The 56152-nt window shown below is 71.6% G+C and carries 51 protein-coding genes (1 of these 51 running past the window's edge); 24 read left to right on the top strand and 27 right to left on the bottom strand.

What is annotated here, in order from left to right:
• Positions 1 to 53: 53 nt before the first annotated feature.
• On the bottom strand, positions 54 to 638 hold the full coding sequence (locus ACYVAP_RS10180; protein WP_264449607.1) for a YdhK family protein: 585 nt from the start codon (positions 636 to 638) through the stop codon (positions 54 to 56).
• Between the two features lie 222 nt (positions 639 to 860).
• Here ACYVAP_RS10180 and ACYVAP_RS10175 point away from each other — a divergent pair, with 222 nt between their 5' ends.
• Positions 861 to 1271, top strand: coding sequence for a four-helix bundle copper-binding protein (locus ACYVAP_RS10175; protein WP_498860554.1), 411 nt, complete (start codon positions 861 to 863; stop codon positions 1269 to 1271).
• Positions 1272 to 1347: 76 nt separating this feature from the next.
• On the opposite strand, the gene ACYVAP_RS10170 is transcribed toward ACYVAP_RS10175, so the two are convergent.
• On the bottom strand, positions 1348 to 2181 hold the full coding sequence (locus tag ACYVAP_RS10170) for a C40 family peptidase (RefSeq protein WP_264449605.1): 834 nt from the start codon (positions 2179 to 2181) through the stop codon (positions 1348 to 1350).
• A gap of 393 nt (positions 2182 to 2574) precedes the next feature.
• Between ACYVAP_RS10170 and ACYVAP_RS10165 the strand changes: the two genes are divergently transcribed.
• Positions 2575 to 3740, top strand: a protein-coding gene (locus ACYVAP_RS10165; protein WP_498860553.1) for an IS3 family transposase whose coding sequence is annotated in 2 segments (ribosomal slippage) — positions 2575 to 2859 and positions 2862 to 3740 — 1164 coding nt in all. Because the reading frame shifts where the segments join, the coding sequence is not laid out codon by codon here.
• A gap of 15 nt (positions 3741 to 3755) precedes the next feature.
• Here the strand turns inward: ACYVAP_RS10165 and ACYVAP_RS10160 are convergent.
• From ACYVAP_RS10160 to ACYVAP_RS10130, 7 genes are all read right to left on the bottom strand, one after another.
• A complete protein-coding gene (locus ACYVAP_RS10160; RefSeq protein ID WP_264449640.1) occupies positions 3756 to 3953 on the bottom strand; it encodes an NIPSNAP family protein in 198 nt (65 codons plus the stop codon).
• Between the two features lie 151 nt (positions 3954 to 4104).
• Positions 4105 to 4917 carry a DUF6414 family protein gene (locus tag ACYVAP_RS10155; RefSeq protein ID WP_498860552.1) on the bottom strand — a complete coding sequence of 271 codons (813 nt, stop codon included), beginning with the start codon at positions 4915 to 4917 and terminating at the stop codon, positions 4105 to 4107.
• A 116-nt stretch (positions 4918 to 5033) separates the two neighbouring features.
• Positions 5034 to 5399: a hypothetical protein gene (locus ACYVAP_RS10150; protein ID WP_264449602.1), complete on the bottom strand. Its 366-nt coding sequence runs from the start codon at positions 5397 to 5399 to the stop codon at positions 5034 to 5036.
• Between the two features lie 9 nt (positions 5400 to 5408).
• Positions 5409 to 7091, bottom strand: a complete 1683-nt coding sequence (locus ACYVAP_RS10145) for a TniQ family protein (RefSeq protein WP_498860551.1) — start codon at positions 7089 to 7091, stop codon at positions 5409 to 5411.
• Between the two features lie 34 nt (positions 7092 to 7125).
• Complete coding sequence (locus tag ACYVAP_RS10140; protein ID WP_498860550.1) at positions 7126 to 8112, bottom strand: AAA family ATPase; 987 nt, start codon at positions 8110 to 8112, stop codon at positions 7126 to 7128.
• An 83-nt stretch (positions 8113 to 8195) separates the two neighbouring features.
• A complete protein-coding gene (locus ACYVAP_RS10135; RefSeq protein ID WP_498860549.1) occupies positions 8196 to 10172 on the bottom strand; it encodes a TnsB C-terminal domain-containing protein in 1977 nt (658 codons plus the stop codon).
• The gene (locus ACYVAP_RS10130) at positions 10169 to 10906 is read right to left on the bottom strand and encodes a TnsA-like heteromeric transposase endonuclease subunit (RefSeq protein ID WP_498860548.1); all 738 of its coding nucleotides are present in this window, start codon (positions 10904 to 10906) and stop codon (positions 10169 to 10171) included. Before ACYVAP_RS10130 ends, ACYVAP_RS10135 begins: the two co-directional genes overlap by 4 nt.
• 320 nt (positions 10907 to 11226) lie before the next feature.
• On the opposite strand from ACYVAP_RS10130, the gene dnaK reads away from it, so the two are divergent.
• From dnaK to ACYVAP_RS10110, 4 genes are all read left to right on the top strand, one after another.
• Entirely contained in the window at positions 11227 to 13086 is a 1860-nt protein-coding gene (gene dnaK / locus ACYVAP_RS10125; RefSeq protein WP_498860547.1) for an Hsp70 family protein, read from the top strand.
• Complete coding sequence (locus ACYVAP_RS10120; protein WP_498860546.1) at positions 13086 to 13739, top strand: nucleotide exchange factor GrpE; 654 nt, start codon at positions 13086 to 13088, stop codon at positions 13737 to 13739. Before dnaK ends, ACYVAP_RS10120 begins: the two co-directional genes overlap by 1 nt.
• Positions 13740 to 13867: 128 nt before the next feature.
• The gene (locus ACYVAP_RS10115) at positions 13868 to 14863 is read left to right on the top strand and encodes a molecular chaperone DnaJ (RefSeq protein WP_498860545.1); all 996 of its coding nucleotides are present in this window, start codon (positions 13868 to 13870) and stop codon (positions 14861 to 14863) included.
• A 62-nt stretch (positions 14864 to 14925) separates the two neighbouring features.
• Complete coding sequence (locus ACYVAP_RS10110) at positions 14926 to 15375, top strand: heat shock protein transcriptional repressor HspR (protein ID WP_264449595.1); 450 nt, start codon at positions 14926 to 14928, stop codon at positions 15373 to 15375.
• Here the strand turns inward: ACYVAP_RS10110 and ACYVAP_RS10105 are convergent.
• From ACYVAP_RS10105 to ACYVAP_RS10060, 10 genes are all read right to left on the bottom strand, one after another.
• On the bottom strand, positions 15284 to 16435 hold the full coding sequence (locus tag ACYVAP_RS10105) for a glycosyltransferase family 4 protein (protein ID WP_264449594.1): 1152 nt from the start codon (positions 16433 to 16435) through the stop codon (positions 15284 to 15286). The two genes, ACYVAP_RS10110 and ACYVAP_RS10105, sit on opposite strands and share 92 nt — an antisense overlap.
• Positions 16432 to 17676, bottom strand: coding sequence for a glycosyltransferase family 4 protein (locus ACYVAP_RS10100; protein WP_264449593.1), 1245 nt, complete (start codon positions 17674 to 17676; stop codon positions 16432 to 16434). The genes ACYVAP_RS10105 and ACYVAP_RS10100 overlap by 4 nt, the downstream gene beginning before the upstream one ends.
• Positions 17677 to 17862: 186 nt before the next feature.
• Positions 17863 to 18363 (bottom strand): YbhB/YbcL family Raf kinase inhibitor-like protein, encoded by a 501-nt coding sequence (locus ACYVAP_RS10095; RefSeq protein ID WP_264449592.1) that lies wholly within the window; start codon positions 18361 to 18363, stop codon positions 17863 to 17865.
• An 85-nt stretch (positions 18364 to 18448) separates the two neighbouring features.
• Positions 18449 to 19696: a carboxylate--amine ligase gene (locus ACYVAP_RS10090; RefSeq protein ID WP_498860544.1), complete on the bottom strand. Its 1248-nt coding sequence runs from the start codon at positions 19694 to 19696 to the stop codon at positions 18449 to 18451.
• An 18-nt stretch (positions 19697 to 19714) separates the two neighbouring features.
• Positions 19715 to 20971: a carboxylate--amine ligase gene (locus ACYVAP_RS10085; protein ID WP_498860543.1), complete on the bottom strand. Its 1257-nt coding sequence runs from the start codon at positions 20969 to 20971 to the stop codon at positions 19715 to 19717.
• An 80-nt stretch (positions 20972 to 21051) separates the two neighbouring features.
• Positions 21052 to 22746 (bottom strand): glycoside hydrolase family 13 protein, encoded by a 1695-nt coding sequence (locus ACYVAP_RS10080; RefSeq protein ID WP_498860542.1) that lies wholly within the window; start codon positions 22744 to 22746, stop codon positions 21052 to 21054.
• A gap of 101 nt (positions 22747 to 22847) precedes the next feature.
• The gene (locus tag ACYVAP_RS10075; RefSeq protein WP_498860541.1) at positions 22848 to 24824 is read right to left on the bottom strand and encodes a glycoside hydrolase family 13 protein; all 1977 of its coding nucleotides are present in this window, start codon (positions 24822 to 24824) and stop codon (positions 22848 to 22850) included.
• 5 nt (positions 24825 to 24829) lie between these two features.
• Complete coding sequence (locus tag ACYVAP_RS10070) at positions 24830 to 25723, bottom strand: sugar ABC transporter permease (RefSeq protein ID WP_137771120.1); 894 nt, start codon at positions 25721 to 25723, stop codon at positions 24830 to 24832.
• 12 nt (positions 25724 to 25735) lie between these two features.
• Positions 25736 to 27322, bottom strand: coding sequence for an ABC transporter permease family protein (locus tag ACYVAP_RS10065; protein WP_498860540.1), 1587 nt, complete (start codon positions 27320 to 27322; stop codon positions 25736 to 25738).
• Between the two features lie 108 nt (positions 27323 to 27430).
• On the bottom strand, positions 27431 to 28726 hold the full coding sequence (locus ACYVAP_RS10060) for a sugar ABC transporter substrate-binding protein (protein ID WP_264449586.1): 1296 nt from the start codon (positions 28724 to 28726) through the stop codon (positions 27431 to 27433).
• A gap of 159 nt (positions 28727 to 28885) precedes the next feature.
• Between ACYVAP_RS10060 and ACYVAP_RS10055 the strand changes: the two genes are divergently transcribed.
• Positions 28886 to 29893, top strand: coding sequence for a LacI family DNA-binding transcriptional regulator (locus ACYVAP_RS10055; RefSeq protein WP_498860539.1), 1008 nt, complete (start codon positions 28886 to 28888; stop codon positions 29891 to 29893).
• Positions 29890 to 30963, top strand: a complete 1074-nt coding sequence (gene trpS, locus ACYVAP_RS10050; RefSeq protein WP_498860538.1) for a tryptophan--tRNA ligase — start codon at positions 29890 to 29892, stop codon at positions 30961 to 30963. The genes ACYVAP_RS10055 and trpS overlap by 4 nt, the downstream gene beginning before the upstream one ends.
• Before the next feature lie 80 nt (positions 30964 to 31043).
• Here trpS and ACYVAP_RS10045 read toward each other — a convergent pair whose 3' ends face one another.
• Positions 31044 to 32594 (bottom strand): DUF5129 domain-containing protein, encoded by a 1551-nt coding sequence (locus ACYVAP_RS10045; protein WP_498860537.1) that lies wholly within the window; start codon positions 32592 to 32594, stop codon positions 31044 to 31046.
• A gap of 202 nt (positions 32595 to 32796) precedes the next feature.
• Between ACYVAP_RS10045 and cysK the strand changes: the two genes are divergently transcribed.
• Together cysK and epsC are read left to right on the top strand one after the other, a co-directional pair.
• Positions 32797 to 33726 (top strand): PLP-dependent cysteine synthase family protein, encoded by a 930-nt coding sequence (gene cysK / locus ACYVAP_RS10040; RefSeq protein ID WP_498860536.1) that lies wholly within the window; start codon positions 32797 to 32799, stop codon positions 33724 to 33726.
• A 3-nt stretch (positions 33727 to 33729) separates the two neighbouring features.
• Positions 33730 to 34323 (top strand): serine O-acetyltransferase EpsC, encoded by a 594-nt coding sequence (epsC, locus tag ACYVAP_RS10035; RefSeq protein WP_264449581.1) that lies wholly within the window; start codon positions 33730 to 33732, stop codon positions 34321 to 34323.
• 15 nt (positions 34324 to 34338) lie between these two features.
• Here epsC and ACYVAP_RS10030 read toward each other — a convergent pair whose 3' ends face one another.
• Together ACYVAP_RS10030 and ACYVAP_RS10025 are read right to left on the bottom strand one after the other, a co-directional pair.
• The gene (locus ACYVAP_RS10030) at positions 34339 to 35130 is read right to left on the bottom strand and encodes an SIR2 family NAD-dependent protein deacylase (protein ID WP_498860535.1); all 792 of its coding nucleotides are present in this window, start codon (positions 35128 to 35130) and stop codon (positions 34339 to 34341) included.
• Entirely contained in the window at positions 35127 to 35975 is an 849-nt protein-coding gene (locus ACYVAP_RS10025) for an aldo-keto reductase family protein (RefSeq protein WP_498860534.1), read from the bottom strand. The genes ACYVAP_RS10030 and ACYVAP_RS10025 overlap by 4 nt, the downstream gene beginning before the upstream one ends.
• A 117-nt stretch (positions 35976 to 36092) precedes the next feature.
• Here ACYVAP_RS10025 and ACYVAP_RS10020 point away from each other — a divergent pair, with 117 nt between their 5' ends.
• The gene (locus ACYVAP_RS10020) at positions 36093 to 37382 is read left to right on the top strand and encodes an arginine deiminase (protein ID WP_498860533.1); all 1290 of its coding nucleotides are present in this window, start codon (positions 36093 to 36095) and stop codon (positions 37380 to 37382) included.
• Positions 37383 to 37413: 31 nt separating this feature from the next.
• Here ACYVAP_RS10020 and ACYVAP_RS10015 read toward each other — a convergent pair whose 3' ends face one another.
• Entirely contained in the window at positions 37414 to 37992 is a 579-nt protein-coding gene (locus ACYVAP_RS10015) for a GNAT family N-acetyltransferase (RefSeq protein ID WP_264449577.1), read from the bottom strand.
• Between the two features lie 136 nt (positions 37993 to 38128).
• On the opposite strand from ACYVAP_RS10015, the gene gcvT reads away from it, so the two are divergent.
• The 7 genes from gcvT to ACYVAP_RS09980 all read left to right on the top strand — a co-directional run bounded on the left by gcvT (position 38129) and on the right by ACYVAP_RS09980 (position 46523).
• Positions 38129 to 39262: a glycine cleavage system aminomethyltransferase GcvT gene (gene gcvT, locus ACYVAP_RS10010; RefSeq protein WP_498860532.1), complete on the top strand. Its 1134-nt coding sequence runs from the start codon at positions 38129 to 38131 to the stop codon at positions 39260 to 39262.
• A 43-nt stretch (positions 39263 to 39305) separates the two neighbouring features.
• Positions 39306 to 39677, top strand: a complete 372-nt coding sequence (gene gcvH / locus ACYVAP_RS10005; protein ID WP_343903315.1) for a glycine cleavage system protein GcvH — start codon at positions 39306 to 39308, stop codon at positions 39675 to 39677.
• A gap of 116 nt (positions 39678 to 39793) precedes the next feature.
• Positions 39794 to 42730: an aminomethyl-transferring glycine dehydrogenase gene (gcvP, locus tag ACYVAP_RS10000; protein WP_498860531.1), complete on the top strand. Its 2937-nt coding sequence runs from the start codon at positions 39794 to 39796 to the stop codon at positions 42728 to 42730.
• 116 nt (positions 42731 to 42846) lie between these two features.
• Positions 42847 to 44058 carry a cobalamin-independent methionine synthase II family protein gene (locus ACYVAP_RS09995; protein WP_498860530.1) on the top strand — a complete coding sequence of 404 codons (1212 nt, stop codon included), beginning with the start codon at positions 42847 to 42849 and terminating at the stop codon, positions 44056 to 44058.
• A gap of 100 nt (positions 44059 to 44158) precedes the next feature.
• Positions 44159 to 45310 carry a glycosyltransferase family 4 protein gene (locus ACYVAP_RS09990; protein ID WP_498860529.1) on the top strand — a complete coding sequence of 384 codons (1152 nt, stop codon included), beginning with the start codon at positions 44159 to 44161 and terminating at the stop codon, positions 45308 to 45310.
• Between the two features lie 128 nt (positions 45311 to 45438).
• Complete coding sequence (locus ACYVAP_RS09985; RefSeq protein WP_498860528.1) at positions 45439 to 46194, top strand: gamma-glutamyl-gamma-aminobutyrate hydrolase family protein; 756 nt, start codon at positions 45439 to 45441, stop codon at positions 46192 to 46194.
• Positions 46195 to 46271: 77 nt separating this feature from the next.
• Positions 46272 to 46523: a hypothetical protein gene (locus ACYVAP_RS09980; RefSeq protein ID WP_264451670.1), complete on the top strand. Its 252-nt coding sequence runs from the start codon at positions 46272 to 46274 to the stop codon at positions 46521 to 46523.
• A gap of 91 nt (positions 46524 to 46614) precedes the next feature.
• On the opposite strand, the gene deoD is transcribed toward ACYVAP_RS09980, so the two are convergent.
• Positions 46615 to 47337 (bottom strand): purine-nucleoside phosphorylase, encoded by a 723-nt coding sequence (gene deoD / locus ACYVAP_RS09975; protein WP_498860527.1) that lies wholly within the window; start codon positions 47335 to 47337, stop codon positions 46615 to 46617.
• An 81-nt stretch (positions 47338 to 47418) separates the two neighbouring features.
• Here deoD and ACYVAP_RS09970 point away from each other — a divergent pair, with 81 nt between their 5' ends.
• On the top strand, positions 47419 to 48744 hold the full coding sequence (locus tag ACYVAP_RS09970) for an MFS transporter (protein WP_498860526.1): 1326 nt from the start codon (positions 47419 to 47421) through the stop codon (positions 48742 to 48744).
• Here the strand turns inward: ACYVAP_RS09970 and ACYVAP_RS09965 are convergent.
• Positions 48731 to 49357, bottom strand: a complete 627-nt coding sequence (locus ACYVAP_RS09965; RefSeq protein WP_259360237.1) for an L-threonylcarbamoyladenylate synthase — start codon at positions 49355 to 49357, stop codon at positions 48731 to 48733. The genes ACYVAP_RS09970 and ACYVAP_RS09965 overlap by 14 nt on opposite strands.
• A 159-nt stretch (positions 49358 to 49516) precedes the next feature.
• Positions 49517 to 49882, bottom strand: coding sequence for a DUF952 domain-containing protein (locus tag ACYVAP_RS09960; protein ID WP_137771100.1), 366 nt, complete (start codon positions 49880 to 49882; stop codon positions 49517 to 49519).
• Positions 49883 to 49906: 24 nt separating this feature from the next.
• On the opposite strand from ACYVAP_RS09960, the gene ACYVAP_RS09955 reads away from it, so the two are divergent.
• The 4 genes from ACYVAP_RS09955 to ACYVAP_RS09940 are packed head-to-tail and all read left to right on the top strand — an operon-like array spanning position 49907 to position 52711.
• Positions 49907 to 50248, top strand: a complete 342-nt coding sequence (locus tag ACYVAP_RS09955; RefSeq protein WP_137771099.1) for a GNAT family N-acetyltransferase — start codon at positions 49907 to 49909, stop codon at positions 50246 to 50248.
• On the top strand, positions 50245 to 50748 hold the full coding sequence (locus tag ACYVAP_RS09950) for a low molecular weight protein-tyrosine-phosphatase (RefSeq protein WP_498860525.1): 504 nt from the start codon (positions 50245 to 50247) through the stop codon (positions 50746 to 50748). The genes ACYVAP_RS09955 and ACYVAP_RS09950 overlap by 4 nt, the downstream gene beginning before the upstream one ends.
• Complete coding sequence (locus tag ACYVAP_RS09945; protein ID WP_498860524.1) at positions 50745 to 52196, top strand: amidase; 1452 nt, start codon at positions 50745 to 50747, stop codon at positions 52194 to 52196. The genes ACYVAP_RS09950 and ACYVAP_RS09945 overlap by 4 nt, the downstream gene beginning before the upstream one ends.
• Positions 52193 to 52711, top strand: coding sequence for an RNA-binding S4 domain-containing protein (locus ACYVAP_RS09940; protein WP_498860523.1), 519 nt, complete (start codon positions 52193 to 52195; stop codon positions 52709 to 52711). Before ACYVAP_RS09945 ends, ACYVAP_RS09940 begins: the two co-directional genes overlap by 4 nt.
• A 16-nt stretch (positions 52712 to 52727) precedes the next feature.
• Here ACYVAP_RS09940 and ACYVAP_RS09935 read toward each other — a convergent pair whose 3' ends face one another.
• Entirely contained in the window at positions 52728 to 54161 is a 1434-nt protein-coding gene (locus tag ACYVAP_RS09935; RefSeq protein ID WP_498860522.1) for a PrsW family intramembrane metalloprotease, read from the bottom strand.
• Between the two features lie 282 nt (positions 54162 to 54443).
• On the opposite strand from ACYVAP_RS09935, the gene clpB reads away from it, so the two are divergent.
• A protein-coding gene (clpB, locus tag ACYVAP_RS09930; RefSeq protein WP_498860521.1) for an ATP-dependent Clp protease ATP-binding subunit crosses the window boundary here: on the top strand, positions 54444 to 56152 show its 5' portion. 1021 nt of this gene lie beyond the right edge of the window; only the first 1709 of its 2730 coding nucleotides appear in the window; its start codon is at positions 54444 to 54446; its stop codon lies off the right edge, out of view.

Below are 56152 nucleotides of genomic sequence, written 5' to 3'. Positions count from 1 at the left end.
GGGCCCACCCCCGGAGGAGGCGAGCGAGCCTCGAAGGGTCGACGGGGTGGTCATCACGCAGGCTCGATCTCGCTCTCGACGACCCACTTGTGGTTCGTCATCATCATCCCGTCGGCCTCGTAGTCGACCATGTACACGGTCTCCTCGGTGGCACTGTCGATGGTGGCTTCAGCGCCCTCCATGCCCGTCATGTGATCGGCGGTGATGACCACTTCGGTGCCCTCCGCCAGCGGTGCGTCGCCCGGGTTCTCGAGCTCCTCGTGGACGACCCACTTGTGGTCGGTGACCGGATCGCCGCCATCGGTCGGGGTGAAGCTGACCGAGTAGGTCGTGGTGTCGAAGGCACCGGAGATCGTCGCCGTCGCCCCCTCCATGCCCTCCATGTGGTCCGCCGTGAGTGTCACTTCCGTGCCGACCGGGAACTCGGGATCCTCCGCGGGCACCATCCCCTCCGGCGCTGGGCCGCCATCCATCGGGTGCTCCATGCCCCCGTGGCCACCACCATCGGAAGCCTCCGACCCCTCTGAGGCACCCGATGTCTGACCGTCGTCAGACCCGTTGTCGGTGCATCCGGCAAACACAATCGCACCGGTGAAGACGACGGCCGCGAGGCGACCGAAGGAACGACGAGAACGCATAATCTCTCCTAGTCAGAGGACACTTTGCACCAGCCTATGAGCCCCAGGTCAAGGTCTCCTCAAGGTCAGATCTGGATTTCTTGAGCACCGCGCTGACCAGTCGGCTCGCACTGCCCCCGAAACGTACGGTCTACTCGCTTCCGTCCTAAGGGGCGCCCTGGCTATCGTCGTCGGGGCGGGCTGGTATCCGCCGGTTCGTTCGGAGCGAGAAGGAGCAGGACCATGACCCATCACGTCGCATCAATGCTTCAGACCTACCCGAAGGACCTCGGCACCATCGACCAGCAGAAGCTCGCCGCATGCATAGAGGCCTGCTTCGAGTGCGCCCAGACCTGCACCGCCTGCGCGGACGCCTGCTTGGCCGAGGACATGGTGGCGGAGCTGACCCAGTGCATCCGCCGGAACCAAGACTGCGCCGACGTCTGCGAGGCAACCGGCCGGGTCCTGTCCCGTCAGACGGGTAGGAACGTCGCCCTCAACCGTGCCCTGCTCGAGGCATGTCAGACGGCGTGCCGGTCCTGCGCCGAGGAGTGCGAGAAGCACGCCGGCATGCACGAGCACTGCAAGGTCTGCGCGGACGCCTGTCGTCGCTGCGAGCAGGCCTGTGCCGAGCTGCTGGCCTCGATCAGCTAACGACGCTGTCTCTGCACGCAGAGGGAGCCCCGACCATTGGTCGAGGCTCCCTCTACGCTGGCGTGGTGAACTGCGGTCAGCGGAAGGTGACGAAGGTCGGCGAACCCCAGATGGTCCGCTCGGTGACGGCGCCCGGGCTGCGGCCTGCGTCGATGACGGTGTCGCCGCCCGCGTAGATCCCGAGGTGGCCGGGCCACACCACGAGGTCGCCGGGCTGGGCCTCGGACTTGGAGATCGTGGTGCCGGCCGCCTCCTGCTGCGACGAGGTGCGGGGCAGGTCGATGCCGGCTTGCGCGTACGCGTAGGAGCTCAGGCCCGAGCAGTCGAAGCTGACGCCCGGATTGGAGGTGCCCCACGAGTAGGAGGCGCCGATTTGGCTGCGCGCGGCGTCGACGATCGCCTGCTGCGAGTTCGTCGCGGAGTTCGAGGGGGCGGGAGCAGAGGTCCCGCCGCCCGAGATCGCAGCGCCGCCGCCGTTCAGTGCGCTGCGGGTTTCCGGCCCCACGACTCCGTCAACCTTCAGGTTATGCGAGCGCTGGAAGTCCTTCACGGCCCCATCGGTGAGCTTGCCGAACTTGCCATCTACCGACAGTGAGGCACCGTGTTCGTTCAGTGCGGTCTGGAGCTGCTCCACGGCAGTGCCCTGCGATCCCCACCGCAGCTTCCCGGCAGGCAGTGCGGACGTCGCATGTGCAGGAGCCGGCGCGGCGGGGGCTGAAGCCTGCGCAGCAGCGGCAGGTGCTGCGGGCGACACGGAGGGGGCGGCCTGCGCGGGGCCTGCGAGCAGTGCGGAGCCGATGACGACCGTGCCGAGCACAGCGGCACCGCCGGTGCCCCGCAGTGTGCGGCCGGCGGTCCCGACAGGCGTGACTGCTCGGCCGATGGCGCGGTGGGTGTTGTTCTGGGCCATGGTTCTACTCCGTAAATTTCCCACTCGAGTCGAGCGGGAGTCGATGACTTCGTCAGTGCCACAGCGACAGCGGAGCGAGCATTGAGGGACGGCTCATGTCGTGGGCGGCGAGATCAACCTACGGTCACGAGCGGCCCAGCAGAACAGTGATGGATAGCTCCGCCCGAGGATTTATCTGAGACTTGACGCCGTCCTCTCGGATACCCCCTAAGGGTAGGCTTATCTTTACCCCGCAGGGGTATGGGCTTGAATGCTGGCCCAGCTGGGACTCAGGTTCTCGGGTGGCTAGGTGAAGCGCACGGAGGCCACCACCGTCACGCCCCGGGGACTGCTGCACGGATAGGTGACATCTGATCTGGCTTGCCTGCTGGGCTGCCTGGAAGGATGTGCACCATGCCCGCTCCCTATCCCCGAGAGTTCCGTGAGGACGTTGTGAGAGTGGCCCGGTCCCGTGAGGACGGCGTCACGCTCGCGCGAATCGCGAAGGACTTCGGTGTCCACGAGATGACGCTCCATAAGTGGATCCGCCAAGCCGACATCGACGACGGCAACCGGTCTGGCAGGTCCCGGGAGGATGCTGCCGAGACGAGAGAGCTCAAGCGCCGGGTGCGCCTGCTCGAGCAGGAGAACGAGGTCCTGCGCCGCGCTGCCGCCTACCTCTCGCAGGCGAACCTGCCGGGAAAAGGTTCTACCCGCTCGTGAGCGAGCTCGCCGCCGACGGGATCCCCGTCTCGGTGTCCTTGCGGGTCCTCAAGCTCTCCCGCCAGCCCTACTACCGCTGGCGGAATCAGGGGGTGACCACCGCGGAGCTCGCCGAGGCATACCGCGCGAACGCCCTATTCAACGCGCATCGCGACGACCCCGAGTTCGGATCGAGGTTTCTCGTTGAGGAGGCTCGCGCCGCTGGCGAGGTGATGTGTGAGCGGACCGCGTGGCGGATCTGCCGGGACAACCTGTGGTGGTCAGTGTTCGGGAAGAAGCGCGGGAAGAACGGAAAACGCCCCGGGCCGTCCGTTCACGATGACCTCGTGAAGCGGGACTTCACCGCTGATGATGTCAACGAACTGTGGCTGACTGGCATCATTGAGCACAGGACCGACGAGGGCAAGCTCTACCTGTGCGCGATCAAGGACGTGTTCTCCGGCCGGATTGTCGGTTACTCGATCAGCGATAGGATGAAGGCGCGTCTCGCGGTGAACGCCCTGGACAACGCGATATCCAGGCGTCGCGACGCGGCCGGTTGCATCGTCCACTCGGACCGCGGATCTCAGTTCCGGTCACGGAAGTTCGTGCACGCTCTGAACCGCCATCACCTCGTCGGATCGATGGTCCAAGTCGGCGCTGCCGGCGATAACGCTGCGATGGAGTCTTTCTTCGCGCTGCTCCAGAAGAACGTCCTGGACCGCAAGCGGTGGCGGACCCGTGAGGAGCTGCGGATCGCGATCATCACCTGGATCGAGCGGACCTACCACCGACGCCGCCGACAGGCCCGCCCGGGCCGATTGACCCCCATCGAATACGAGACCATCATGAACCCCGCCGCGGCCCTCGCGGCCTGACACCACAACTGTCACCTATCGGCGCAGCAGTCCCAATCGCTCGCGGTATGTCTCGTAGGCGGCCAAGCTCTCGAAGCTGAAGAGGGCCTCGGCCTGGTCGCTGGCACCTTCGGCGGGCAGAAAGTAGCCGTGATGAGTGCCGCCGTGCTTGGTGCCGAGACGAATCCACTCTCGAGCGAACTCCTCGAAGGCGTTCAGCTCGGTGGGGTCGATGGTGTAGTAAACGACGCAGGCTCCACCCTAAACATTGCTGCCTAGCCTGCACTTCGATCGTCTCGCGAGCCGAACCCCTCAACTCCATGCGGGGGCCAATCCCCTTCTTGGAGCACTCCCATGCAGTACGGGAGGTCTGATGGAGGCATCCTCAATAGACAGCAACTGCCTTGATCACAATGAGGGGACCCGGGATGTCGAGGTCATCCTCACCAATGGGCTGATTCAGTGCGGCCCCCAGGCTCAATAAGTCCTTGGTTTTGAAGGTGCGACGGATTGAGCGGCTAAACCCAGCGAGGAACACTTTCTCGAGGGAGTATTGCTTGCCTTGAGGGACTATGTCGTGAACGAGTCCGAAAACTGTTCGGTCGCCTTCGAGGTCGTCGATCGTGCTCTTTGCCAGTAAATCATCTGCCGCGAGCAGGACGATGATTTTCCGGCCTTCCGAATCCTCCTCATCTGTTTCCAGTACGACTGTTCCGCTGCTGGTTGATCCTCCGGCCATTATGGACATAGCCTCGGGTGGCATCTCTGGTGAACTCATTGCAGCGGGGTTGCTGACCATTGCGCGGACGAGTCCCTCGAGTGTGCTCCCGATGTCCGTTGCGGTCGAGACGTTCCAATCTCGGTCGAGCTCGATGAGCTGGCGCTTGAAGGCAGCGCCATCTTGCAGGTCGGACAGCTGGCCGGCCTCCGCCAGGTCGTCAAGCAGGCGGTTGAGCGCACTCGTCGGATGGTCCTTGACTGTTCTCGCTTGGGCAACCTCGAATTCTCTGGAGCCACTACCCCCGGCCTCGACCGTGGGGCCGCCGGGGATTCCCATTCTCAGACCCGCGTTAGCGCCCTTCTTGCCGAGGTCGCGCTCAGAGAGTGATACGTCGGTCATTACTTCGATGTTGTGAAAGTTGGCAAGCGGGACCAATGTCTCGAGATCAAGGTAAATTGGGGATCGGAACAGGCTCAATTGGTTGCCTCCAAAGGCGCATCGACGGGGCGGTGATGCTGCTCCGGTCAGTCTATCTAGTTGACTCCCCTCCGGGTCGGAGCTGCGCGCGACGGTTGAGTTGCGATACTGGGGTGTCAGAGCGAGATCCGGTCGTCGTCGAGACCCTCGAGGTGCCAGCGCTCCAGAGTGCGCGCGACTTCGCGGTGCTGGAAGGTATGGGCGGTCGCCGTGGCCAAGGGGTCGTCGCCTCTGAGCGTTGATCGTTCGCGGCGTGCGGCTGGTCGCAGGAGGTCAATCACGCCGTGAATGTCGCGGAGCCAGTGCTCTGCGTTGATCTCGTCGTAGGGGTAGCCATGCTCCGCGACGCATTCGATCACCCAGTCCCGGCGCGGCGGGATCCCGAGGTCGGCCGACAGGAATGCGATTCTTCGCAGGACCTCCCAGTGCCCCTGCTGCGGGAGAGAGCGCATTTCAGAGCTCTTCGAGGAGTGGGAATCCACGCTTGGTAGTCATGGAGGTCGCCACTCCAGCGGCCCGAAGTCGGGATGCCCGGCCAGACGGTGTAGTTCTTCGCCTGCGCGTTCGACCAACTCAGCGACCTGGGCATCATGAGTCCTCGAAGCGTACCGGGCCTCGAGGGGCGCATCGGTGCCGTAGTCGGGGTGGTAGCGGGCGTCGCCTCCGGTGTAGGTCTGCCAGAGGAGCCCCGCCAGGCGATCTCGGTCGACCATGATCCTGGGCGCTGCGTCGGTTTTCATGCTCCGTACGGCCTGTGCGATGAGTGACGGCTCGGCGGCCCAGCGGCGTGCGGAGTAGTCGATCCGTGGCGGGAAGTCGGCGAGATTGGTCGCGAGGCCCTCGAGTGCCCGCAGGAGCGCGCGCCAGCTGCCGTCGCGTCGCATCCGGGTGACCAGTGCGCTGGGGGTGGTGGCGAATGCCGCTGGTAGTCCAAGATCGAGGGCGATCAAGGACCAGGAGCGAGTGCTGCCGAGCTTGGCGAGCAGCATCGCGGCCGCGGCTCGGGCTGGGATGTCGTCGTCGTCGATCCAGGGCGTGAGGGTCCCTGGCCAGAGAACTTGCGGAATCGCCTCCAGCGGTACCTGCCCAGGCCATGACCGGATCTCTTCAGGCCGGCATCGGGGGATCGGTTCGGGGTAGCGGGGCAGGGACGTGGCAAGACGGAAGGTCAGTTGCGCGGTTGGCGACAGAACGTCCTCCAAGGACCGCAAGCGGATGGCTGCCAGGAGGGGATTGTGCGGCCGGCGCCGGGCTCTCGCGTCGGTCACGATCGGCGTGTGCCGGCCGTTGGGATCGAGCAGTTCGTGACGGTCCGCGATGTCTGCTGCGGCGTGGGCCGTCGGCTGGTCGAGGACCTCGAAGGCCAGCCGCGCCGACGACAACAGGCGCTCGCGCCCAGTGGCGTCAGGCGTGTGGACCTCCGTGAGGTCCGAGTTCTCGTCGATCAGTTCGAGGATCGCATCCAGATGATCGCGGGCAGTTACGCCGAACCCCGCTACGTCCACCGGTTCCAGAGGATGTGCAGCGGCAGCCTCAGCGGAAGTGTGCAGCCTGTCCAACGCGTCAGCCTCCAGGGCACCCAGTGGGGAGGCAGGCGCCTGACCAAGGTCGTAGCCGCAGCGGTTCCGGCGTCGTCGCGACGGTGGCTGCTGGCCGGCCAGTTGCGGACAGATCCAGGGCGGAGTCGCTGCGGTCATCCAGATCGATCTGCTGAACGGCACGGCGCCGCACTCAGGACATCGCACGAGCAGCGGTGCTTCGTGGATAGGGCAGGCAGCGGGCGTGCGCCGACGCCATGACCGGAGCCAAGCTCCTCCGCTCTCGGCCAGGCACTGCGAACAGAACCTGATGGTCGCCGCCGGTAGACGGCCTATCCGATAGTCCACCGCATACCGCTCGAGCTCAACCTCGAGTGCCTCATTGCGCGACCGCGCTTCACTGTTGGAATAGGGCTGGGTACCGAGAGCTGCTGCGAGGGCGTCGGCATGCTGGCGGAGGTAGGTCTCCAGCCGTGGGACGGAGGCGTTGATCTGGGGCAGGCCGAGCGCCGCCAGCGTGGCGGCGGGTGTCATGCCGTAGCGGTTGGCCACCCGCCACAGCCACGAGACTGGAAGCTCGTCCGACAATGGGGAGACCGTGATCGGCCATCGGCTGATGTCGTAGCCGCCGGCCACGCCCCGCAGGGGTGGTGCCGCGGGCCGGAGCCGATCAGGCCGGGAGGTCGGCGAGGCGTTGGGCTGCATTATCTGTCAGTGCCGCAGCGACCACCGCGGGGGTGATGGCCTCGATGCCGGTGGTGATCGCGAGGTAGGCGGCGCGGTCGATCAGGTTCATCAATGAGGCGATCCGGCCCTGTGTGCGCCGATGCAGTTCCCGCGCCTGGCTGGTCAGCATGCCGGGCTCTGCGTCGGCGAGGATCAGGTGCCGCTCCAGCGTCACCAGAAGATCCGTCCACGCGCGGGCGCTGTGACCGTCGTCGAAACTGAATGGTGCGACTGGGCACCGCGTGGTGCGCCGACTTGTTTGCGCATACGCTGCGTCCTCCCCCAGAAGTCCCTCGTCGAAGAACTTCTTTGCTTCCAGGTTCACGCCCACGAACAGGAACGTTGCTGGCAGCACGTTGGCGAGACCCTTGAGGTGGTTGGAGACATCTAGGCCGTTCCGATGCCGGAAGTCCACGAAGTGCAGATCGTCGATGACGATCAGCTTCGTTTCGCAGGTGGTCACACAGTCCATGGCCAACGAGGTCAACTGGGTGCGGGTCGACCTGGATGCCGCGGGATGACCGTAGAACTTCAGCAGCTGTTGGTTCAGGCCCTTCAGCGTCACCCCCGCGTTCAGGGGCACGAACGCCACGGGCAGTCGCTGGCTGCCGTCCGAAGTCTCGGGGGAGTGGCGACGGTACTCGCGTCGGTGGACTTCCCGCGCGAACCGCGTTGCGATCGTGGTCTTGCCCAGGCCCGGCTCGGCATCGATCACGGCCGCTCCCCGCAGCTTGTCGCCATCGCGCCGGTTCGAGGCCATCACCTGCTCCAGCACTTCGAACGCCCGCGCCAGCTGCTGCGTCTTGATCGTCGCCGGGTTCGCGTTCCACACGCACCGCGCCTCGTTGTAGTCCGCCAACGCCTCCGCGTGCAGTGCGCGCATCTCTGCACGGTTGAGCACCTCGAACCGCGGCCGGGTGCCGGCGTTCACGAATGCATCCCAGCCCTCCTTGCGTGAGAGCTGGTAGGGCACTGTGTCGTACTGGTGCAGCCACTGCGCCCATGGATTCCTGCTCATTCGTCGAACACCTCCAATCCGTCTGCCTCCGGGTGCTGTGCGTAGTACTGCTCGAACACGTCGAGATCGTCTGCGACCTGTGCTTGGGTACGGCGGCGTTCGAGATGGGCAGCCAGGTCGATCACCGCCGGCACTTCTCCGGCAGCCGGCGCGGCGTGGTCCTCGGCGGGCCGGGAAGCGAGACGGCGGGCGAGGTTCTTCTCCCGGCGGCTCGTGATCGCGCCCTTGCTGTACCGCTCCAGCAGGTCATCGAGCGCGGCGCCGGCATCGACGTGACGGTCGGCCTGCCGGCTGAGCATTCGGGTGAAGGCGGCCGCTTCGGCGCTCAGCGGGGCGTCCAGGCCGGGGGCGTGTTCCCACTCCAGGTCGTGCCAGGTCCGGGTGTCGGGGTCCTGGAAGTAGACCGTGCGCACGTCGTCGCGGTCGATCATGATCGGCCACTTGCCAGGATGCGCACCTCCGTACGGTGACTGGGTGCCGCGGTGAAGGTTCAGTCCGGGTCCGTCGTAGCGGCGTCCGTCGATCTCGACGCCGTAGTGCTGGATCGAGCGCCAGGCGACGTCCAGGAACTCCATCCGTAGGTCATCGCTGGCCGGGAGCCGCAGCACCCCGGCGGTGGCCATGCCGCGGGCGAACATCTCCGCGGGCGACAGCTCCACACTCGGTAGCAGCGAATCGCACAAGCCCTGGTGCGGGGTGTGGTGGTAGATCCCCACCCATTCGCGGAGGATCGCCTCGAGCTCGGGCACGTAGTAGAACGCCTGGTCTTCGATGCTCTTGCCGCGGGAATAGATGTCCGGGCCCTTGTAGGCGGGCAGGTGCTCGAGCAGCTGCTGGCGCAGGGTGCGGAAGAACCGCTCGATCGTGGGCTTGTCCGTCGGCTTGTGAGGGATTGCGGGCTGGATGTTGATCCCCAGCCGCTGGCACACTGCTCGAGTGCGCTGAGAGAGATAGACCTTGCCGTGATCGACCACGATCGTGTCCGGCAACGCGCCCGTCTGCTGCGTCAGGAGAGTCTCTGGTACTCCGACGTACGGCGCCGGGACATCCTCGGTGCTCGGCGGGCCCCAGGTCTGCGGGGTGACCACCTGGAACATGACCGCCGCGACGTCCTGCGCCGTGGTCGAGATCGGACGCAGGACCAGCCCGAGAATGCACCGCGAGTACAGGTCCATGGCCACCGTCAGCTCGGTATTGATCCACCGGCCCGTGACCGGCTCCATCGCGAACACGTCCAGCGGGGTGGTGTCGAGGACGACGTACTGGCCCGGCCGATCCGCGCGCAGTCGACCCAGCGCACCCTGGGGGCGCTCGGCCACCGAGCGCCGCTGCTTCGCCGCCCCGAAGGTGTACCGACCCTTGTCCAACTCACCAAGGCGGCGGTAGGCCACAGCCCGAGAAGGAGGAGTTCCCTGTGGGTTTCGACCGATGTAGAGCGCGTTCGTCTTGTTCAGCACGGACTTCATCGACGGATTGGACTGGTCTCGGTAGCTGTCGAGTGCCTCTCGGCATGCCGAGTCCCACTCCGGGTCCACCGCCGGTCGGTGCGGTTTGAGGAGTCGGGCGTCGACGAGTCCGATGATTCCCAGTTCTGCGTAGCGCAGGCCGCGGCGGTAGGCCGTGCGCACCGAGATGCCGAGTGCGTCGGCTGCGGCTTCGTACCTGTCGTTGACGGAATACTCGGAGGTCGCGAGGACGAGCTCGTCGAAAACCTTCGCCGACCGGTAGATGTCGTCGCGCTGCGTGGTGCTCAGGGAAGCGAGCACGACGGCGTCAAGCTCGGCGCGAGCGTCTTGAACGGTGGGAAGATCTAGTGATTCGGCGACGCCGACCAGCGAGGGTGCGTGGACCTTCTTGAACTGGTCTCCAGCGCGAAGCAGAGCATTCGGTCCATCGAGCTCGACCACGGTCCAGGCCGCGCCCTCGTACCAGAGCCGTGCCCCTACCGATGTATCCAGGCTCTCGGCGCTCACACCTTCGCCTCCGATGTCGCCTGGAGGATCGTCTCGCTTCCCAAAGGGCGGCGGAGGTCGATCGAGACCTCGCCGGACCAAACGAGCGCGAAAATGGCGACCCGCCATGCCGATTCATCGCAGGTCAACGGTTTCCGGGCAAAAGCCTTGCCCAGCGTGATCCCCGCTTCGCCCAACCTTGCCCGCGCCTCGGCAAGGTCCTCCTCGGACAGCCGGTCGCGACGGCGGCCGAGCGCGAAGAGCTTCAGATTGCGAAGCACGATGGGGTCGCCGCCGGTGAAGACCTCGTAGGACCAGCCTTTGTTGCGGCACAGTGCTTGCATCCACTCGAACTGAGCACGAACCCGAGGCTTCGCAAGGAACGCAGCGGGCTTGACGTCGACCACCGTGACCGAACGGTCCGAGTGGACCAGTAGCAGGTCAGGCACGTGCGCACGGAGGCCACCACTGTCGCGCCCCGCGACCTGGAACGGCTGCGTACAGATCCCCACAGTGCCGAGATCGAAGTCCGCCAGCCATAGTCGATCCAGCTCGAGCAGGCTCTCGTAGACCAGAGTCCGATCATTGGTCGCAGCCCAGAACAGTCCTGGATAGCTCCGCTGACCCCGGTAGGTGGGCGGCACCCGTACGGGAAGTCCCTCGATGATCAGATCGGCACGTGCCTGCTCCCACGTCGTCGCGACCTCGTCGCCGGCGACGGTGCAGTACCGCACGGTGGTCCCCTTCGCGCCCACGTCCCCATCGTCGCCTACTGACAGATCGATGAAACCACTGACACGCCACTGACAGACCGATGAGATTACTGCCAACTTGCCGAGAACCTACACGAGGGGTCTGCGTCACATCGCTCGACGGCGGGAATGATGGCGACCGCCGCACAGTTGAGCCTGTTGAACTCAAGTTCGATGAGCGACTGATTGACAACCGCGATCGGGCGTCATCTACTTGAGCTGTAGTCACTCAATCGTGCCGCCGGCCAGGCGGCCGGCGGAGCCGCGGACCTCGCGGCCAGTCGAATCACCGCGGCGCCAGCGCCGCAGAAGGGCAGGCACACATGTCCCGTGTCGTCGGAATCGATCTCGGCACCACCAACTCCGTCGTCTCCGTCCTCGAGGGCGGGCAGCCGACGGTCATCGCGAACGCCGAGGGCGCTCGCACCACCCCGTCCGTCGTCGCCTTCTCCAAGCAGGGCGAGGTGCTCGTCGGCGAGGTCGCCAAGCGCCAGGCCGTCACCAACGTCGACCGCACCATCGCCTCGGTCAAGCGCCACATGGGCACCGACTGGACCGTGGAGATCGACGACAAGAAGTACACCCCGCAGGAGATCAGCGCCCGCATCCTCGGCAAGCTGAAGAAGGACGCCGAGTCCTACCTCGGTGAGACCGTCACCGACGCCGTCATCACGGTGCCCGCGTACTTCAGCGACTCCGAGCGCCAGGCCACGAAGGACGCCGGCACGATCGCCGGCCTCAACGTCCTGCGCATCATCAACGAGCCCACCGCCGCGGCCCTCGCCTACGGCCTCGAGAAGGGCCAGGACGACGAGCAGATCCTCGTCTTCGACCTCGGCGGCGGCACCTTCGACGTGTCCCTCCTCGAGGTGAGCAAGGACGAGGACGGCTCCGCCATCCAGGTCCAGGCGACCGCGGGCGACAACCGCCTCGGCGGCGACGACTGGGACCAGAAGATCGTCGACTGGCTGATCTCCCAGGTGAAGTCGAAGGACGGCGTGGACCTCTCCAAGGACCGCATCGCCCTGCAGCGCCTCAAGGAGGCCGCCGAGCAGGCGAAGAAGGAGCTCTCCTCCTCGACCTCCACGTCCATCTCGCTGCAGTACCTCTCCATGTCGGAGAACGGCCCGCTGCACCTGGACGAGAAGCTCACCCGCGCGCAGTTCGAGGACATGACCAAGGATCTCCTCGAGCGCACCAAGGCGCCCTTCCACCAGGTGATCAAGGACGCCGGCGTGAAGGTCTCCGACATCGACCACGTGGTCCTCGTGGGCGGCTCGACCCGCATGCCCGCGGTGTCCGAGGTCGTCAAGGAGCTCACCGGCAAGGAGCCCAACAAGGGCGTCAACCCGGACGAGGTCGTCGCCGTCGGCGCCGCCCTCCAGGCCGCCGTCATCAAGGGCGAGCGCAAGGACGTCCTGCTCATGGACGTCACCCCGCTCTCCCTCGGCATCGAGACCAAGGGCGGCGTGATGACCAAGCTCATCGAGCGCAACGCGGCCATCCCGACGAAGACCTCCGAGGTGTTCTCGACCGCGGAGGACAACCAGCCCTCCGTCGCGATCCAGGTGTTCCAGGGCGAGCGTCAGTTCACCCGTGACAACAAGCTCCTCGGGACCTTCGAGCTGACCGGCATCGCGCCGGCCCCGCGCGGGATCCCGCAGGTCGAGGTCACCTTCGACATCGACTCCAACGGCATCGTGCACGTCACCGCCAAGGACCGCGGCACCGGCAACGAGCAGTCCATCCAGATCACCGGCGGCTCCGCCCTCTCCAAGGACGACATCGACCGGATGGTGAAGGACGCCGAGGCCCACGCCGCGGAGGACGAGGAGCGTCGCAAGAACGCCGACGCCCGCAACACGCTCGAGCAGCTGACCTACCAGGGCGACAAGCTCCTGGCCGACAACGCCGACAAGATCTCCGACGCGGACCGCACGCAGACCGAGGACGCCATCAAGGCGAGCAAGGAGCTGCTGGCCACCGAGGACGCCTCCACCGAGGACCTCGAGGCCAAGCGCGACGCGCTCAACGAGGCCCTGCAGGCCGTGGGCACCGCGATCTACGCCCAGCAGGGCGACGCCGCGGGCGCCGAGGGCACCGCAGGCACCGCCGACGACGCCTCCTCGGACGAGGACGTCGTGGACGCGGAGATCGTGGACGAGGACGAGGAGAAGAAGTGATGACCGAGGACCGGAGCACTCCCGACGACGCGCAGCGGCCCGAGGGCGAGCCGAGGTTCTCCTTCACCGACAAGCGCAAGGTCGACCCGCAGGACGGCAGCGTCCGTCCTGCGGGGGAGACCCCCGCCGCGCAGGAGCCGCAGGACAAGGCGGTCGACCCGATCGACGCCGAGGCCGCGCAACTCTTCGAGGAGGCCGCCGCCTCCGAGGCCGACGGGCGGGTCGCCGAGCTCGAGGCGCAGGTCGCGTCGCTGACCGACCAGCTCAAGCGTGAGCAGGCGGAGTACGTCAACTCCCGTCGTCGCATCGAGCAGGCCGCGGAGACGGCGAAGGAGGCGGCCGCGAGCCGCGTCCTCGCCTCCCTCATCGGCGTGCTCGACGACATCGAGCTGGGACGGCAGCACGGCGACATCGCCGAGGGCACCCCGTTCCACTCGATCGCCGGGAAGCTCCAGGAGACGCTGCGCTCGCAGGGTCTCGAGAGCTTCGGCGCGGTGGGCGACGAGTTCGACCCGTCCCTCCACGAGGCCCTGATGCACCAGGACTCCGAGGAGGCCACCTCCACCACGGTGACGATGGTCATGCAGCCCGGGTACACGGTGGGCGGTCGCGTCGTGCGGCCGGCCCGCGTGGCCACCCAGGGCCCCGCCTGACCCTCGCCCCCTCCCCGGCCGTGGGGTCCGTCGGACCCGCTCCGGCGGGCCCCACGGTCGGGCCCTTCCCGTCGTGACCCCGTGCCACGACCCTCCCCATCGACGCTCCCCGGAAGGAGGCGCGACACATGTCCGGACAGGACTGGATCGACAAGGACTTCTACGCGGTCCTCGGCGTCTCGAAGGACGCCGATGCCGCGGCGATCAAGAAGGCGTACCGGAAGAAGGCCAAGGAGCTGCACCCGGACCGCCACCCCGATGACCCCACGGCCGAGGACCGCTTCAAGGCGGTCGGCGAGGCCTACTCGGTGCTCAACGACCCCGAGCAGCGGCAGCAGTACGACGCGATCCGCGCGATGGGCTCGGGCGGCGCCCGGTTCTCCGCCGGGCAGGGCGGTGCTTCGGGCGCCGGCTTCGACGACGTCTTCTCCGCGATGTTCGGCGGGGCGGGCGGCCGCTCCGGCGGCTTCCCGGGCGCCGGGGGCGGTGGTGCGAACCCCGATCTCGACGACATCCTGCGCATGTTCAACCAGGGCGGCGGCGCGGGAGGGCCCGCGGGCTTCTCGGCCGGCCCTCGCGGCGGCGAGGACATCACGGCGCGCATCCGCATCACCTTCCGCCAGGCGGCGCTCGGCACCGAGGTGACGGTGAGCGTCGAGGGCCGGTCGGTGACCGCCCGGATCCCCGCGGGGGTCCACGACGGCCAGAAGATCCGCCTGCGCGGCAAGGGCCGGCCCGGCCAGGGCGGCGGTCCCGCGGGCGACCTCCTGCTCCTGCTCGAGGTGGACCCGCACCCGGTGTGGTCCATGGACGGGAGGAACCTGCGCCTCACGGTCCCCGTCGCCTTCGACGAGGCCGTGCTCGGCACGACCCTCGAGGTGCCGCTGCTCGACGGCGGCAGCGTGCGCATGAAGGTCCCCGCGGGCACCCCCTCGGGTCGCGTGCTGCGCGCCCGGGGCAAGGGCCTCGCGACGTCCAAGGGCACCGGCGACCTGCTGGTGACCCTCGAGGTCGCCGTCCCCTCGCACGTCGAGGGCGCGGCGAAGCAGGCCGTCGAGGACTTCCGTGCGGCCCGCGGCGACGAGGACCCGCGCGCCGGTCTGGCCGAGGCCGCCGCGCGCTGACATCCCGACGGGCCCCGCCCACGCGGCGGGGCCCGTCGGATCATCCAGGGAAGGAGCGGCGCATGGCACCGCAGCAGCGTTTCGACGAGCGGGCTCCCGTCTTCGTCATCTCCGTCGCGGCGGAGCTCTCCGGCATGCACCCGCAGACCCTGCGCCAGTACGACCGCCTGGGGCTCGTCTCCCCGCAGCGCACGAGCGGGCGCGGCCGCCGCTACAGCGCGCGGGACGTGGCGAACCTGCGCGAGGTCCAGCGGCTCTCCCAGGAGGAGGGCATCAACCTCGCGGGCATCAAGCGCATCCTCGAGCTGCAGGACGAGGTCGGGGCTCTGCAGGAGAAGCTGGACCGCGTGAGCGAGGCGCTCGCCGCGATGACGCCGAGCGACCGTCGGCGCGTGTTCTCCGCCGACCGGACCGGTGAGGTCAGCGCGCTGCGGCGCGGGGAGCGCCCGGGGCGCCGCCAGTCCGGCGCGCTCGTGCTGTGGCGCCCGCCCCGGCGCGGCGGCGGGGCGTGACGCCCGCGGCGTCGTAGATCGCCGCGAGCCGCTCCGCGACCCGGTCGAGGTCGACGTCCTCCGCGGCCGCGCGACCCGCCGCACGGAGATCCGCGAGCTCCCCGTCCAGCAGCGCCCGCAGCTTCCGCGCGGTCGCCGCGACGAAGGCGGGGCCCTCGCCGGTCACCTGGTGGGTGACCTCGCCATCGGGGAACTGGTCGCGGTACAGGGGGATGCCGCGCACGAGCACGGGAGCTCCGCACGCGAGCGCCTCGAGCAGCACGATCCCCTCGGTCTCCTCCGTGGTGAGGAAGCAGAAGGCGTCCGCCCCGCAGTAGGCGTCGCGGAGCTCGGGGGCCTGCACGTAGCCCGGGAAGAGGGCGTTCGGGGGAGCGCCCGCGAGGGCCCGGCGCACGGCGGCGGTGAGCATCCGGGGGTCCGTGCGGCCGTACCAGACGAAGGTGGTGCCGGGCATGGACCGGGCGAGCTCCACCCAGTCGACGATGCCCTTGCGCACGAGCTGCATGCCGACGCTCACGACGACCTCCGCCTCCGGGGCGAGGCCCAGGCTCTCGCGGAGCCGCCCACGGGCCGACGGGTCCGGGCGGAAGAACGAGGTGTCCACGCCGTTGGAGAGCACGTGGATCGGTGCCCGCAGACCGTACTTCGGCGCGGAGATGAGCTCGCGCGCGTAGCCGCTCGGCGTCACGACCGCGTCGCCGCGGCGGTACAGGTGGGCGATCCAGCGACGGAACAGCGGTGCGACCGCGTTCGCCCCGGTGAAGGAGTCGCGGAAGTCGTCCTCCGTGGAGTGCGCCCACATGAGCACGGGCCGGCGCCGCAGCCGCGCCCAGCGGGCGAGCAGCGGGGTGTCCGGGAAGGGGGTGTTCAGGTGCACCACGTCGAAGTCGTCCAGCGGGCTGCGGACGACCTCGTGGCCGAGCGACCGGATGACCTTCTCCTGGTGCCGGATCGCGGCGCCGATCCCGGACTCGCGGGCCAGCTGGTCCATGCCGCGGGGGACGAGCACCCGCAGCCGCGGGGCAGGGTCCGGCGCGGGGACGGGGGCGGGGCCGCTCATGCGGCGAGGGGCTCGAGCGCGAGGACCCGCAGCGGGGAGCGCCGCTCGATCGCCGAGCGGTACACGGACAGCACCGAGGAGCCGAAGGCCCGCGAGCCGAAGGTCGCGTGGACGTGGGCGACGCCCTCGTGGGACATGGCCGCGCGCAGCAGGTCGTCGCCGAGCATCTGGTCGAGGTGGGCGGCGAAGTCCGCCGCGCCGTCGTACTGCCAGCCGGTGCGGCCGTCGACGACCACGCGGGCCAGGGACGGGTCGCGGCGGCAGAGCAGCGGCAGGCCGCAGGCCATCGCCTCGATGAAGGTGAGGCCCTGGGTCTCGGAGAGCGAGGCGGAGACGAAGAGGTCGCCGATCCGGTACCAGCGCTGGACCTCGGAGGGGTCCACGACGCCGGCGAAGACGACCCGGTCGCTCACGCCGCGGGCTGCGGCATGGGCGACGAGCTCCTCGCGGTACGGGCCGTCGCCCACGAGCACGAGCACGCTGTCCTCGCGGCCCGCGCCGGCGACCAGGTCGATCACCTCGTCGAGGTTCTTCTCCTTCGCCAGGCGCGCCACGGAGAGCAGCACCCGCTGGTCGGGCCGGATGCCGAGGCCAGCGCGGAGCTCAGCCGCGTCCCGCAGCTCGGCCTCCGTGCGGGCCGGGCGGAAGCGGTCGAGGTCCAGCCCCGTGGGGATGACGTACTGCGGGCGGGTCACTCCGTAGCCGGCGAGCAGCCGGGCGACCTTCTCGGTAGGCACGACGACCGCGTCGGTGCCGTCGAGCACGCGCCGGGAGAAGGTCGCGACGACCTTCCGGCCCACGGTGCGGCTCGGGGAGTAGTAGTGCGTGTAGTCCTCGTAGATCGTGTGGTACGTGTGCACGATCGGCACGTCGAGCGCGCGGGCGATCTTGCGGGCCCACATGTGGGAGGAGAACTCGCAGTGCGAGTGGATGACGTCCGGGTGCCAGCGGAGGATCTCGCGGAGCACGCGCTTCGAGGCGGGCATGCCGATCCGGGCGCTGTCGTAGACCATGCCCGCGGAGACGGAGCCGATCCGGTACACGCCGTCCTCGTTGCGGGTGCGCAGGCCGGAGGCGAGGGTCAGCACCCGCACGTCGCAGCCCAGCGCGATCAGCTCGCGGCGCAGGGTGGCGACCGAGGCCACCACGCCGTTGACCACGGGCTCCCACCAGTCGGTGGTCAGCAGGACCCGCAGCGGCCGGCCCGAGCCGGTCGTCCGTTCCGCATGTCGCTTCCTCATCACGTGCACCCCTCGAGCCTCGCACCTGGGAACGCCGGGGACATCCTCCGCGCGGTGGAACTTCGTCCGACCACGGTCTGATCCTCGGTGCTGCCGGGTGGTCCCGGACCGGTGCCTGCTCATACGCCGAGCGTAGGGCGGGGTTCGGCGAGCGACGACGGGGCACGCCCGTGACGTTGCGGAGTGTTACCCCCTTGTGTGCTCCTCGGACACCTGATAGGTGGCTGTGAACGAGGTGGAGGCCAGCTGCTGGGTGAAGATCGCGAAGCGCGCGGCCACGTGGGGCGCCGCCGGATCCGCGTCGAGGTGCTCCACGGGCAGCGCGTGCACGGTGAACACGTAGCGGTGCGGGGGACCGGCCGGGGGCTCGGGCCCGTCGTAGCCGGGGTTGCCGAAGTCGTTGACGGCCTGGCGGATCCCGGGATGCTCCCGCTCGAGACCCGCGGGGAGCGAGGTGGTCGCGGCGGGCACGTCCCAGGCGATCCAGTGCCAGAAGCCGGAGCCCGTCGGCGCGTCGGGGTCGTAGCAGGTCACCGCGAAGGACTCCGTGCCCTCGGGGGCGCCGGACCAGCTGAGGTCGGGGGAGAGGTTCTGTCCGCCCTGCGAGGCCACCAGCTGCGGCGGCCCGACGACGGAGCCGTCCGGGAGGGCGCGGGAGAGAAGGGTGAAGGCGTCTGCGTCGGTCATGGCGCCACCTTAGGAAGACGGCCCCCGCCTGTCGAGGCGGGGCCGTCCGGGAGCCGGGGCGCGCGGGGCGCGGGAGCGGGGGTGCTCAGAACCCGAGCGCCGTGGGCCTGGGGTAGTGGCGCAGGAACTTGCGCACCTGGTTGGCCTTCGCGACCGCGACGTAGCCGCGGCGGCGCGGCCCCTCGACGGGCGAGGCGAGCGGGTGCACCGTGCGGCGCCGGCCGATCGCGCGCACCCGGGCCCGCAGCGCAGGGTCGACGATGTAGCGCCGCAGCAGCGCCCACGGGACGATCGAGTAGAGGATCTCCGCGGTGGGGACCATGCGCTCGATCGCACGGTCCTCGACCATGTCCGCGACGACGGGGATCGCGACGTTCGCCCCGGCGGCGGTCATGTAGTAGTTGTTGCGGCCGATCCGCGGGTTCACCTCGAAGAACTTCGCGACGCCGTCGCGGGGGTCCACCTTCACGTCGAAGTTCGCGAAGCCGCGGTAGCCGGTGCGGCGCAGGAACCGCTCGGACTGCACGAGCACGTCGCCGAGGTCCGTCGTGAACATTGCGGCCGGGTTCCCGAGCGCCCCGGGGGTGTGCTCCTCGAGCAGCACGTGGGCGCCGCCGAGCAGGGTCACCTCACCGCGGGTGTCGACGTACGCGGTCACCGAGAGCATGGCGGTGTCGTCACCGGGGATGAGCTCCTGGACCACGAAGCGGTCGGTGTAGCCGGCCCTCTGGAGCCGCCCGGCGAGGTCCTCGAGCTCGGCGCGGTCCGCGATCTCGAAGACCTTCCGCTTGCCGGGGAAGCTCACCGCGGAGTACGCCGAGGAGCGGGAGGCCTTCGCGACGACCGGGAAGTCCCAGGGGATCTCCGGGATCTCCGGGAGCGCACCGCCCGCGAAGTCCAGGACGATCGTGCCCGGGGTGGGCACGCCGATCTCCTCGCAGGTGAGGGAGAAGGTCGCCTTGTCGGCGACCGCGGCGAGGACGTCGTCCCCGAGCAGCGGCAGGTGGAAGAACTCGCCGAGCTCCTCGCGATGGTTCGCGAGGAGCAGCACCAGGAAGTCGGCGTTGGCGAGCAGGATCGGGCGCAGCCCGGCGGCCTTCTTCTCGCGGCCCACGGCGATCAGCGCCCGGACCATGGCGTCCTCGGAGGCGTCCGCGCCGAGCTCACGGGTGGTGAGGAGGCGCGAGTCCGCGACGGGCCCGGAGACCGTGCGCGTGACGACGGTCGCGACGGTGCCATAGCGCTCGTGGAAGGCGCGGGCGAGGGCGTAGACGCCGATGTCGCCGCCCAGCAGGACGAGGTCGACGCCGGGGGTGCTCGGGGTGCCGGTCATGGGGGAGAGGTCCTTTGCTCAGAAGCCGGAGTCGGTGGGCCGCGGGTAGACGGCGCGGTACTTGCGCACGAAGTTCAGCCCGGAGACGGTCGCGTAGGCGCGCATCCACAGGCCCTCGGGGCCGTAGCGGAAGGGGTTCGCCAGGCGCGTGCGGGCCAGGCGCCTCACGCGCGAGCGGAGCACCGGGTCGCGCAGGTAGCGCAGCACGAGCGGCACCGGGAGGATCGAGTAGAGCACGGGCTCGGTCACCCGCACGGGCGTGATGTCCCGCCCGTGGACGCGGTCCTCGACGACGTGCCGGGCGACGGACTCGCCGGTCGCGGTGACGTAGTAGTTGTTGCGGCCGATCCGCGGGTTGATCTCGAAGAAGCACTCGCGGCCGGTGCGGGGGTCGACCTTCACGTCGAAGTTCGCGAAGCCCACGTAGTCCACCGCGTCGAGGAAGCGGGCGGCGGCGTCGGTGAGGGTCGGGAAGTCGCCGGTGACCATCGCGGCCGGGCGGCCCAGCGCCTCCGGGGTGTGCTCGCCGAGCAGCACCTGCGCGGCGCACAGCAGGGTGACCTTCCCGCGGCTGCTGCGGTAGGCGGTGATCGAGCGCTCGGCGGTGTCGTCCCCGGGGATGAGCTCCTGGAACAGGAAGCGCCCCGTGAAGCCGGCGGCCCGGAGATCCGCGACCAGCTTCTGCTGCTGCGCGGCGGACTCGAGGAAGAACACCTTGCGCTTCCCGGGGAAGTGCACGTCGTGGTACTCCGCCGTGTTCGCGGCCTTGCCGACGACCGGGTAGGGCCAGGGCAGCTCCGCGGTGCCGTTCCAGCCCTCCTCCTGGCGGGAGAAGTCGACGACGACGGTGGGGACCGTGCCGATGCCGAGCTCCTCGCACAGCTCGGCGAACTCTGCCTTGTCGGCGAGGCGCTCGAGGAGCTCCGCGGGCACCTGGGCGAGCAGGTAGTGCGGCTCGAGGTCGGCGCGGAAGCGGTTGATGAAGGCGATCAGCGAGTCGGCGTTCGTCAGCAGCAGGGCGGGCCGTCCCTCGGGGCGCTGGGCGGCGAGGTCGAGGAGTGCGTCGCGCATGTCCTCGTCGGTCGCGTCGGCGCCGAGCTCGACGAGGTCGGTGGAGACGGTGCGGGCGTTCATCTCCACGGGGATCCGCACCACGGTGGTGCATCGCATCCCGTACTGCTGGTGGAAGGCGATCGTGAGGTTCAGGGAGTTCAGTCCCGCCCCGAGGACGACGACGTCGAAGCCGGGATCGGTCGGCGTGGAGGGCGTGCGCATAGGGGCGATCCTAACGAGGGCGCGGGCCCGGGCCGCGCAGCCACACGGCTGCGCGGCCCAGGTCACGCCGGGAGCGGGTGTCAGGCCGTGCGCAGCCAGACGGCGGTGTCCGCGGGGAGCTCGCCGGCGGGGGCCGGGCGCTCCCCGGAGCCGACGAGCACCTCGGCGCCCGCGAGCGCGGAGGGCAGGGTGACGGTCTCCTCCGAGGTGTTCACGAGCACCGTCACCTCGCCGCGGCGCACGCCGAGCACCCCGGCGGGCAGGCCCTCGAGGAAGCCGACGCCCTCCCCGGGCCGGCCCAGGCCGAGCTCCGAGCGCAGCGCGAGAGCGCGGCGGTACATCTCGAGCGTCGATCCCTCGCGGCCGGACTGGGCGTCCGCGGCGAGCGGGCCGAACTCGGCGGGCTGGGGGAGCCAGGACTCGCCGGTCGCGGAGAAGCCGAAGGCGGGGGCGTGCTGCTCCCAGGGGAGCGGCACGCGGCAGCCGTCGCGGCCGGGGACGCCCGCGCGGTGGTGGGAGGGGTCCTCGCGCAGCTCGTCGGGGATGTCGCGCACCTCCGGCAGGCCCAGCTCCTCGCCCTGGTACAGGTAGGCGGCGCCCGGCAGGGCGAGCATGAGCAGGGTCGCGGCGCGGGCGCGGGCGAGGCCCAGTGCGGCATCGGGCACCTCGTCGCGGGCGAGGCCCTCGCCGAAGGCGTGGTCGGGGGCGAAGCCGTAGCGGGAGGCGTGGCGGATGACGTCGTGGTTGGAGAGCACCCAGGTGGTGGGGGCGTCGACGGCGTCGGCGAGGGCGAGCGGCTTCTCGATCGCGGCGCGCATCGTCTCCACGCCCCAGCGGGCCTGAAGGAAGCCGAAGTTGAAGGACTGGTGCGCCTCCTCCTTGCCGATGTAGAGCGGCAGGCGGTGCTCGGGGATCCAGGCCTCGAGCACCATCATGCGGTCGCCCTCGTAGGAGTCGACGATCGGGCGCCACTCGCGGTAGATGTCCAGTACGCCGTCGTTGTCGAAGTAGACGGGCACCTCGCCCTCGGGGATGTCGATGAGCCCCTCGGCGTTGACGGTCGCGTCCGGCAGGCCCTCGGGCTTGACCATGCCGTGCGCGACGTCGACCCGGAAGCCGTCGGCCCCGCGGTCGAGCCAGAAGCGCAGCACCCCCTGGAACATCTCGTGGACGGCGGGGTTCTCCCAGTTCCAGTCCGGCTGGGTGGTGTCGAAGATGTGCAGGTACCACTGGCCGGGGGTGCCGTCGGCCTCCGTGACGCGGGTCCAGGCGGGGCCGTGGAAGATCGAGGTCCAGTTGTTCGGGGGCAGCTCGCCGTGCTCGCCGCGACCCTCGCGGAACACGTACATGTCCCGCTCGGGGGAGCCGGGGGCGGCGGCGAGCGCCTGCTGGAAGAGCACGTGGTCGCTCGAGGAGTGGTTCGGGACGAGGTCCACGATCACCTTGAGGCCCAGGGCGTGCGCCTGCTCGATCAGGGCGTCGGCGTCGGCGAGGTTGCCGAACCGGGGGTCGACGTCCGTGTAGTCGGCGACGTCGTAGCCGGCGTCGTTCTGGGGCGAGGTGTAGAAGGGGGACAGCCAGAGGGCGTCGACCCCGAGATCGCGAAGGTAGGGCAGGCGGGCGGTCACGCCGGGGAGGTCGCCCATGCCGTCGCCGTCGCTGTCGGCGAAGGAGCGCGGATACACCTGGTACACGACGGCATCGCGCCACCATTCGGCACGGGCGGCCTGCTCGGACGATGCGGACTGCTCGAGGGGCGCGGGGGCGAGGGTCATGGGGGTCCTTCCGGTGGTGGTGCCCGAGGCTCGGGACAGGTTCTCAGGTGTATCGGGAGCGCGGGGCGGGTGTTCGGTGCGGGGGGCGGCGAGGACGCCGCTCAGGACAGGGCGAGCACGACCGCGCCGGGGCCCGTGGCCGCGAGGCGGAGCACGGGCCCGTCGACCTCGGCCGTGACCGCGCCGACGGCCGCCCGCACGGCGGGGGCCGGTGCCGGGCCGGGGCCCTGCGGGTCGAGCGCGATCGGCGGATGGGCGTCGCGGGCGAGGTGCACGAGCACGTCACCGTACGGGTGGGTGCGCACGAAGGTGAGGGAGTCGGCCCCGGCGTGGAGCCAGCGCAGGCCGCCGCGGCGCAGCGCGACCTCCTCGCGGCGCAGGCCCAGCAGCGCACGGGTCGCGGCGAGCACCTCGGTGTCCACGGTCGTCGCGTCCTCGGCGTCGATCGCGCCCCAGGGCATCGGGGTGCGGGAGTGCTCCCCGGTGAGGCCCTCGGCGCCGATCTCGTCCCCGGCGAAGAGGGTCGGCACGCCGGGAAGGGTCGCGAGGGCGGCGACGGCGACGAGCTGCCGCTCCCGCGTCCCGACGACCGAGCGGGTGCGCGGGGTGTCGTGGCTCGAGAGCTGGTTCTGGGAGTGCAGGCGGGAGGGCCAGGGCAGGTGGGCGCCGTAGCCGGCGAGGGTGCGGCGCACGGCGGTGCCCGGCAGGGAGGGGAGCGTCATCGGCAGCCCGAGCCAGTTCAGGCTCGAGCCGGGATCGGCGAGCCAGGCCCAGAGCGGGCGGGTGAAGCCCGCGTAGTTCATGGTCCCGTGCCAGCCGTCGCCGGCGAGGTCGCCCGAGGCGTCGTGGCCGTGCTCGGCGATCAGCCAGGTCTCCCGGCCGGTGCGCTCCTGCGCCTCCCGCAGGGTGCCGCGGATCTCGCGCGCCACCTCGTGGGTCACGTCCACGTCGCGGTGGCGGCCGGTCATGTTGGCGACGTCGATGCGCCAGCCGTCGGCCGCGATCGGCGCGTCGAGGTAGCGGCCCACCACCGAGCCGGGGCCGCGGGTGAGGCGGTCCCGCAGCGCCTCGGAGCGCAGGTCGAGCTTGGGCAGCGAGGCGACGTCGAGCCAGCTGACGTAGCCGTCCGGGTGATCGGTGAAGAGGTAGAAGCCGGCCTCCTCGGAGGCAGGGTCCGCCTGGGCGGCGCGGAACCACTCGTGGGTCGCGCCCGTGTGGTTCGTGGTGAGGTCCAGCAGCAGCCGCATGCCGCGCTCGTGCAGCGCGGCGGAGAGCCGCGCGAGGGCCTCGTCACCGCCCAGCAGCGGGTCCACGCGGTCGAAGGTCGAGGCGTCGTAGCGGTGCACGGAGCCGGCGGGGAAGACGGGCGTGAGGTAGAGCGTGTCCGCGCCGAGGGAGGCGATGTGGTCGAGCCGGTCGATGACGCCGTCGAGGTCGCCGCCGTAGTACTGGCGGCCGGTGAGATCCCCGCGCACGGCGGGCTCCTCGTCCCAGGCCATGGGCACGGCCCAGTCGGGCAGCTCCGCGGGGGCGGGGCGGCCCTCGGCGTCGACGGGCACGCGGGCGCTGCGGGAGAAGCGGTCGGGGAAGACCTGGTAGACGACCGCGTCGTCGACCCACTCCGGCGCCGGGTCGTGGGCCACGAGGCGGAAGTCGGTCGCGTCGGCCACGTCCCAGGGGACGAGGCCCGCGGCGGTGAGCCAGGCGTAGGCGGGCACGGGCGCACCGGAGGCGGTGACCGCGCCGGGGTCGGCGAGCACGCAGAAGCGGTAGCCCACCACGGGGTTCGCGGCGACGAGCGTCGTCGTGAACCAGCGCCCGCGCTCGCCGGGGGAGGCGGGCTCCTCCTCGAGCGTGGCGGTGAGGATCTCCCCGTCGACCATGGCCCGCAGCGCGAGGGTGCGCGCCGGGTACGCGCCGGGCACCCACACGCGCAGGACGGCGTGGTCGCCGAGGCGCAGCGCGCCCTCGTGCCGCACGTGGCGGGGGCCGCCGTCGTGGTGCGGCTGCTCCGCGAGCGGCACACCGGAGTCGTCGACGCTCGGGAGGCCGGGAGGGCCGACGGGGAGATCGGTCACGGGGATCAGCCCTTCACGGCGCCGGCGGTCGAGCCGCCGACGATGTAGCGCTGGAGGAACTGGTACAGCACGATCACCGGGATCATGATCATCACGGAGCCCGCGGCGAAGACGCCGAGGTTGTTCGAGCGGTCACCCGAGAGCAGGCCGTACAGGCCCACCGCGAGGGTCTTCTTGTCGTTCGCCGTGAGGAAGATCGAGCCCAGCAGGAACTCGCTGAGCACGCCCACGAGGGCGAGCAGCACGGTCGTCGCGAGGATCGGCGTGAGCGTGGGCAGCAGGATCCGGGAGAAGACCTGCCAGTGGCTCGCGCCGTCGATGATCGCGGCCTCGTCGAGCTCCCTCGGCACGGTGTCGAAGAAGCCCTTGATGAGCCACACCTGGCCCAGGGACCCGCCGAGCAGGACCACGATGTAGCCGGGCAGCGAGTTCAGGCCGAGGCCCGGGAAGATCTGGCCGAGGCCCGAGATCATCGTGTACACGGCGATCATCGCGAGCACCGACGGGAACATCATGATCAGCAGCAGCGAGAGCAGGCCGATCCGGCGGCCCGCGAAGCGGAAGCGGCTGAACGCGTAGGCGGCGAGGGTCGAGAGGAACACCTGGACCACGGCGACGACGACGCACACGATGATCGTGTTGAGGTACCAGGTGAGGAAGGGCCCGCGCGCGCCGGAGATGAGCTCGCGGTAGTGCACGAGGCTGAAGGACTTCGGGATGATCCCGGTCGAGGAGACCGTGCCGAGCGGGTTGAGCGAGGCGGAGACCACGAAGAGGATCGGGAAGATCGCGAAGAGGACGGCGAGGATGCCGACGACGTGGCGCCAGCCGATCTCGGCGAACCAGCGGCCGAACGGGAGACGTCGCTGCTGGGTGACGGAGGTGGGGGGAGTGCTCATGGTGGCCGCCTCTCAGTTGACGTCTTCGAGGACGTTCGTGAACCGGAACTGGATCGCCGCGAGGATGCCCGTGAGGGCGAACAGGGCGACGGAGACGGCGGAGGCGAAGCCGAAGTCGGCCCCCGAGCCGCCGAAGGCGATGCGGTAGATCATCGAGATGAGGATGTCCGTGCCGCCGCGCGTGTACTCGCCCGGGAGGAACGGCCCGCCCTCGGTGAGCAGCTGGATCGCGTTGAAGTTGTTGAAGTTGAAGGCGAAGCTCGCCACGAGCAGCGGGGAGACCGCGACCAGCAGCAGCGGCGTGACGACCTTGACGGTGGTCTGGAGGCGGTTCGCGCCGTCCATTCGCGCGGCCTCCATGACGTCGTTCGGGATCGCCTGCAGCGCACCCGTCGAGACGATGAACATGTAGGGGAAGCCCATCCAGAGGTTCGTCAGCAGCACGGCCGCCTTGGCGAGGGTCGGGTCGCCCATCCAGTTCAGCGAGAGGCCCAGGGTCTCGTTGATGAGGCCGAAGTCCTTGTTGTAGAAGCTCGACCAGACCAGCAGCGAGATGAAGCCGGGCACGGCATAGGGCAGCAGCAGCACGGAGCGGTACAGGCGCCGGCCCTTCATCCGCTCGTCGTTGAGCACGAGCGCGAGGGCGAAGCCGACCACGAAGGTCAGCAGCACCGAGCCGAGCGCGAAGACGAGGGTCCACACGAAGGCGGCGCCGAACTGCTTGGCGATCGCGCCGTTGGTGAACAGGCGCAGGTAGTTCTCGCCGCCCACGCCCTGCAGCCAGGACTGGCTGAAGGCGCGCTTGCCGTCCGCGCCCACGAAGTACTCGGAGTCGCCGACCTTGCCGACCGTGTAGGTCTCGCCGGTGGCCGCGTTCGTGATGGTGTCGGTGGCCTCGTCGTAGGAGAGGGCGGTGGTGCCGACGAAGGCCTGATTCGCGCCCTGGACGCGCACCGCGGAGGTGTCGTCGACGGGGACCGCGAGCTCCTGCAGCGCCTTGTAGGCCGTGTTGACCTGGCGGGCGTCGAGCACCTCGTAGTCCTTCGCGGCGGTGACGAAGCCCGAGGTGACGGTGACGTCGGAGGCGGGGACCGGCTCGAGGGAGGTCTCGGCGTCGCCCGCGAGCACCTCGCCGCTCGCGGGGTCCACGAGCAGGAGGGTGAAGGGCCCGGCCGCGGCATCGCCGCCCGGCTCGACCGCGACCGACATGTTGTACCAGGTCGAGTCGTCCGTCTGCTGCACGGAGTTCGCGACGATCTGCTCGATCGCCTGCTCCTTCGTGCCGCGGGTGCCGTCGCCGAAGTTCGTGAACGAGTAGCCGATCGTGAGGACGATCGGCGTGATGAGGAAGACGGCGAGGAAGAGCGTGCCCGGCAGGAGGTACTTCCCCGGGATGAAGCGCTTGGTCGAGTAGACGACGAAGATCGCGACCGCGGCGAGCAGCATGACCACGAGCCACATCCACTGCTGCTGGGCGACGGCGATCGGGACGGTGAAGGCGACCACCGCGAGGACGGCGCCGAGCAGCACCACGCGGGCGATCACGGCGGGGATGGTCGTGGTGCGCTCGCGGTGCGCGGGCGCCTGGGCGGAGGACATGGCGGCGTTGCCTTTCGGTCACGGCGGAGGGCCGGCGGGGTGCCGGCGGAGGGGGAGCGGGGTGCGGCGTGCGGCGCCGCACCCCGCTCGGGGTCACCTGGGGGGCGGTCAGCCGCCGATCTGCTTGGTGATCTCCTCGCCGGCGGAGGTCATGGTCGACTCCGGGTCGGCGCCGCCGACGATGTTGGCGTCGGCCTGGCCGAGCGGGCCCCAGATCGCGGCCATCTCGGGGATCGCGGGCATCGGCTCCGCGCTGCCGGCGAGCTCCGCGATCTTCACGATCTCGGGGTAGTCGCCGGCGAGCTTCTTCTGCAGCTCGAGATTGATCGGGGGCAGCTCGTTCTTCGGGAACATCTGCTCGGCGATGTCCGCGGAGGAGGCGACGGCGGTCGCGAACTGCTGCGCGAAGGCGGGGTTCTTGCCGTTGGTCGCGACGTAGAAGGCGTTGACGCCGGCGAAGGGCACCGCGGGGTCCATGCCCTCGAAGCCGGGGACGGCGCTCATGGCGAAGTCGATCTTCGCGGTGCGGATGTCCTCGAGCGCCCACGGGCCGGAGACCAGGTAGGCCGCCTTGCCGTCGGTGAACAGGGAGATCGCGTTGTCGCCGGAGATCGAGGTCTTCAGGACGCCGTCCTTGCCGAGCTCGCCGATCTTCTCGGCGGCCGTGATCGAGCCCTCCTTGCCGACGCCGACGTCGGAGGGGTCGAGGTTGCCCTCGCCGTCCTTGCCGAAGAGGTAGCCGCCGGCCGAGGTGTAGAAGGGCTCCATGTGGTAGGCGTCGCCCTGCTCGCCGACCGGGAGCGCGAGGACGTTCTCGGCGCCGCCGGCCTTCGCGGCCTCGACGAGCTCCTCGACCGTCTTCGGCTCGGGGACGTCGGTGAGGGCCTTGTTCGCGAAGAGCACGAGGGTCTCGACCGCGTAGGGGGCGCCGTAGGTCTGACCGTCGTAGGTCACGGCCTCGAGGCCGATCGGGGCGATGGCCTCGGTCGCGGCGGCCGGGAGCTGCACGGGCTGGATGGAGCTGTTCTGGACCAGGTTCCCGATCCAGTCGTGGGCCGCGACGATCATGTCCGGGCCGTTGCCGGCCTGGTTGGCGGTGATGAAGTTGGGCTGGAGGTCCTCGGCGACGGTCTGCACCGCGACGGTGAGGCCGTTGGCCTCGCCCCATGCCTTGGCCGGCTCCTCGAGGGAGACGGCCTTCTCCTCGTCGGTCCAGATGACGAGGTCGGCGTCGGCGCGGGTGACCGCGCCGCCCGCGTCGGAGGCGCCCGAGGCCCCGCCGGCGTCGGAGGCGCCTCCGGTGGTGCCCGCGTCGTCGGAGGAGCCACCGCCGCAGGCGGCGAGCAGGGCAGTGGCGGTGGCGGCACCGCTGAGGGCCAGGAAGTTCTTGCGACGGATCAGCACGTCTTCTCCTTCGAATCGTGTCATCCCGGACCACCCTTGGGCCGGTGAATGATGTGAGCACTGTAGATCCATGGATGGAAGATGTGCAAGAATGCGCAAGATCTTGCAGGCAACGAATCGGTCACGGCGATGGAGCCTCGATCGGAGAGGATGGGCGGCATGGCACGACTCATCGACATCGCCCAGGAGGCCGGGGTGAGCGAGGCGACCGTCTCGCGGGTGCTCAACGGCCGCAGCGGCGTCAACGAGGAGACCCGGCGGGTCGTCATCGACGTCGCGCGGCGGCTCGGCCGCGACGTGGGCCTCGACGCCGTCCGCAGCGGGCCGCTCGTGGGCCTGCTCGTCCCGGACCTCGAGAACCAGGTGTTCACCGCGTGGGCGGAGCGGATCGAGGCGGAGCTCTTCGAGCGCGGCGCCTCGCTCCTGGTCGGGATGCGCGCGCGGACCGTGGACCGCGAGCGGGAGATCCTCCAGCGCTTCCTCTCGAGCGGGGCGGAGGCGATCATCGTCGTCTCCGGCCACCACGCCCAGGAGGTCGGCCCCATGGACCACTACCGCGAGGTGATCGCCGCGGGCACCCCGCTCGTGCTCGTCAACGGCGTGCGCGAGGATCTCGACGCCGCCTACCTCTCCACGGACGACGAGCACGCCGTGCGCTCCGCCCTCAGTCACCTCCAGGACCTCGGCCACCGCCGGATCGGCCTGGCGATGGGCGACGAGCACACCTGGCCGGTGCGCGAGAAGCTCCGCGCCTTCGACGAGGGTATGGCCGCCGCCGCGCCCGAGGACCGTCCCGTCGCCTTCACGGACTTCTCCTACGCGGGCGGCTACGAGGCCGCGCGCGACCTCGTGGACCGCGGCGCGACCGCGATCGTCTGCGGGTCCGACGTCATGGCGGCGGGCGCCCTCGAGGCGGTCCGCGCCATGGGGCTGAGCGTGCCCGGGGACGTCTCCGTCGTCGGCTACGACGACGTCTTCTGGGCGGCGCTGACGAACCCGCCGCTGACCACCGTGCGCCAGGCCGTGCCGGCCCTCGCACGCGCCGCCGTGCGGGCGGCCCTCGGCGGCGGCGAGCAGTCCCGCCGGCCTGCCCGCACGGAGGTCGTGGTCCGGCCCCAGCTCGTGGCCCGCGGCTCGACCGGCGCGGCCGCTAGCATGGGGCGGTGACCGAGACAGACCGCACCGACAGCTACTCCACCTCCCAGAAGCGCAGCGACGCCCTCTGGGAGAAGATCCGCACCGACCCCTCGGGGCTCCGGATGCTCACCGGCGACCGCCCCACCGGGGCCCTGCACATCGGCCACTACTTCGGCTCGCTGCGCAACCGGGTGCGGCTGCAGGACGCCGGGGTGGAGAGCTGGGTCATCGTCGCGGACTACCAGGTCATCACCGACCGCGAGATCCTCGGCGACATCCAGGGCTCCGTGCGCGAGCTGCTCACCGATTACCTCGCCGCCGGGATCGATCCCGAGCGCTCCACGATCTTCACGCACTCCGCGGTGCCCGCCCTGAACCAGCTCATGCTGCCGTTCCTCTCCCTGGTCACCCAGCCCGAGCTCGAGCGCAACCCCACCGTGAAGGCGGAGCTGCAGGCGGCGGGCAAGACGGCCATGGGCGGCCTCATGCTCACCTACCCCGTGCACCAGGCGGCGGACATCCTCTTCTGCCACGGCAACCTCGTCCCCGTGGGCAAGGACCAGCTGCCGCACATCGAGCAGACCCGCGTCATCGCCCGGCGCTTCAACGAGCGCTACGCGGGCGGTGAGGCGTACTTCCCCGAGCCCGACGCGCTGCTCTCCGAGGCACCCACGATCCTGGGCCTCGACGGCTCCGCGAAGATGAGCAAGTCCCTCGGCAACACCGTCATGCTGCGCATGAGCCCGGAGGAGACGCTCAAGAAGATCAAGAAGGCGAAGACGGACTCGGAGCGGCTGATCACCTACGACCCCGAGAACCGCCCCGAGGTCGCGAACCTGCTCATGCTCTCGTCCCTCTGCTCCGACCGCACGCCGGAGGAGATCGCGGAGGAGATCGGCGACAAGGGCGCCGGCACCCTCAAGATCATGACCGCGGAGCTGATCAACGAGCGCCTCGCCCCGCTGCGCGCCCGTCGCGCCGAGCTCGAGAAGGATCCCGCGTACCTCTTCTCCGTGCTCCGCGCGGGCAACGAGCGCGCGAACGCCGTCGCCGACGAGACCCTCGCGCACGTGCGCGAGGTCATGGGGATGGTCTACTGATCCGCTGAGCAGCCGGATGCCGAGGCGGCCCGGATCCCGTCGGGGGTCCGGGCCGCCTCGCGTCGACGGGGAGGGCGGGCTCAGAAGCTGCTCGAGCTGCCCGCGCCGGAGAAGCCGCCGCCCGAGTAGCCGCTCGTGCTGCCGCCCGAGGAGGCCGGCGGGTGGCGGTGGCTGTCCAGGGCCGACGTCGCCCCGCCGCACCAGGCGCCCGTCCACAGCACGGGGCTCAGCGAGTAGTCCGCGGCGTAGGCCCCCGGGTGCCGGGCCTGTCGGCGTCCCCGCACCGAGCTGGGGAACTCGCTCACGAAGCCCTTCTCCGGCTCGGCCTGCCGCATCAGCTCGATCTCGTCGCGGTCCTCCGCGCGGGCGCCGATGACCTCCTCCCGCAGCCGGGAGCTCGCGGTCGCCAGACGACCGGTCAGCTCGTCGAGCCGCTCGAGGCACTCGTCCGGGCTCCGGGACCCCTCGAGGTAGTCGCGCGAGACCTGCTCGAGCTCCGGGGCGACCTCGCGGGCGGTCGCGCGCAGGGCGTCCGCGGCCGCGCTGCGTCCCTTCTCCTCGACCTCGGAGTCGCGGATCGTCTCCTCGACGGCGGCGAGGGACTCGTCGAGCGGGCGTCGCTCCTCCTGCCAGGCGGCGCGATGGTCCCCCGAGCGGCCCAGCAGGTGGGCCGCGTTGATGATGGTGTCGTCCGCGTCGTCGGCGGTGCCCACCGCCTCCTCGTACTCCTTCCCGAGGCGGGAGGTGGTGGGGGAGATGCCCCAGAGCGGTCCCGGACGCTCGGGGAGCTGCTGGACCAGGCGCTCCGCTTCATCGGCGGAGCGGCGGTGGTCCTCGACGTCCGCGAGGACCGCGGCGCCGTAGGCGGAGTCGCGGGGGATCCGCGCCGCGGCGTCCTCCGTCTCCCGGCGGCGGGCGCGGACGTCCTCGTGCCGGGCCCGGGCCTCGGCGACGCGGTGACGGACACCCGCGCCGCGCCAGAGGGCGGTGATCGCGCCGATCGCGACGAGCACGAAGGCGACGACCGCGACGAGGATCGCGCCGGGGCTCTGCCACCACGGGCGCCCCAGGAGGTCCGCGTACTCCTGGGCCCCGGCCTCGAGCGCGTCCTCCCAGGCGCCGTCGGCGGCGTCGTCGCGCATCGCGTCCTGGACGTCCTCGAAGCCGCCGTCGGAGAGCTTGACGTCGTCCCCGGCATAGGCGCCGAGCTTGCGCTGGACCGGGTCGAGCGCGACGATCACGACGCCGTCCGCCCAGGTGTCCCCGTCGATCCACTCCGGGTGCTCCGCGCGGGCGTAGGCGAGGACGGCGTCGTTGAGCACGCGCTCGTCCGAGGTGTCCACGTCCTGGGTCGCGGAGTCGAGGGTGAGCACCTCGAGCTGCACCTCCTCGCGGAAGGAGACCCCGGAGATGCGGTCCTCGAGCGCCTGCGGATCGTCGAGCACCCCGGCCTCGTCGAGGACCTCGACGGCGGGCGGCGTCGCGTGCGCGGCGGGGACCGCCGCGAGCGGGGCGAGGAGGGCCAGCAGCGCGAGGGTGAGCAGCAGCAGGCGGTGGGTCCGCTCGTGCGGGCGGCCTCCGGCGCCCGGCGGCAGGGCGTCGGCGATGACGGGGACTGGTGATGCGCTCATGACCCCACCGTAGGCAGGCTCCCGCCGCCGACGGGCCGACGATCGTCGGGAGCCCCGCCCGACGTCGGTCGTCGCCGCATGACGCAGGGTGGACGCCGCTCCCCGATGTCCAGGTGGTCCCACCTATACTCCCCAGAAGCAGAACTTTGCACGGACTCCGCGGACCGCCGCGGCGGCCGCCCCAGGACAGGAGAGAACCCGCATGCCCATCTATGAGAACGTCTCCGAGCTCGTCGGCCGCACCCCGCTGGTGCGGCTGAACCATCTGGGCGAGGACGTCAAGGCGACCGTGCTCGCGAAGCTCGAGTTCTACAACCCCGCCAACTCCGTCAAGGACCGCATCGGCGTGGCCATGATCGACGCCGCGGAGAAGTCCGGCCAGCTGCAGCCCGGCGGCACCATCGTCGAGGCGACCTCCGGCAACACCGGCATCGCGCTCGCCATGATCGGCAGCTCGCGCGGCTACAAGGTCATCCTCACGATGCCCGAGTCGATGTCCAAGGAGCGCCGCGCGCTGCTGCGCGCCTTCGGGGCGGAGCTCGTGCTCACCGAGGCCCCCAAGGGCATGAAGGGCGCCGTCGAGAAGGCCCAGGAGATCGCCGCGGAGACCGGCGCCGTCCAGGTCAAGCAGTTCGAGAACGAGGCGAACGCCCAGATCCACCGCGACACCACCGCGGAGGAGATCTGGTCCGACACCGAGGGCGAGGTCGACGCGGTCGTCGCCGGCATCGGCACCGGCGGCACCATCACCGGCGTGGGCCAGGTGCTCAAGGAGCGCAAGCCCGGTGTGAAGGTCTTCGCGGTCGAGCCCGAGGAGTCCGCGATCCTCAACGGCGGCCAGCCCGGCCCCCACAAGATCCAGGGCATCGGCGCGAACTTCGTGCCCGCCCTCCTGGACACCGAGGTCTACGACGAGGTCCTCGACATCGACGCCGAGACCGCCATGGAGCGCGCCCGCTCCGTCGCCCGCAGCGAGGGCCTGCTCGTGGGCATCTCCTCCGGCGCCGCGATCGAGGCCGCCGTGCGCGTGGGCTCCCGCGAGGAGCTCGCCGGCAGGACGATCGTCGTCATCGTCCCGTCCTTCGGCGAGCGGTACCTCTCCACCCCGCTGTACGCCGAGTACATGGACTGACGGGTGCCCCGTCCCCTCGACCGCGTCCTCGACGCCGTCGCGAGCGTCCGCGAGGACCTCGCGGCGGCGCGTCGACGTGACCCCGCCTCGACCGACGACCTCACGATGCTCCTGAGCTCGCCGGGGCTGCACGCGATCTGGGTGCACCGTGCTGCGCACCGCCTGTGGGCGCGCGGCGACCGCCCCTCGCGCACCGCCGCCGTGGTGCTCGCCCAGGGCGCCCGCTCGATCACCGGCGTGGAGATCCACCCCGGCGCGACCATCGGCCGACGCTTCTTCATCGACCACGGCATGGGCGTGGTGGTGGGGGAGACCGCCGAGGTGGGCGACGACGTCATGCTCTACCACGGGGTCACGCTGGGCGGCCGCTCCATGCAGCGGGTCAAGCGCCACCCCACCGTCGGGGACGGCGCGGTCATCGGCGCAGGTGCCCGCATCATCGGCCCCGTGCTGGTCGGTGCGGGCGCGCAGATCGGCGCCAACGCCGTCGTCGTCAAGGACGTGCCCGACGGCGCCACCGCCGTGGGCGTCCCGGCGACGGTGCGGCGCGGCGCCGCCCATCCCGAGGAGCAGATGGATCCCGCGATCTACATCTGAGCCCGCGCCGCGGGGTCAGGAGCCGAAGGGGTCCAGGAAGCTCCGCTGGGCGACGCCGTTGACCGCGCGCTCCCATGCGGGGAGCACCTCATGGGCGTCGCCCTCGATCACGAGGTCGAAGCCCGTGCGCGGCCCCGCCTGGGACGGCGGGTCGAGGTCGACGAGCACGGTCAGCGCGCCCGATTCCCTCGCGAGGGGCGCGAGCTGCGCCGCCGGGAAGACCACGCCGCTCGTGCCCACCGCGGCGAAGAGATCCGCCGAGCGGGCGAGCTCGAGGGCGAGATCGAGATCCGCCGCGGGCAGCTGCTCGTCGAAGAGCACCACGTCCGGCCGGGTCGGCGCCCCGCACACCGGGCACGCCGCGGGCACGCCGTGGTCCTCCGCGCGCTCACCCGGGCCGGGGGTCGTGGGGGCGCGCCAGTCGCAGCGCGCGTCCAGGCAGGTGGCCCGCAGCGCGCTGCCGTGCAGCTCCGCGACGCCCTCGCTCCCCGCCGCCTGGTGCAGCCCGTCGATGTTCTGCGTGATCACGTGCGCGCCCATCCGGGCGAGCGCGCGGTGCCCGGGGGTGGGGCCGTGGGCCGCGGCGATCCCCGCCATGCGGCCCCACACGCTCCACAGCTGCGGGATCGAGCCGGGCAGCAGGCCGGCGTGCATGGCCGCCTCGAGCTCGGGCTCGAGGTCCCACACGCCGCCCGGCCCCCGGAACGTGCCCAGCCCCGTCCGGGCGCTCAGCCCCGCCCCGGTGAGCACCACGATGCGGTGGTGCTCAGGGCCGGGGACGAACACGCCGCGACGGGGGGAGGTCACCACTCCTCGTGCTCGCGGGAGTCCCAGGCGGTCTCCTCGCCGAGGTCGAGGGAGGCGAGCAGCGCGCGGTCGGCGTCGTCGAGGGTGAAGCCGTCGAGGGTCGCGTTCTCCCGGCGGCGCTCCGGGTTCGAGGAGCGGGGGATCACGACGACGCCCTGGTCGATCGTCCAGCGCAGGATCACGCGCGAGGTGCTCACGCCGTGCTTCTCGGCGACCTTGCGCAGCGCGAACTGCTCGCCCAGGCCCTCGCGGCCGCCGAGCGGGCCCCAGGCCTCGGTGACGATCCCGTGCTCGGCGTGGAAGGCGAGCGACTCCTGGCGGGGCAGGGCGGGGGAGAGCTGGATCTGGTTGACCTCGGGCCACACGCCGGTCGCGTCGAAGAGCTCCTGGAGCTGCTCGGGGCGGAAGTTGGAGACGCCGATGTGCTGGGCGAGCCCCTCCTCCTTGAGGTCGATGAGCGTGCGCCAGGTGTCCAGGGCGAGACCGCGAGAGGGGTTCGGCCAGTGGATGAGCAGCAGCGCCACACGGTCCAGGCCCAGCCGGCGCAGGGACTCCTGGAATCCCACACGGGCCTCCGCACGGCCCTGGTCTCCGCCCGCGATCTTGGTCGCGACGAGCACCTCGTCGAGGTCGACGCCGGAGCGGCGCACGCCCTCGCCCACGGCCGTCTCGTTGCCGTACTGGGCGGCGGTGTCGACGAGGCGGTAGCCCTCGCGCAGCGCGGCCGCGACCACCTCGGCGCCCGCGGGCCCCTTGGGCTGGCCGGTGCCGAGGCCGATCAGCGGGAAGGGCGTGCCGTCGGCGAGGGTCGTGGTGGGGATGGTGAGGCCGGTGGTCTCGGACATGGGTTCTCCTCCTCGGAGCGGGTCACGGACGCCACCAGGCTAGTCCGAACGGCGAGGTCCGGGTGCACCGGGGAGGGCCGCTGGTAGCGTGCACGCACCGCGAGGTGAAGGAGAGCCATGACCGCCGCGCCGCCCGCCCGTCCCGCCCGTCCGGTCCTCGGGGTCCTCGACGAGATCTCGCCCCTGCGCTCGGTGATCGTCCACACGCCGGGGCCGGAGATCGACCGCCTCACCCCGGACACCCGCGAGCGCTTCCTCTTCGACGAGGTCCTGTGGGGCGACCGCGCCCGCGCCCAGCACGAGGACTTCATCACCCTGCTCGAGGGGGAGGGGGCGGAGGTGCTGCGCCTCGCGGACCTGCTCCGGGACGTGCTCGCCGATCCCGCGGCCCGCGAGGAGCTGCTGGAGGGCACCCTGGACCCGTGGGTGCTCGGTGACATGGCCGCGGCCGATCTCCGCGCCGCCTTCCGCGCCCTCGACCCCGACCGACTGCTCACGATCCTCCTCGGCGGGATCACGGTGGGGGAGCTGCGGGCGCTGGGCGTCGCCCCCCGCTCCCTCGCCCTGCAGCTCGCGGCCGAGGACGACATGGTGCTCGACCCGCTGCCGAACCACCTGTTCACCCGGGACCCCTCGGCCTGGATCGGGGACACCGCGGTGCTGAGCCCCATGCGCCGGGGTGCGCGCCGGCGCGAGTCCCTCCATCTCGAGGCGGTGTACCGCCACCACCCGCGCTTCGCCGGCACGGGAGAGGGCGCCGGGGCCGGATCGACGGGACTGCGACGGGTGCATGCGCCGGGCCACGGCGGCGGCCGCGCGACCCTCGAGGGCGGCGACGTCATGGTGCTCTCGCCGCGGACCGTCGCGGTGGGGCTCTCCGAGCGCACGAGCGCGGTGGGGGTCGAGCACCTCGCCGCGGCCCTGCTCGAGGACGCCGCCCGCGGGGAGGGCACCGTCGAGCGGGTCGTCGCGATCGCCCTCCCGCACCGGCGCTCGATGATGCACTTGGACACCGTCACCACCGTCGTGGACCACGAGTCGATGCTGCGCTACGGACCGCTCGGCCCGCTGGAGACCATCGAGATCGAGCACGGTCCCGGAGGACTCGTCACCCGGGCGCACCCGGCGGGCGAGATGGACGCGGTGCTCGCCCGCGGGATGGGGGTCGACGCGCTGCGGGTGATCACGCCCCCGCTCGATCCCACGGCCGCGGCGCGGGAGCAGTGGGACGACGGCTGCAACGTGCTCGCGGTCGCCCCCGGCCGCGTCGTCGCCTACGCCCGAGCGAGTGCGACCAACGACCACCTGCGCTCGCTCGGCATCGAGGTGCTCGAGCTCGACGGGGACGAGCTGGGACGCGGCCGCGGCGGCCCGCGCTGCATGAGCTGCCCCGTCTCCCGCGGCTGAGGGGGGGCTGGTGACGTCGGGGCGGGGCCGCTCAGGCCCGGCGGCGCGTGGGCGGCGGCGGGTCCGCGGAGGTCTGCAGCGCGGCGGGGAGCGTGGGCAGGGCCTCGAGGAGCGAGCGCTCCATGAGCAGCTGCTGGGCCCCGAACTCCTCGAGCCCCTGGCGCACGGTGAAGCCGAGCCGGCGCAGCAGCGCCACGCTCCGCTTGTTCCGGGTCTGGGTGACGGCGATGACGTGCCGGTCCTCGAGATGCTCCTGCGCCCAGGCCAGAACGGCGAGGCACGCCTCGGCGGCGTAGCCCTGGCCGGTGCGCTCGGGCAGCAGCGCGTAGCTGAGCGAGAGCTCCCCCCGGTCGCGGTCCAGGCTGATCGAGCCGATCATCGCGTCGTCCTCGCGCAGCGCGAGCACCCACTGGCCCCAGCTGAGGCCCAGGGGGGAGAGCTCGAGCGCCTGGCGCGAGGCGTAGTCGACGCTGCCGCCGAGGTACTCCCGCGTCACGGGGTCCGTCATGAGGCGGATGTGGGCGGGACGGTCGGCTTCGCGGGCCTCACGGATCGAGAGCCTGTCGCTCTGCATCCGTACCGGCCATTCCCAGGCGCCTGTCGTCGTCACGCCCCCACCGTACCGGGCGGCGGGGGCCGGGCGGCGGGCTCCACCGAACTCGCCGTGACCACCGCGGACTGGCGGTAGGGTGACCCTGCGTCCGGCCGTGCCGGGCGCGTCAGGGCCAGCACCTCGAAGGAGACCCATGTCCACGTCGGACCTCCGCAGCACCCCCCTCGAGCAGGTGCACGAGCGCCTCGGTGCGACGTTCACCGACTTCGCCGGCTGGAGGATGCCCGTCCGCTACGGCTCCGACCTCGCCGAGCACGCCGCCGTGCGCACCTCCGCGGGGCTCTTCGACCTCTCGCACATGGGGGAGATCCACGTGCGCGGCCCGCAGGCGGGGGAGCTGCTCGACCATGCGCTCGCCGGGAAGCTCTCCTCGATGAGCGTGGGCCGGGCGAAGTACTCGCTGTTGCTCGCCGAGGACGGAGGCGTCATCGACGACCTCATCACCTACCGCCTCGCGGAGGACCACTTCCTCACCGTCCCCAACGCCTCGAACGCCGCGGCGGACCTCGCCGCGCTGCAGGAGCGCGCCGCCGGCTTCGACGCCGAGGTGCGCGACGCCTCCCTCGAGACCGCGCTGATCGCCGTGCAGGGGCCCGCGAGCGAGGAGATCCTCGTGGCGGCGCTGCTCGGGGCCGACGGCGGCACGGAGGGATTCACGGCGGAGGACCTCGCGGCCCTGCGCTACTACCGGGCGCTCGCGGGCACCTACCGCGGCGAGGAGCTGCTGGTCGCGCGCACCGGATACACCGGCGAGGACGGCTTCGAGCTCTACGTGCCGAACGAGCTCGCCGAGCAGCTGTGGGAGCAGCTCGCCGCCGCCGGTGGGGACCGCCTCACGCCGTGCGGCCTCGCCTGCCGCGACACCCTCCGCCTCGAGGCGGGGATGCCGCTGTACGGGCACGAGCTCTCCCTCGACCTCGACCCCCGTCAGGCGAACCTCGGCCCCGTCGTCGCGCTGCGCTCCAAGGAGGACTTCGTGGGCCGCGCCGCCTACGAGGCCGCGGATCCCTCCGCCCTCCCCGTGCTCGTCGGCCTCGCCGGCGAGGGCCGCCGCGCGGGCCGCGCCGAGGCCGCCGTGCGGACCCCGGAGGGCGAGGAGATCGGCCGCGTGACCTCCGGCGCGCTCTCGCCGACCCTCGGCCACCCGATCGCGCTCGCGCTCGTCCGGCCCGACCTCGCCGCCGTCGGCACCCCGCTCGTGATCGACGTGCGCGGCAAGGACCTCCCGGTCGCCGTCGTCGAGCTCCCCTTCTACTCCCGCGCCTGACACCGTCCGGCACGACCTCCGCACCCCGAGGAAGGACCACCCCATGTCCGACGAGATCCGCTACAGCAAGGACCACGAGTGGGTCCGCATCGACGCCGACGGCCACGCCGTCATCGGCGTCACCGACTTCGCCGCCGGCCAGCTGGGCGACGTCGTCTACGTCGACCTGCCCGCCGTGGGCGACGAGCTCACCGCCGGCACCGAGATGGGCGAGATCGAGTCGACGAAGTCCGTCTCGGACCTGTTCTCGCCGATCGACGGCACCGTCCTCGAGCAGAACCAGGAGGTCGTCGACGCGCCCGAGCTCGTGAACTCCTCGCCCTTCGAGCAGGGATGGCTCCTCAAGGCGAGCTTCGAGGAGCTCCCGGAGGATCTGCTCTCCGCGGACGAGTACCGCGAGCTCACCCAGTCCTGAGCGGAGCCGACGGCCTCGCGGCACCCGCCGCGGGGCCGTCGGACGTCCTGCCCCTCGTGCGACCCACCCCCGCCGCGCACCGCCGCCCGCCCCTCACCCCCGGGAGCCCCAGCTCGATGACCGCCCAGCCCGTCCCCTCCCACGAGTCCTTCGTGCCGCGGCACGTGGGCACCGACCCCGCAGCCCAGGAGCGCATGCTCGCCGCGCTCGGCTACGCCACGCTCGACGAGATGCTGCAGGCCGCCGTCCCCTCGACGATCCTGCTCGACGAGGAGTCCCGCGAGGCCACCTCCGTCCCCTCCGGCGTCCCCGAGCCCGTCGCGCTCGCCGAGCTGCGCGCCCTCGCCGACCGCAACACCGTGCGGCGCTCGCTGCTCGGCACCGGCTACTTCGGCACGCACACCCCCGCGGTCATCCAGCGCAACGTGCTCGAGAACCCCGCCTGGTACACGGCCTACACGCCCTACCAGCCCGAGATCTCCCAGGGCCGCCTCGAGGCGCTCCTCACCTTCCAGACGATGATCTGCGACCTCACCGGGATGGACGTCTCCAACGCCTCGACCCTCGACGAGGCGACCTCCGCCGCGGAGGCGCTCATGCTCGCCCGCCGCACCGCGAAGCGGAAGGCGCCCGTTTTCCTCGTCGACACGGACGCGCTCCCCGCCACGAAGGACGTGCTCGCGGGCCGCGCCGCGGGGCTCGGCATCGCGCTGCGCGAGGTGGACTTCGCGGTCGACGGGGCCCCCGAGGGGGAGGACTACCTCGGCGCCCTCGTCCAGTACCCGGGCGCCTCCGGCCGCGTGTGGGACCCGAGCGAGGTGCTCGCCGCCGTCACCGCGAGCAAGGCCGTCGCGATCGTCGCCGCGGACCTCCTCGCCCTCACCCGCCTCGCCTCGCCGGGGTCGCTCGGCGCGGACGTCGTCATCGGCTCCTCGCAGCGCTTCGGCATCCCGCTCGGGTTCGGCGGCCCCCATGCGGGCTTCGTCGCCGTGCGCAAGGGCCTCGAGCGGCAGCTGCCCGGCCGGCTCGTCGGCATCTCCGTGGACGCCGACGGCAACCCCGCTTTCCGCCTCTCGCTGCAGACCCGCGAGCAGCACATCCGCCGCGAGAAGGCGACCAGCTCGATCACGACCGCGCAGGTCCTGCTCGCCGTCATGGCTGCCATGTACGCCGTCTACCACGGGCCCGAGGGGCTCGCCGCGATCGGCGGGCAGGTCGCGGACCGCACCGCGACCCTCGCCGCGCAGCTGCGCGCGAGCGGCTTCGCGCTCGTCCACGACTCCTTCTTCGACACCCTCGAGATCCGCACCGCCGCCCGCGCGCAGGAGATCGTCGCGGCCGCCGCGGAGTCCGGATGGCTGCTGCGGGCCGTGGACGCGGACGTCGTCCACCTCTCCCTCGACGAGACGGTCACGGAGGCCGACCTCGCCGGGATCGCCGCGGTGCTCGCCCCCTTCGCGGAGACCCCGGGCGCCGAGCTCACGCCCGTGGAGTCCGGCGAGGGCTGGGGGGAGCTCGTGCGCGAGGTCGACTACCTGCGACACCCCGTCTTCTCCTCCTTCCGCTCGGAGACCGCGATGATGCGCTACCTGCGCCGCCTCGCGGACCGCGACTTCGCGCTGGACCGCGGGATGATCCCGCTCGGGTCCTGCACGATGAAGCTCAACGCCGCGACCGAGATGGCGGGCATCACGTGGTCCGGCTTCAACGCCGTGCACCCGCTCGCCCCGCGCGAGGACGTGGAGGGCTATCTCGACCTGGTCACCCAGCTCGAGCAGTGGCTCGCGGACCTCACGGGCTACGACACGGTCTCCCTGCAGCCTAACGCCGGCTCCCAGGGCGAGTTCGCGGGCCTGCTCGCGATCCGCGCGTACCACGCCTCCCGCGGCGAGGGCTCGAGGGACGTGTGCCTCGTGCCGAGCTCCGCCCACGGCACCAACGCGGCCTCCGCCGTGAACGCCGGCCTGCGGGTCGTGGTCGTCGCCTCCGACGAGCGCGGCAACATCGACCTCGACGACCTCCAGCAGAAGATCAAGGACCACGGCGAGGAGCTCGCCGCGATCATGATCACCTACCCCTCCACGCACGGCGTCTACGAGGAGCAGGTGCGGACGGTCTGCCAGCTCGTGCACGACGCGGGCGGCCAGGTCTACGTGGACGGCGCGAACCTCAACGCGCTGCTGCAGGTCGCGCGGCCCGGGGAGTTCGGCGGCGACGTCTCGCACCTGAACCTCCACAAGACCTTCTGCATCCCCCACGGCGGCGGGGGGCCGGGCGTGGGCCCGGTCGCCGCGAAGGCGCACCTCGCCCCGTTCCTCCCCGGCCATCCCGCGATCCAGCAGGCCGAGCATCCCGTGACCGGGGCCGGCGCGCAGGTGCACGGCGGCGCCCCGGTGTCCCAGGCGCCCTACGGCTCCGCCTCGATCCTCCCGATCTCCTGGACCTACATCCGGCTCATGGGACCCGAGGGGCTGCGGCACGCGACCGCCTCCGCGGTGCTCGCCGCGAACTACCTCGCCGCCCGGCTCTCCGAGGCGTACGAGATCCTCTACACGGGGGAGAACGGGCTCGTCGCCCACGAGTGCATCGTGGACCTGCGCCCCTTCACCGCCCGCACCGGGATCACCGTGGACGACGTCGCCAAGCGCCTCGTGGACTACGGCTTCCACGCTCCCACCATGTCCTTCCCGGTGGCGGGAACGCTCATGGTCGAACCCACCGAGTCCGAGGACCTCGTCGAGCTGGACCGCTTCGTCGACGCGATGCTCATGATCGCGAAGGAGGCCGAGCAGGTCGCCGCGGGCGTCTGGCCGGCCGACGACAACCCGCTCGTGGGCGCCCCGCACACCGCGGCGTCGGTCGTCGCGGGGGAGTGGACCCACCCCTACTCCCGTGAGGTGGCCGTGTACCCGGGCACCTGGGCCACGCCCGAGGACCTCTCCGTGCACGACAGCGTCCAGATGCGGATCCAGTCGAAGTACTGGCCCGCCGTGCGCCGCATCGACCAGGCCCACGGGGACCGCAACCTCGTGGCGACCTGGCCCCGCGACTGAGCAGGGCGCCCCACCCGCCGCCGGCCCGTCGGCGCACCGCTCCGGCGGGCCGGCGGCATGTGAACGGTCGTGACGCGCAGATGGCGAGCGGGCGTTCTGCTCGTTAGCCTGCACGTATGACCGAGATCCTCACCACGCACGCCGGCTCCCTGCCCCGCAGCCCCGAGCTCATCGCCGCCAACTCCGCCCGCCAGGTGGGCGAGGACGGCCTGACCCCGGAGCCCACGGACGAGTTCCGCGGCGTGCTGCGACAGGCCGTGGCGGACGTCGTCGCGAAGCAGCGCGAGATCGGCATCTCGATCCCGAACGACGGCGAGTACGGCCACCTCATGACCTCCGCCGTGAACTACGGCGCCTGGTGGTCCTACATCTTCGACCGCGTCGACGGCCTCGAGCTCACGGGGGAGGACCACTTCTCCTCCGAGCCGGTGCGCTCGTCCCCCGGCGACGTGCGCCTGACCGTCTTCCCGGACCGCCGCGACTGGACGATCTTCCAGCGCGCGTACCAGGACCCGACCTCCGGGATCACCGTCGGTGCGCAGACGACGTTCCCGGCTGCGACCGGGCCCCTCTCCTACTCGGCCACGGGGCGTGAGCTCGTCGCCCAGGACACCGCGAACCTCCGCGCGGCGCTCGACGCCTCCGGCTACGCGACCGGCTTCCTGCCCTCCCTCTCCCCGGGATCCGGCAGCCGCATCGTCGACACGCATTACGGCAGCGTCGACGCCTTCCTCGACGCGTGGGTCGAGGTCATGGCCCCCGAGTACGAGGCGATCGCCGCGGCGGGCCTCATCGTGCAGGTCGACGACCCCTCGATCGCGGAGAACTGGGACCAGATCAACCCCGAGCCGAGCGTCGAGGACTACGTCGCCTTCACCCGCAAGCGCGTCGAGGCCGTGAACCGCGCGCTCGCGAACGTGCCCACCGAGCAGACCCGGTTCCACCTGTGCTGGGGCTCGTGGCACGGCCCCCACACGACCGACATCGAGCTGCGCCACATCGTGGGTCTCCTGCTCGAGATTGACGCGAAGTACTACTCCTTCGAGGCCGGCAACGTGCGCCATGAGCACGAGTGGACCGTGTGGCAGGACGTCGAGCTGCCCGACGGCAAGGTCATCGTTCCCGGTGTCGTCTCCCATGCCACGAACGTCGTCGAGCACCCCGAGCTCGTCGCCCAGCGCATCGAGCGCTTCGCGCGGATCGTCGGCCCCGAGCGCGTGATCGCCTCGACGGACTGCGGTCTGGGCGGGCGCATCCACCCCGACATCGCGTGGGCGAAGCTCGAGTCGCTCGTCGCGGGCGCCCGGATCGCCTCCTCCCGCCTCTGAGCGCCGGGGCGCCCGGGCGAGCGAAGAGTTCACCCGGGCGTCCCCGACGTGTCACACGTCGGTGGGGCCGTGGAAACGGCGGGGGCGGATCATCGCCGGTGTGAGGATCCTCGTCATCACCGAATCGTTCCTTCCGCACATGAACGGCGTCACCAACTCCGTGCTCCGCGTCGTGGACCACTTCGCGGGCCAGGGTGACGACCTCGAGATCATCGCCCCCCAATGGCCGCACGCCGACCGCTTCTGGCGCACCTCGGGCGGACGCCGGGTCCGCGTGCACCGCGTGGCCTCGGTGCCGCTGGCCGGCTACACCGACGTGCGGATCGCGGCGGCGAGCGCGACCGGTCTGCGCCGCCGGATCGCCGAGTTCGCCCCCGACGTCATCCACCTCGCCTCGCCCACGATCCTCGGGGGTCGTGCGGTCGTCGCCGCGCAGAAGGCCGGCGTCCCCACCGTCGCCGTCTACCAGACCGACATCCCCGGCTACACCGCCAAGTACGGGATGCCCTTCCTCGAGGCCGCGTCCTGGCAGCTGCTCAAGGACGTCCACAACCGCGCGACCGTGAACCTCGCGCCCTCCACCGCGACCCGTGACCAGCTCGCGGCCCACGGGGTGGAGCGGCTCGCGCTGTGGCGCCGCGGCGTGGACACCTCCCTCTTCTCCCCGTCGCTGCGCAGCGCCCGGCTGCGGGCCCGCTACGCGGAGGCCGACGAGAAGCTCGTGGTCTACGTGGGCCGCCTCGCTCCGGAGAAGCAGGTCGCGGATCTCCAGGTCATCCATGACATGCCGGGGGTGCGGCTGCTCGTGGTGGGCGACGGGCCCGAGCGGGACGCGCTGCGCCGGGCCATGCCGCGGGCGCGCTTCGCGGGGTTCCGCTCCGGCACGGACCTCGCCGCGCACCTCGCGAGCGCGGACCTCTTCATCCACCCCGGGGAGCTCGAGACCTTCGGGCAGACCGTCCAGGAGGCCATGGCCTCGGGTCTGCCGGTCATCGCCCCGCGCCGCGGGGGACCGGTCGATCTCGTGACGCCGAGCCGGACCGGCTGGCTGTACACGCCGGGCATGCTCGACGAGCTCCGCGACCACGCCGCGGATCTCCTGTTCGACGACGCGAAGCGGCTCGCGTTCGGGCGGGCGGCGCTGGACTCGGTGCGCAAGCGCACCTGGCCGGTCCTCGCCGAGCAGCTGCGCGGCCACTACGCGACGGCGATCGCTCGGCACGCGGACGTGCACCAGCGCACCCTCCGCTGAACCGGGAGCGCGCCGTCGCATCCGGTCGCCGTCACATTCGGCCACAGAGGTCGCCGCGGGTGCGCGCGATGGGGTGACATGGTCCTGTCGCCGCACGGCGGCCACCCTGCCCGCGGAAAGGACCACTCATGGCGCAGCGCCCCACCACCCGTCGCCCGCTCATCGGCGTGACCGCAGGGACCGGCCGCATGATGTCCGGCGCGTGGGAGGGGCACGAGGCCGTGACCCTCACCGCGCACTACGTCCGCGCGATCCGCGAGGCCGGCGCCCGTGCCGTGATCATCGCCCCGCAGGACGAGTGGACGGACGAGGAGGTCCAGGACCTCGACGGCCTCGTCCTCACCGGCGGCACCGATCTGGACCCCGCGCTCCTGGGCGAGGCCCCGCGGGAGACCGACATGGCGGCGGACCCGGCGCGCGACGCCTTCGAGACCGCGCTGTACCGTGCCGCGCGCCGCACCGGGGTGCCCGTGCTCGGCGTCTGCCGGGGCCTGCAGCTCGTCGTCGTCGCCGAGGGCGGCGACCTCCACCGTCATCTCCCCGTGGACCTCCCCGCGCATCCGCTCACGGGCATCGTCCCGACGCCCGTGACCGCGGAGGTCGACGCGGACAGCGACACCGCGCTCGCCGTCGGCACCCGCGCCGAGGTCACCGCCTTCCACCATCAGGGCGTGCGCGAGGTGCCCTCCTCGCTGCGTGTCGTGGCCCGCCACGCGAGCGGCCTCCCGCTCGCCGTCGAGGCCGTCGTCGGCAGCCCCGTCATCGCGGTGCAGTGGCACCCCGAGCTCGAGAGCGGGCACGGACCGGGGGAGGGCCTGTTCGCGGCGCTCCTCACGGCGGTGCGCACGGCGGGCCGGTCCGCGGCACCGTCGGCGCTGGTCTAGGATGGGCCACGACCGTCTGCGCCCCGTCCCGAACCCGGGACGGCCGGCGCGCCCGGGAGGAGCGGAGGAAGCAGAGCATGAGCACTGAGCAGGCCACCGGCGCCATCGTCGCCAAGGGCGATCACGTCGAGACCGTCGAACCGGCCACCACGTCGGAGGGCAACAGCACCGTCCTGTCGATCGTGCTGTTCGCGCTGCTGTTCGTCCTCTTCGCGGGCGGGCTGTACGTCCTGAGCCTCTTCACCCCCGTGACCTTCATCGTGGGTCTCGCGATGGTGCTGCTCTCGCTGTACCTCACCTTCGACACGGTCCCGCGCTTCCTCGTCTGACGAGGAACGCCCCTCGACGACACGGGCCCGGCACCGCGAGGTGCCGGGCCCGTCCGCGTCCCGGGCCCGTGCGCGCCCCGGGATCATCGGGTCATGAGGATCGCCCGTCCATCCGGACGATCGTCTCGAGCGCCATCACGACCATGTCCTCGAAGGTCTCCTGACGCTCGTGGGCACTCGTCTCCTCACCTGTGACCAGGTGGTCGGAGACCGTGCACAGGGCCAGCGCCCGCCGACCGAACTGCGCCGCGAGCGTGTACAGGGCTGCCGCCTCCATCTCGATGCCGAGCACGCCGTAGCCGGCGAGCGTGCTCGTGACCTCGGGGGCGGGGGAGTAGAACTGGTCCGCGGAGAACAGCCCGCCCGCGACGACCGGCAGCAGCCGCTCCTCGCCGACGGAGGCCGCGGTCCGCGCCAGCTCGAAATCAGCCGCCGGGGCGAAGGTGACGTCCCCGAACCGGGCCCGGTTCATGGCGGAGTCCGTGGAGGCCGCGACGCCGAGCACCACGTCCCGCACGCCGACCCGCTCCGAGAGACCGCCGCAGGTGCCCACCCGGATGATGGTCTCGACGTCGTAGTCGCTGAACAGCTCGTGGGCGTAGATGGCGAGAGAGGGCTGGCCCATGCCGGAGCCCTGCGCGGAGACGCGGACCCCGGCGTAGGTGCCGGTGTACCCGAGCATGCCGCGCACGTCGTTGTACTGGACGGGGTCCTCGAGGAAGGTCTCGGCGATCCACCGCGCGCGGTAGGGGTCGCCGGGCATGAGCACGGCAGGGGCGATCTGGTCCGGAGCGGCTCCGATGTGGGTCGACATGCCGCCAGCGTACGGTCGCGCGGCGCCCGGGCGGCGCGGCGCGCTGTCGCTCGGGGCACGAGGGCAGCACAATGGTGTCCCGTGAACGCTCACTCCCCGCAGCCCGGCGATGCCCGGCCCGCCACGCCCTCGCCCGGCGTCGCCGTGGACGCCCGCCGCGCCCGCTGGGCGGTCTCGCTGCTCTTCTTCCTCAACGGCGCCTCGTTCTGCGCGATCCTGCCCCGCTACCCCGAGCTGGTCGAGCACATCGGGCTCAGCAACGCCGCCTTCGGGCTCGCCGTGGGCCTCGGCCCCCTCGGCGGGCTCACCGCGGGCCTCACCGTCGCCGCCCTGATGACCCGGTTCGGCTCCGCCCGGGTGAGCGTCGCCGCGCAGGTGGTCGCCTCGACCGTGCACCTGGCCGTGTACGTCTCCGGATCCTGGCTGTGGCTCGCGGTCTCGCTGTTCCTGGCCGCCGCGGCGGACGCCGTCACCGACGTCGCCATGAACTCCCACGGCATGCGTGTCGAGCGCCGCTACCGCCGCTCGATCATGAACAGCTACCACGGCTGGTGGTCGCTCGGCGCGGTCACCGGCGGCCTGCTCGGCTCCCTCGCAGCCCAGATCGCCCTGCCCACCTGGGGACAGGGCGTGCTCGGCCTCGTGGTCTTCGGCGCGCTGGCGCTGCTCGCCCTGCGCGGCATGCTCCCCGGGCACGACACCCTCGAGAGGGAGCAGGCCGCCCCCGGCGGGGCCACCGCCCACGCGGCGCCGTCGGCCGCGTCCGCCGCCGAGGTCCCCGCGGACCCGGCCCCCTCCGGCCTGCGCATCGCCGGCATGGCGCCGCGGGCGCTCGCCCTCGTCCTCGCCCTGGGCATGCTGCTCGTCTTCGCCGGCTCCACCGAGGACGCCGGCAACACCTGGGGCGCCCTGTTCATGTCCTCGACCTACGCCGTCGGCCCCTTCGTCGCGGGCATGGCCTTCGTGGCCCTCCAGGGGGCGCAGACCATCGGACGCTTCACCGGGGACGCGGTCGTGGACCGGCTCGGCGACCGGACCACCGCCCGGATCGGCGCGCTCGTCTCCGCCGCCGGCATGTCCTTCGCGCTGCTCGTGCCGAGCCCCGTGACCGCCGTGATCGGCTTCGCCCTCGCCGGCTGGGGCGTCGCGACGCTGTTCCCCGCCGTGTACCGCGCGGCGGACGAGGTCCCCGGTGTCCCCCACGGCGTGGGGATGACCGTCGCCGGCTGGCTCGCCCGGCTCGGGTTCTTCGTCTCCCCGCCGATCATCGGCGCGCTCGCCGACGCCCTGACCCTGCGTCACGCCCTGTGGCTCGTGCCGCTCTACGCGCTGGGGATCCTCGTGGTCTCCGGCGCCCTCGCGGGACGGGACCGCGGCGCACAGGACGGGAGCGTCAGAACCGGCTGACGTCCCCCGCGCCCTCCCGGGCGATCACGAGCTCCCCGGAGGAGAGGTCCACGACGGTCGTCGGCTCGATGCCCACCTCACCCGAGTCGATGATGACGTCCACCTGGTTGTCCAGCAGGTCCTGCACCACCCAGCCCTCCGCCGGCGGGTCCTCCTGGCCCGGGAGCAGCAGCGTCGAGGAGACGATCGGCTCGCCGAGCGCCTCGACGAGCGCATGGGCCACACGGTGATCGGGGATGCGCACGCCCACCGTGTGCTTCTTCGGGTGGGACATCCGCCGCGGCACCTCCTTGGTGGCCGGCAGGATGAAGGTGTACGGGCCGGGCGTCGCGTTCTTCACCAGGCGGAACACGGGGTTCGAGACGATGACGAACTGCCCCAGCTGCGCGAAGTCCGCGCACACGAGCGTGAAGTGGTGGTCCTTGCCCACCTGGCGGATGCGGCGGATCCGCTCGAGCCCCTCCGGGGAGTCGAGCGTGCAGCCCAGCGCGTAGCAGGAATCCGTGGGATAGGCGATGAGACCGCCGTCGCGCAGCACGCGCACGGCCTGGTCGATGTTCCGCGCCTGGGGGTCCACGGGATGGATGTCGAGATAGCGAGCCGAGGGAGCCATGCTCGATGCTACGTCCGCGAACGCCGCGACGGCGGCACCCGCGCTCGGACTACTCGGTGTTCAGCTGCCTGATCTCCTGCCGCTCGTTCCTCGCAGCACGTCGATCAGGCGGTGCTGGACTGCCTGATCTCCTACCGCTCGTTCCTCGCAGCACGTCGATCAGGCGACGACCACGAACTCGCGGCCGATCCACTTCGTGCGGCGCAGCCGCTGCACGGCGCCGATCGGAAGCGGTCCGTTGATGTGCGGGTAGCCGCGGCCGCGGCCGTCCCGATCCGCCTCGATGTCCACGGCGACGCCCGTGGCCTCGACGCGCGCGACGTCGATCTCGAGGATCACGAGGTCGGCAGGGCGGTCCGGGTACACGCGCTTGGCGACCATCGAGACCTGCTCGGGCCAGCAGGCGTGCAGGAATCCCACCTCGGTGAGATCGCGACCCCGGGTGGAGCAGGTGTAGGTGCCCTCCCGGACGGCCGCCTCCCAGGCGGCCAGCTCGGTGATGTGCCAGATCAGGGGCGAGGGCATGAGGGGCAGTGTAGCGTTCCGTGCATGCACGAGAAGCCCGGCGGACCCCCGCACGTGCGGCTGGTCCACGACGAGGATCGCGATCGCTTCGAGGCGCTCGCCGGCGACGGCGTGGTGGGAGTGCTCGCCTACGGGCCGGACCCGCTCCGTGAGGGTGTCCGCGACCTGCGCTCCACCGTGGTCTCCGCGGAGCACGGCGGGCAGGGGATCGGCTCCGCGCTGGTCCGCGCCGCCGTCCAGGACTCCCGTGAGCGCGGCCTGCGTCTCACCGCGACCTGCTGGTTCGCCCGCGCCTGGCTCGAGCGGCATCCTGAGCACCACGACCTCCTCGCCGACGTCCCCGAGGAGGGGAAGGACCCCCGGTGACCTATCGCATCCTCACCGTCTGCACCGGCAACATCTGCCGGTCGCCGATGGCCGAGTTCCAGCTTCGCGCCGCCCTCGAGGAGGCCGGCCTCGGCAACCGCGTCGACGTCGCGAGCGCCGGCACCACCTCCTACGAGGAGGGCAACCCCGTGGACCCCCGCGCCGGAGCCCTCCTGCGCGAGCACGACATGGACCCCTCCGCGCACCGCGCCCGCGCCGTGACCCGCGAGGAGCTGTCCCGGGCGGACCTCGTCCTCGCCCTGGACCACGACCACGTGCGCCCCCTCGAGCGGCTCGCCGGCGAGCGGCTCGGTGAGCGGATCCGCATGCTGCGCTCCTTTGACCCGCAGGCCGGGGAGGACCTCGGCATCCGCGACCCCTGGTACGGCGGCGACGAGGACTTCGAGACCACCTACACCCAGGTCGACGCGGCCCTCCCGGGGCTCGCGGAGCACGTGCGCGGCGCCCTCGCCGCCGGCGGGCACGGCGCCGCCTCATGAGCGCCCTCGGGACCGCCGCCGCGCTGCGCGCCGGGGACCTCGACGCCCGGGAGCTCACCGAGCAGACCCTCGCCGCGGCCGCGACCCGCGGAGCCGCCGTCGGCGCCTTCGCCCACGTCCTCGACGAGCTCAGCCGGGAGCAGGCCGCGCAGGCCCAGGTCGAGCTCGAGGACGCCCGCCGCGCCGGGCGTCTCGAGGACCTCGCCCGCCGCCGGCCGCTGCTCGGCGTGCCGCTGCCCGTGAAGGACCTCACCCGCATCGCCGGCCAGCCCTTCGAGGCCGGGAGCACCGTGCTGCGCGGCACGATCGCGGAGGTCACCGACGGCGTCGCCGCACGGATCCTCGACGCCGGCACGGTGACGATCGGCAAGACCACCACGCCCGAGTTCGGCATGCCCGCCTACACGGAGCCCGCGACCGGTGCCCCGGCCCGCACCCCCTGGGACGTGCGGCGCACGGCCGGCGGCTCGAGCGGCGGGGCCGGTGCCGCGGTCGCGAGCGGGGTCGTCGACCTCGCCCACGGATCCGACGGCGGCGGGTCCGTGAGGATCCCCGCGGCGTGCTGCGGCCTCGTCGGGATCAAGCCCTCCCGCGGCCTCGTCTCGACGGGGCCCTTCGGCACCGAGGGCGCCGGGCTCGTCGCCGACGGCATGCTCGCCACCACCGTGCGCGACGCCGCGGCCGGCCTCGACCTCATCGCCGGGCCCCGTCCCGGCGACGCCCAGCCGGCGCCGCTCCTGCCCGGCGGCTACCTCTCCGCCTGCGATGCCCCGGCGCCCGAGGGGCTCCGGATCGGCGTGCTCACGACGCCACTCGCCGCCGAGGTCGATGTCCACCCCGCCGCTCTGCGCGCCGTGGAGCGCACGGTCGCGCTGCTGCGCGACCTCGGACACCACCCCGTGCCGGTCCCCGCCCCCTTCATCCCGCAGGAATGGCGCAGCTTCATGCCCCTGTGGACGGTGGGCGCCGCGACGATCCCCGTGCCCCCGGAGCGCGAGGGCGAGCTGCTGACGCTCACCCGCTGGCTGCGCGAGCAGGGACGCGGGTACAGCGGGACGGATCTGCTCACGGCGATCTCCGGCGTGCAGGCGCTCGCGCGGCGCACGGGAGAGGCCTTCGCGGAGCTGGACCTCGTCCTCACCCCGGGGCTGTCGGGCCCGCCCGCCCGCCCGGAGACCCTCCAGCTCGACGACGGCGCCGCGGACTTCGACGCCCAGTGCGCCTTCACCCCGTGGACGAGCACCTGGAACATGACCGGCGCCGCGGCGATCGCGATCCCCGCGCACCGGGAGGAGGTCGACGGCGTGCTGCTGCCCTTCGGCGTCCAGCTGGGCGGCACCGGTCCCGGCGCCGAGGCCCTGCTGCTGCAGGTCGCCGCCCAGATCGAGCAGCACGACCCGTGGCCGCTGCGCGCCGCGGACGCCTCCCAGGGCGGGGCCGGCGCATGAGCGGGGCCGAGGAGGCCGCTGCGGCGGGCACGACGTCAGGCGCGGAGGCGTCGGCAGGGCCCGGCGCGCCGGCGCCCGCACCCGCGCGCCCCGCCCCCACCGTCACCGCGGTGCGCCTGGACACCTGGCTGTGGAGCGTGCGGCTGTACCCCACCCGCTCCGCGGCCACCGCCGCCTGCCGCGCGGGCCACGTGCGGCGCAACGGCGAGCCCACCAAGGCGAGCCAGAGGATCGCGGTGGGGGACGAGCTGCGCCTGCGCTCCCCGGGGCGCGAGCGCATCGTCGTGGTCACGCAGCTGCTCGGGAAGCGGGTGGGCGCGCCCGTCGCGCGCACCGCCTACGAGGACCACAGCCCGGAGCCGCCGCCGCAGCTCTTCGGCGCCCCGCCGCGACGGGACCGCGGCGCGGGACGCCCCACCAAGCGGGAGCGGCGCGCGCTGGACCGGCTGCGCGGCCGGGACATGCCCGGCGCCGAGCACGACGAGGACCTGCCCGAGACGCGCGCCGGGCGCTGAACCCGACCGGACCGGCTCAGCGCGGCTGGCCGCTCGCGGCGAACAGCTGCTGGCGGTTGGTCGAGAGACGACCCAGCAGGCCCGCCTCGAGGGCGACGACCTTGGGGTTCGCGCCGTCGGCCAGGAGCCGCTGGCGCACGGAGGCGAGATCCGCGCTCTCGCGGATGAACCGCTTCATGAGCGGCTTCGCACCGATCTGCTTCGCCCAGGCGCGGCCCTCACGGCGCCCCTTCCAGGTGGCGAGCATCGTGACCTCCTCGTGGGTGAGCCAGCCGGTGTTCGCGTAGTCGCCCAGGCGCACCCGGGTGAGTCGCGCCTCGTCCCAGACCAGCACGCCGATCAGGCACAGCCACAGCAGGGACAGCAGCGCCTCGAGCGCGAACATGATGATCGTGACGGTCCAGCCGCCGGCGAGGGTCGCGGTGAGGTTCCATCCGGCGTGCAGCAGCATCCCGGGGATCACGGCGACCACGAACACCAGCAGGCCGGAGATCGTGCCCCACTTGCGGGCGACGAAGCCCATGATCATGCCCGTCAGCGAGGTGTAGATGGCGTGGCCGAAGATGTTCAGCGCGCCGCGCATGACGACCAGCACGGCCACGCCGCCCAGGCCCATCTGATCGAAGCCGTTCGCGTAGTACAGGATGTTCTCGGTGAAGGCGAAGCCGCCGCCGATCAGCGCGCCGTAGATGAGGCCGTCGAGCGGCCCGTTGAAGTAGCGGCGGGCGAGCAGCATGAGGACGAGCAGACCGAGACCCTTCGTGGTCTCCTCGACGATCGGGGCGCTGATGACAGGCCCGAAGAAGCTCGTGACCGCCTCGCTGCCCGTGAGCCGCCAGACGAGGACCGAGCCCAGGGTGTTCACCCAGAAGCTCACGAAGCTCGCGATGGCGGCGCCCCACATGACGGCGATGAGCAGCAGCGGGATCGGCTGCGGGTCCCAGCGGTCCGCGAGCAGGATGATCCCGACGATGACGACGAGGGACAGGAACGCGAGGAAGCCCATGACGGGCCACCAGACGGGGCTCGAGGAGTACGACAGCGTGAGGTAGACGAAGAAGAAGCCGAGCACGAGGAGCAGCCCGATCCCGAGGACGGCCAGGGCGATCCAGGTGAGGACGGTGACGCGGGGGACCGGCTCCGCCTCACGACCGACCTCCTGCACCCGGCGGGTCTGGGTCGCCCAGGCCGACTGCGGCTGCGGCTGGACGGGGCGCTGGATCTGCGCGGGGGCGTAGCGCGCGGCGGTGAGGCCCGAGGCGGGTCGCACGGAGGTGTCGTAGGAGCGGGGGATGCCGTAGTCGACGTACTGGGGCTGCGCCTGGAACCCGGGCGCGCCCGCGGCGGGGGCGCCCGCGCCGGGGCGGGGCCGGCCCGTGGGCTGCTGTCCCGGCTGCTGGGGTCGACCCGGGGACGGGGGACCCGGGTGGGCGGACGGCGGCTGGGTCATGGGAGGAGCGCCTTCGGGATCGGGGAGGGACGACGACGATGCGCGTCGCCCGCGGGCGGTGCGGGGGAGGGGGGAACGGTGGAACCGATGGTTCTCCCCTCTCCCCGGCGGGACGGTCTGGATGCGATGCTATCGGTGACGGTCGCCACAGTGAGGGGGCCGTGCCGGCTGTGGACGGGGCGGAGGGAGACCCCGACCCCTCGCCCCCGCACCTTGAGCGGAATAGACTCAACTCTGTGCCCGTTGCACCTCATGTCCCCCGCACAGCTTGGAAGGAGCGCCATGGAGTTCCAGTTCACCACCCGATCGCAGGAAGCGATCACTGCCGCCGCCCAGCACGCCGCAGAGCTCGGCAACCCCCAGGTCAGCTCCCTTCACCTGCTGCAGGCGCTGCTCGGCCAGGCGGACGGCATCGGCCGCGCCGCCCTCATCGAGGCCGGTGCCGATCCGGCCGTCGTCCTCGACCAGGTCGCGACCGCGATCGGACAGCTGCCCCGGGTCAGCGGGGACGGCGCCGGCCATCCGACCTTCGTCGGCACGGGCTATGACGCCCTCGAGGCCGCACGCCGCGAGGCCGACGCCGCCGGCCGCACCTACCTGTCCACCGAGCACCTCCTGATCGGCATCGCGCTCGGCTCGGACACCGCCGCCCGCCTCCTCGAGGCGGCCGGCGCGGGCCCCGCCGCCCTGCGCGATGCCGTCGCCCGACTCACCTCCGGAGAGGATCGTATGAGCACCCCCGATTCCCAGAACCCCGAAAGCACCTTCCAGAGCCTCGAGAAGTTCGGCCTCGACCTCACCGAGCAGGCCCGCGAGGGCCGGCTCGATCCCGTCATCGGCCGCGACACCGAGATCCGCCGCGTCGTCCAGGTGCTCAGCCGCCGCACCAAGAACAACCCGGTGCTGATCGGCGAGCCCGGCGTCGGCAAGACCGCCGTCGTCGAGGGCCTCGCCCAGCGCATCGTCGCGGGCGACGTCCCGGACTCGCTGCGCGACAAGCGCCTGATCTCCCTGGACCTCTCCTCGATGGTCGCCGGGTCGAAGTACCGCGGCGAGTTCGAGGAGCGTATGAAGGCCGTCCTCGACGAGATCCGCACGAGCAACGGTCAGATCATCACCTTCATCGACGAGCTGCACACCGTGGTGGGTGCGGGCGGCACCGGCGACGGCGCGATGGATGCCGGCAACATGCTCAAGCCCATGCTCGCCCGCGGCGAGCTGCGGATGGTCGGCGCGACCACCCTGGACGAGTACCGCGAGAACATCGAGAAGGACCCGGCACTCGAGCGCCGCTTCCAGCAGGTGTTCGTGGGCGAGCCCAGCGTCGAGGACACCATCACGATCCTGCGCGGCCTCAAGGACAAGTACGAGGCGCACCACAAGGTCTCGATCACCGACGCCGCGCTGGTCGCCGCCGCGACGCTCTCGGACCGCTACATCTCCGGGCGCCAGCTCCCCGACAAGGCCATCGACCTCGTCGACGAGGCCGCGTCCCGCCAGCGCATGGAGCTCGACTCCTCCCCGGAGGAGCTGGACATCCTGCGCCGTCAGGTCGATCGCCTGCGGATGGAGGAGATGGCCCTCCAGGGCAGCGAGGATCCCGGCAGCATCGCCCGCCTCGACTCCGTGCGCGCGCAGCTCGCGGACCGCACCGAGCGGATGGCGGCGCTCTCGGCGCGCTGGGAGCGGGAGAAGGCCGGGCTGAACCAGGTCGGCGAGCTCAAGGCCCAGCTCGAGCAGCTGCGCATGCAGGCCGATCGCGCCCAGCGCGAGGGTGACCTCACCGCGGCCTCGAAGATCCTCTACGGCGACATCCCCGCGCTGAAGACGCAGCTGCGCGAGGCGGAGGAGTCCGAGGCCGCGGGGGAAATGGGCGACGAGCGCCCGCTCGTGGCCGATCACGTGGGCCCCGACGACATCGCCGAGGTCGTGGGCACGTGGACGGGCATCCCGGCCGGCCGCCTGCTGCAGTCCGAGACGCAGAAGCTGCT

The organism is Brachybacterium horti, from assembly GCF_054777615.1.
Note: the sequence above shows the minus strand (reverse complement) of the source record. Positions and strands in the feature narration are given on the sequence as shown.

Excerpts from the sequence above, each read along its gene's own strand:
- ACYVAP_RS10180 (WP_264449607.1), bottom strand. The coding sequence starts at position 638 with ATGCGTTCTCGTCGTTCCTTCGGTCGCCTCGCGGCCGTCGTCTTCACC.
- ACYVAP_RS10175 (WP_498860554.1), top strand. The coding sequence starts at position 861 with ATGACCCATCACGTCGCATCAATGCTTCAGACCTACCCGAAGGACCTC.
- ACYVAP_RS10170 (WP_264449605.1), bottom strand. The coding sequence starts at position 2,181 with ATGGCCCAGAACAACACCCACCGCGCCATCGGCCGAGCAGTCACGCCT.
- dnaK (WP_498860547.1), top strand. The coding sequence starts at position 11,227 with ATGTCCCGTGTCGTCGGAATCGATCTCGGCACCACCAACTCCGTCGTC.
- ACYVAP_RS10120 (WP_498860546.1), top strand. The coding sequence starts at position 13,086 with ATGACCGAGGACCGGAGCACTCCCGACGACGCGCAGCGGCCCGAGGGC.
- ACYVAP_RS10115 (WP_498860545.1), top strand. The coding sequence starts at position 13,868 with ATGTCCGGACAGGACTGGATCGACAAGGACTTCTACGCGGTCCTCGGC.
- ACYVAP_RS10110 (WP_264449595.1), top strand. The coding sequence starts at position 14,926 with ATGGCACCGCAGCAGCGTTTCGACGAGCGGGCTCCCGTCTTCGTCATC.
- ACYVAP_RS10105 (WP_264449594.1), bottom strand. The coding sequence starts at position 16,435 with ATGAGCGGCCCCGCCCCCGTCCCCGCGCCGGACCCTGCCCCGCGGCTG.
- ACYVAP_RS10100 (WP_264449593.1), bottom strand. The coding sequence starts at position 17,676 with ATGAGGAAGCGACATGCGGAACGGACGACCGGCTCGGGCCGGCCGCTG.
- ACYVAP_RS10095 (WP_264449592.1), bottom strand. The coding sequence starts at position 18,363 with ATGACCGACGCAGACGCCTTCACCCTTCTCTCCCGCGCCCTCCCGGAC.
- ACYVAP_RS10090 (WP_498860544.1), bottom strand. The coding sequence starts at position 19,696 with ATGACCGGCACCCCGAGCACCCCCGGCGTCGACCTCGTCCTGCTGGGC.
- ACYVAP_RS10085 (WP_498860543.1), bottom strand. The coding sequence starts at position 20,971 with ATGCGCACGCCCTCCACGCCGACCGATCCCGGCTTCGACGTCGTCGTC.
- ACYVAP_RS10080 (WP_498860542.1), bottom strand. The coding sequence starts at position 22,746 with ATGACCCTCGCCCCCGCGCCCCTCGAGCAGTCCGCATCGTCCGAGCAG.
- ACYVAP_RS10070 (WP_137771120.1), bottom strand. The coding sequence starts at position 25,723 with ATGAGCACTCCCCCCACCTCCGTCACCCAGCAGCGACGTCTCCCGTTC.
- ACYVAP_RS10065 (WP_498860540.1), bottom strand. The coding sequence starts at position 27,322 with ATGTCCTCCGCCCAGGCGCCCGCGCACCGCGAGCGCACCACGACCATC.
- ACYVAP_RS10055 (WP_498860539.1), top strand. The coding sequence starts at position 28,886 with ATGGCACGACTCATCGACATCGCCCAGGAGGCCGGGGTGAGCGAGGCG.
- ACYVAP_RS10045 (WP_498860537.1), bottom strand. The coding sequence starts at position 32,594 with ATGAGCGCATCACCAGTCCCCGTCATCGCCGACGCCCTGCCGCCGGGC.
- cysK (WP_498860536.1), top strand. The coding sequence starts at position 32,797 with ATGCCCATCTATGAGAACGTCTCCGAGCTCGTCGGCCGCACCCCGCTG.
- ACYVAP_RS10025 (WP_498860534.1), bottom strand. The coding sequence starts at position 35,975 with ATGTCCGAGACCACCGGCCTCACCATCCCCACCACGACCCTCGCCGAC.
- ACYVAP_RS10020 (WP_498860533.1), top strand. The coding sequence starts at position 36,093 with ATGACCGCCGCGCCGCCCGCCCGTCCCGCCCGTCCGGTCCTCGGGGTC.
- gcvT (WP_498860532.1), top strand. The coding sequence starts at position 38,129 with ATGTCCACGTCGGACCTCCGCAGCACCCCCCTCGAGCAGGTGCACGAG.
- gcvH (WP_343903315.1), top strand. The coding sequence starts at position 39,306 with ATGTCCGACGAGATCCGCTACAGCAAGGACCACGAGTGGGTCCGCATC.
- gcvP (WP_498860531.1), top strand. The coding sequence starts at position 39,794 with ATGACCGCCCAGCCCGTCCCCTCCCACGAGTCCTTCGTGCCGCGGCAC.
- ACYVAP_RS09995 (WP_498860530.1), top strand. The coding sequence starts at position 42,847 with ATGACCGAGATCCTCACCACGCACGCCGGCTCCCTGCCCCGCAGCCCC.
- ACYVAP_RS09985 (WP_498860528.1), top strand. The coding sequence starts at position 45,439 with ATGGCGCAGCGCCCCACCACCCGTCGCCCGCTCATCGGCGTGACCGCA.
- ACYVAP_RS09980 (WP_264451670.1), top strand. The coding sequence starts at position 46,272 with ATGAGCACTGAGCAGGCCACCGGCGCCATCGTCGCCAAGGGCGATCAC.
- deoD (WP_498860527.1), bottom strand. The coding sequence starts at position 47,337 with ATGTCGACCCACATCGGAGCCGCTCCGGACCAGATCGCCCCTGCCGTG.
- ACYVAP_RS09965 (WP_259360237.1), bottom strand. The coding sequence starts at position 49,357 with ATGGCTCCCTCGGCTCGCTATCTCGACATCCATCCCGTGGACCCCCAG.
- ACYVAP_RS09960 (WP_137771100.1), bottom strand. The coding sequence starts at position 49,882 with ATGCCCTCGCCCCTGATCTGGCACATCACCGAGCTGGCCGCCTGGGAG.
- ACYVAP_RS09955 (WP_137771099.1), top strand. The coding sequence starts at position 49,907 with ATGCACGAGAAGCCCGGCGGACCCCCGCACGTGCGGCTGGTCCACGAC.
- ACYVAP_RS09945 (WP_498860524.1), top strand. The coding sequence starts at position 50,745 with ATGAGCGCCCTCGGGACCGCCGCCGCGCTGCGCGCCGGGGACCTCGAC.
- ACYVAP_RS09940 (WP_498860523.1), top strand. The coding sequence starts at position 52,193 with ATGAGCGGGGCCGAGGAGGCCGCTGCGGCGGGCACGACGTCAGGCGCG.
- ACYVAP_RS09935 (WP_498860522.1), bottom strand. The coding sequence starts at position 54,161 with ATGACCCAGCCGCCGTCCGCCCACCCGGGTCCCCCGTCCCCGGGTCGA.